The sequence below is a fragment of the Micrococcoides hystricis genome (genome assembly GCF_042434215.1).
GTDB classification, from domain to species: domain Bacteria; phylum Actinomycetota; class Actinomycetes; order Actinomycetales; family Micrococcaceae; genus Micrococcoides; species Micrococcoides hystricis.
This window is the reverse complement of record NZ_JBHLUB010000025.1, coordinates 1-56,641: the sequence shown is the minus strand read 5'-3', so window position 1 is coordinate 56,641 and position 56,641 is coordinate 1. Positions and strand designations below refer to the sequence as shown.

General features: G+C 59.5%; 60 protein-coding genes (1 of these 60 cut by a window edge). 47 read left to right on the top strand and 13 right to left on the bottom strand.

The genetic code is table 11. The features are described 5' to 3' along the window. The 6 genes from rpoB to ACFFFR_RS05345 all read left to right on the top strand — a co-directional run. Positions 1 to 3,063 carry the 3' portion of a DNA-directed RNA polymerase subunit beta gene (gene rpoB, locus ACFFFR_RS05370; RefSeq protein WP_377458502.1) on the top strand. Its footprint begins 447 nt before the window's first position, so only the last 3,063 of its 3,510 coding nucleotides appear in the window; its start codon lies beyond the left edge, outside the window; the stop codon is at positions 3,061 to 3,063. A 56-nt stretch (positions 3,064 to 3,119) separates the two neighbouring features. Beyond that, on the top strand, positions 3,120 to 7,007 hold the full coding sequence (locus ACFFFR_RS05365) for a DNA-directed RNA polymerase subunit beta' (protein WP_377458500.1): 3,888 nt from the start codon (positions 3,120 to 3,122) through the stop codon (positions 7,005 to 7,007). 168 nt (positions 7,008 to 7,175) lie between these two features. Beyond that, entirely contained in the window at positions 7,176 to 8,081 is a 906-nt protein-coding gene (locus tag ACFFFR_RS05360; protein WP_377458498.1) for a DUF1963 domain-containing protein, read from the top strand. A gap of 57 nt (positions 8,082 to 8,138) precedes the next feature. Continuing rightward, on the top strand, positions 8,139 to 8,519 hold the full coding sequence (locus tag ACFFFR_RS05355; protein WP_377458496.1) for a hypothetical protein: 381 nt from the start codon (positions 8,139 to 8,141) through the stop codon (positions 8,517 to 8,519). Further along, positions 8,509 to 9,996, top strand: coding sequence for a sensor histidine kinase (locus ACFFFR_RS05350; RefSeq protein WP_377458494.1), 1,488 nt, complete (start codon positions 8,509 to 8,511; stop codon positions 9,994 to 9,996). The genes ACFFFR_RS05355 and ACFFFR_RS05350 overlap by 11 nt, the downstream gene beginning before the upstream one ends. Continuing rightward, entirely contained in the window at positions 9,993 to 10,661 is a 669-nt protein-coding gene (locus ACFFFR_RS05345; RefSeq protein ID WP_377458493.1) for a response regulator transcription factor, read from the top strand. Before ACFFFR_RS05350 ends, ACFFFR_RS05345 begins: the two co-directional genes overlap by 4 nt. On the opposite strand, the gene ACFFFR_RS05340 is transcribed toward ACFFFR_RS05345, so the two are convergent. From ACFFFR_RS05340 to ACFFFR_RS05320, 5 genes are all read right to left on the bottom strand, one after another. Beyond that, positions 10,640 to 11,428, bottom strand: a complete 789-nt coding sequence (locus ACFFFR_RS05340; protein ID WP_377458491.1) for a VTC domain-containing protein — start codon at positions 11,426 to 11,428, stop codon at positions 10,640 to 10,642. The two genes, ACFFFR_RS05345 and ACFFFR_RS05340, sit on opposite strands and share 22 nt — an antisense overlap. After that, a complete protein-coding gene (locus ACFFFR_RS05335; RefSeq protein WP_377458490.1) occupies positions 11,425 to 12,066 on the bottom strand; it encodes a DUF4956 domain-containing protein in 642 nt (213 codons plus the stop codon). Before ACFFFR_RS05335 ends, ACFFFR_RS05340 begins: the two co-directional genes overlap by 4 nt. Before the next feature lie 116 nt (positions 12,067 to 12,182). After that, the gene (locus tag ACFFFR_RS05330; RefSeq protein ID WP_377458489.1) at positions 12,183 to 13,280 is read right to left on the bottom strand and encodes an ABC transporter ATP-binding protein; all 1,098 of its coding nucleotides are present in this window, start codon (positions 13,278 to 13,280) and stop codon (positions 12,183 to 12,185) included. Between the two features lie 5 nt (positions 13,281 to 13,285). Then, the gene (locus ACFFFR_RS05325; RefSeq protein ID WP_377458487.1) at positions 13,286 to 14,863 is read right to left on the bottom strand and encodes an ABC transporter permease; all 1,578 of its coding nucleotides are present in this window, start codon (positions 14,861 to 14,863) and stop codon (positions 13,286 to 13,288) included. Between the two features lie 40 nt (positions 14,864 to 14,903). Beyond that, the gene (locus ACFFFR_RS05320) at positions 14,904 to 15,953 is read right to left on the bottom strand and encodes an iron ABC transporter substrate-binding protein (RefSeq protein ID WP_377458486.1); all 1,050 of its coding nucleotides are present in this window, start codon (positions 15,951 to 15,953) and stop codon (positions 14,904 to 14,906) included. 151 nt (positions 15,954 to 16,104) lie between these two features. On the opposite strand from ACFFFR_RS05320, the gene ACFFFR_RS05315 reads away from it, so the two are divergent. Further along, entirely contained in the window at positions 16,105 to 16,512 is a 408-nt protein-coding gene (locus ACFFFR_RS05315; protein ID WP_377458484.1) for a hypothetical protein, read from the top strand. A gap of 20 nt (positions 16,513 to 16,532) precedes the next feature. Here the strand turns inward: ACFFFR_RS05315 and hutG are convergent, their stop codons facing one another. From hutG to ACFFFR_RS05300, 3 genes are all read right to left on the bottom strand, one after another. Continuing rightward, complete coding sequence (hutG, locus tag ACFFFR_RS05310) at positions 16,533 to 17,477, bottom strand: formimidoylglutamase (RefSeq protein ID WP_377458482.1); 945 nt, start codon at positions 17,475 to 17,477, stop codon at positions 16,533 to 16,535. Between the two features lie 3 nt (positions 17,478 to 17,480). Further along, a complete protein-coding gene (locus ACFFFR_RS05305) occupies positions 17,481 to 18,527 on the bottom strand; it encodes an urea transporter (RefSeq protein WP_377458481.1) in 1,047 nt (348 codons plus the stop codon). Between the two features lie 169 nt (positions 18,528 to 18,696). Continuing rightward, complete coding sequence (locus ACFFFR_RS05300) at positions 18,697 to 19,290, bottom strand: maltokinase N-terminal cap-like domain-containing protein (RefSeq protein WP_377458479.1); 594 nt, start codon at positions 19,288 to 19,290, stop codon at positions 18,697 to 18,699. Positions 19,291 to 19,404: 114 nt separating this feature from the next. On the opposite strand from ACFFFR_RS05300, the gene ACFFFR_RS05295 reads away from it, so the two are divergent. Beyond that, positions 19,405 to 20,253, top strand: coding sequence for an SDR family oxidoreductase (locus ACFFFR_RS05295; protein ID WP_377458477.1), 849 nt, complete (start codon positions 19,405 to 19,407; stop codon positions 20,251 to 20,253). Between the two features lie 141 nt (positions 20,254 to 20,394). Here ACFFFR_RS05295 and ACFFFR_RS05290 read toward each other — a convergent pair whose 3' ends face one another. Continuing rightward, entirely contained in the window at positions 20,395 to 20,646 is a 252-nt protein-coding gene (locus ACFFFR_RS05290) for a DUF6458 family protein (protein ID WP_377458476.1), read from the bottom strand. A gap of 424 nt (positions 20,647 to 21,070) precedes the next feature. Between ACFFFR_RS05290 and rpsL the strand changes: the two genes are divergently transcribed. From rpsL to rpsQ, 17 genes are all read left to right on the top strand, one after another. Beyond that, the gene (rpsL, locus tag ACFFFR_RS05285) at positions 21,071 to 21,445 is read left to right on the top strand and encodes a 30S ribosomal protein S12 (protein WP_377458475.1); all 375 of its coding nucleotides are present in this window, start codon (positions 21,071 to 21,073) and stop codon (positions 21,443 to 21,445) included. Next, complete coding sequence (rpsG, locus tag ACFFFR_RS05280; RefSeq protein WP_377458474.1) at positions 21,445 to 21,915, top strand: 30S ribosomal protein S7; 471 nt, start codon at positions 21,445 to 21,447, stop codon at positions 21,913 to 21,915. The genes rpsL and rpsG overlap by 1 nt, the downstream gene beginning before the upstream one ends. Before the next feature lie 45 nt (positions 21,916 to 21,960). Then, positions 21,961 to 24,078: an elongation factor G gene (gene fusA / locus ACFFFR_RS05275; protein WP_377458473.1), complete on the top strand. Its 2,118-nt coding sequence runs from the start codon at positions 21,961 to 21,963 to the stop codon at positions 24,076 to 24,078. Positions 24,079 to 24,362: 284 nt separating this feature from the next. Continuing rightward, positions 24,363 to 25,553: an elongation factor Tu gene (tuf, locus tag ACFFFR_RS05270; RefSeq protein WP_377458472.1), complete on the top strand. Its 1,191-nt coding sequence runs from the start codon at positions 24,363 to 24,365 to the stop codon at positions 25,551 to 25,553. Between the two features lie 208 nt (positions 25,554 to 25,761). Next, entirely contained in the window at positions 25,762 to 29,943 is a 4,182-nt protein-coding gene (locus ACFFFR_RS05265) for a hypothetical protein (protein WP_377458471.1), read from the top strand. Positions 29,944 to 29,990: 47 nt separating this feature from the next. Further along, entirely contained in the window at positions 29,991 to 30,449 is a 459-nt protein-coding gene (locus ACFFFR_RS05260) for a DUF3817 domain-containing protein (protein ID WP_377458470.1), read from the top strand. Between the two features lie 359 nt (positions 30,450 to 30,808). Continuing rightward, positions 30,809 to 31,117, top strand: a complete 309-nt coding sequence (gene rpsJ / locus ACFFFR_RS05255; RefSeq protein ID WP_002857463.1) for a 30S ribosomal protein S10 — start codon at positions 30,809 to 30,811, stop codon at positions 31,115 to 31,117. 19 nt (positions 31,118 to 31,136) lie between these two features. Continuing rightward, positions 31,137 to 31,787, top strand: a complete 651-nt coding sequence (gene rplC, locus ACFFFR_RS05250) for a 50S ribosomal protein L3 (protein WP_377458469.1) — start codon at positions 31,137 to 31,139, stop codon at positions 31,785 to 31,787. Positions 31,788 to 31,791: 4 nt separating this feature from the next. Beyond that, a complete protein-coding gene (gene rplD, locus ACFFFR_RS05245) occupies positions 31,792 to 32,418 on the top strand; it encodes a 50S ribosomal protein L4 (protein WP_377458468.1) in 627 nt (208 codons plus the stop codon). Then, positions 32,415 to 32,720, top strand: a complete 306-nt coding sequence (gene rplW / locus ACFFFR_RS05240; RefSeq protein ID WP_377458467.1) for a 50S ribosomal protein L23 — start codon at positions 32,415 to 32,417, stop codon at positions 32,718 to 32,720. Before rplD ends, rplW begins: the two co-directional genes overlap by 4 nt. Before the next feature lie 33 nt (positions 32,721 to 32,753). Next, entirely contained in the window at positions 32,754 to 33,590 is an 837-nt protein-coding gene (gene rplB / locus ACFFFR_RS05235) for a 50S ribosomal protein L2 (RefSeq protein ID WP_377458466.1), read from the top strand. A gap of 12 nt (positions 33,591 to 33,602) precedes the next feature. Beyond that, positions 33,603 to 33,884, top strand: coding sequence for a 30S ribosomal protein S19 (gene rpsS / locus ACFFFR_RS05230; protein ID WP_377458465.1), 282 nt, complete (start codon positions 33,603 to 33,605; stop codon positions 33,882 to 33,884). Between the two features lie 40 nt (positions 33,885 to 33,924). Then, positions 33,925 to 34,293 (top strand): 50S ribosomal protein L22, encoded by a 369-nt coding sequence (rplV, locus tag ACFFFR_RS05225; RefSeq protein WP_377458464.1) that lies wholly within the window; start codon positions 33,925 to 33,927, stop codon positions 34,291 to 34,293. Then, entirely contained in the window at positions 34,293 to 35,114 is an 822-nt protein-coding gene (gene rpsC, locus ACFFFR_RS05220) for a 30S ribosomal protein S3 (protein ID WP_377458463.1), read from the top strand. The genes rplV and rpsC overlap by 1 nt, the downstream gene beginning before the upstream one ends. Continuing rightward, positions 35,114 to 35,530, top strand: coding sequence for a 50S ribosomal protein L16 (gene rplP, locus ACFFFR_RS05215; protein ID WP_377458462.1), 417 nt, complete (start codon positions 35,114 to 35,116; stop codon positions 35,528 to 35,530). Before rpsC ends, rplP begins: the two co-directional genes overlap by 1 nt. 2 nt (positions 35,531 to 35,532) lie before the next feature. Continuing rightward, positions 35,533 to 35,829 (top strand): 50S ribosomal protein L29, encoded by a 297-nt coding sequence (rpmC, locus tag ACFFFR_RS05210; RefSeq protein WP_377458461.1) that lies wholly within the window; start codon positions 35,533 to 35,535, stop codon positions 35,827 to 35,829. Continuing rightward, entirely contained in the window at positions 35,826 to 36,119 is a 294-nt protein-coding gene (gene rpsQ, locus ACFFFR_RS05205) for a 30S ribosomal protein S17 (RefSeq protein WP_377458505.1), read from the top strand. The genes rpmC and rpsQ overlap by 4 nt, the downstream gene beginning before the upstream one ends. A gap of 95 nt (positions 36,120 to 36,214) precedes the next feature. Here the strand turns inward: rpsQ and ACFFFR_RS05200 are convergent, their stop codons facing one another. Beyond that, positions 36,215 to 36,586 (bottom strand): carboxymuconolactone decarboxylase family protein, encoded by a 372-nt coding sequence (locus ACFFFR_RS05200; RefSeq protein ID WP_377458460.1) that lies wholly within the window; start codon positions 36,584 to 36,586, stop codon positions 36,215 to 36,217. An 85-nt stretch (positions 36,587 to 36,671) separates the two neighbouring features. Between ACFFFR_RS05200 and ACFFFR_RS05195 the strand changes: the two genes are divergently transcribed. The 13 genes from ACFFFR_RS05195 to rplO all read left to right on the top strand — a co-directional run bounded on the left by ACFFFR_RS05195 (position 36,672) and on the right by rplO (position 47,514). Continuing rightward, complete coding sequence (locus ACFFFR_RS05195; RefSeq protein WP_377458459.1) at positions 36,672 to 37,163, top strand: GyrI-like domain-containing protein; 492 nt, start codon at positions 36,672 to 36,674, stop codon at positions 37,161 to 37,163. A 1,010-nt stretch (positions 37,164 to 38,173) separates the two neighbouring features. Next, positions 38,174 to 40,534 (top strand): MSCRAMM family protein, encoded by a 2,361-nt coding sequence (locus ACFFFR_RS05190; protein ID WP_377458458.1) that lies wholly within the window; start codon positions 38,174 to 38,176, stop codon positions 40,532 to 40,534. A 76-nt stretch (positions 40,535 to 40,610) separates the two neighbouring features. After that, positions 40,611 to 42,065 carry a SpaH/EbpB family LPXTG-anchored major pilin gene (locus tag ACFFFR_RS05185; RefSeq protein ID WP_377458457.1) on the top strand — a complete coding sequence of 485 codons (1,455 nt, stop codon included), beginning with the start codon at positions 40,611 to 40,613 and terminating at the stop codon, positions 42,063 to 42,065. A 226-nt stretch (positions 42,066 to 42,291) separates the two neighbouring features. Continuing rightward, positions 42,292 to 43,176 (top strand): class C sortase, encoded by an 885-nt coding sequence (locus tag ACFFFR_RS05180; protein WP_377458456.1) that lies wholly within the window; start codon positions 42,292 to 42,294, stop codon positions 43,174 to 43,176. Positions 43,177 to 43,452: 276 nt separating this feature from the next. Beyond that, on the top strand, positions 43,453 to 43,821 hold the full coding sequence (gene rplN, locus ACFFFR_RS05175; protein WP_377458455.1) for a 50S ribosomal protein L14: 369 nt from the start codon (positions 43,453 to 43,455) through the stop codon (positions 43,819 to 43,821). A 2-nt stretch (positions 43,822 to 43,823) separates the two neighbouring features. Further along, entirely contained in the window at positions 43,824 to 44,162 is a 339-nt protein-coding gene (gene rplX / locus ACFFFR_RS05170; RefSeq protein WP_377458454.1) for a 50S ribosomal protein L24, read from the top strand. Next, the gene (gene rplE / locus ACFFFR_RS05165) at positions 44,162 to 44,737 is read left to right on the top strand and encodes a 50S ribosomal protein L5 (RefSeq protein ID WP_377458453.1); all 576 of its coding nucleotides are present in this window, start codon (positions 44,162 to 44,164) and stop codon (positions 44,735 to 44,737) included. The genes rplX and rplE overlap by 1 nt, the downstream gene beginning before the upstream one ends. 81 nt (positions 44,738 to 44,818) lie before the next feature. Next, a complete protein-coding gene (gene rpsH / locus ACFFFR_RS05160) occupies positions 44,819 to 45,217 on the top strand; it encodes a 30S ribosomal protein S8 (protein ID WP_377458452.1) in 399 nt (132 codons plus the stop codon). Between the two features lie 19 nt (positions 45,218 to 45,236). Next, positions 45,237 to 45,773, top strand: a complete 537-nt coding sequence (gene rplF, locus ACFFFR_RS05155; RefSeq protein ID WP_377458451.1) for a 50S ribosomal protein L6 — start codon at positions 45,237 to 45,239, stop codon at positions 45,771 to 45,773. A 2-nt stretch (positions 45,774 to 45,775) separates the two neighbouring features. After that, entirely contained in the window at positions 45,776 to 46,144 is a 369-nt protein-coding gene (rplR, locus tag ACFFFR_RS05150) for a 50S ribosomal protein L18 (RefSeq protein ID WP_377458450.1), read from the top strand. Between the two features lie 17 nt (positions 46,145 to 46,161). After that, positions 46,162 to 46,854: a 30S ribosomal protein S5 gene (gene rpsE / locus ACFFFR_RS05145; RefSeq protein ID WP_377458503.1), complete on the top strand. Its 693-nt coding sequence runs from the start codon at positions 46,162 to 46,164 to the stop codon at positions 46,852 to 46,854. Then, positions 46,847 to 47,053 carry a 50S ribosomal protein L30 gene (rpmD, locus tag ACFFFR_RS05140; protein WP_377458449.1) on the top strand — a complete coding sequence of 69 codons (207 nt, stop codon included), beginning with the start codon at positions 46,847 to 46,849 and terminating at the stop codon, positions 47,051 to 47,053. Before rpsE ends, rpmD begins: the two co-directional genes overlap by 8 nt. 2 nt (positions 47,054 to 47,055) lie before the next feature. Beyond that, a complete protein-coding gene (rplO, locus tag ACFFFR_RS05135) occupies positions 47,056 to 47,514 on the top strand; it encodes a 50S ribosomal protein L15 (RefSeq protein ID WP_377458448.1) in 459 nt (152 codons plus the stop codon). 157 nt (positions 47,515 to 47,671) lie between these two features. Here the strand turns inward: rplO and ACFFFR_RS05130 are convergent, their stop codons facing one another. Genes ACFFFR_RS05130 through ACFFFR_RS05120 form a run of 3 tightly spaced genes read right to left on the bottom strand, consistent with a single transcriptional unit; the run spans position 47,672 to position 49,785 of the window. Then, positions 47,672 to 48,367 carry a response regulator gene (locus ACFFFR_RS05130; protein WP_377458447.1) on the bottom strand — a complete coding sequence of 232 codons (696 nt, stop codon included), beginning with the start codon at positions 48,365 to 48,367 and terminating at the stop codon, positions 47,672 to 47,674. Beyond that, the gene (locus ACFFFR_RS05125; protein ID WP_377458446.1) at positions 48,364 to 48,546 is read right to left on the bottom strand and encodes a hypothetical protein; all 183 of its coding nucleotides are present in this window, start codon (positions 48,544 to 48,546) and stop codon (positions 48,364 to 48,366) included. The genes ACFFFR_RS05130 and ACFFFR_RS05125 overlap by 4 nt, the downstream gene beginning before the upstream one ends. A 57-nt stretch (positions 48,547 to 48,603) precedes the next feature. Continuing rightward, positions 48,604 to 49,785 (bottom strand): sensor histidine kinase, encoded by a 1,182-nt coding sequence (locus ACFFFR_RS05120; protein WP_377458445.1) that lies wholly within the window; start codon positions 49,783 to 49,785, stop codon positions 48,604 to 48,606. 249 nt (positions 49,786 to 50,034) lie between these two features. On the opposite strand from ACFFFR_RS05120, the gene secY reads away from it, so the two are divergent. From secY to rplQ, 9 genes are all read left to right on the top strand, one after another. Beyond that, the gene (gene secY, locus ACFFFR_RS05115; protein WP_377458444.1) at positions 50,035 to 51,342 is read left to right on the top strand and encodes a preprotein translocase subunit SecY; all 1,308 of its coding nucleotides are present in this window, start codon (positions 50,035 to 50,037) and stop codon (positions 51,340 to 51,342) included. Further along, positions 51,339 to 51,905, top strand: a complete 567-nt coding sequence (locus tag ACFFFR_RS05110; protein WP_377458443.1) for an adenylate kinase — start codon at positions 51,339 to 51,341, stop codon at positions 51,903 to 51,905. The genes secY and ACFFFR_RS05110 overlap by 4 nt, the downstream gene beginning before the upstream one ends. Positions 51,906 to 51,935: 30 nt before the next feature. Beyond that, on the top strand, positions 51,936 to 52,769 hold the full coding sequence (map, locus tag ACFFFR_RS05105; RefSeq protein ID WP_377458442.1) for a type I methionyl aminopeptidase: 834 nt from the start codon (positions 51,936 to 51,938) through the stop codon (positions 52,767 to 52,769). Between the two features lie 157 nt (positions 52,770 to 52,926). Then, positions 52,927 to 53,148 carry a translation initiation factor IF-1 gene (gene infA / locus ACFFFR_RS05100; protein ID WP_377458441.1) on the top strand — a complete coding sequence of 74 codons (222 nt, stop codon included), beginning with the start codon at positions 52,927 to 52,929 and terminating at the stop codon, positions 53,146 to 53,148. A gap of 26 nt (positions 53,149 to 53,174) precedes the next feature. Continuing rightward, positions 53,175 to 53,288, top strand: a complete 114-nt coding sequence (rpmJ, locus tag ACFFFR_RS05095) for a 50S ribosomal protein L36 (protein ID WP_377458440.1) — start codon at positions 53,175 to 53,177, stop codon at positions 53,286 to 53,288. A gap of 230 nt (positions 53,289 to 53,518) precedes the next feature. Then, positions 53,519 to 53,887, top strand: coding sequence for a 30S ribosomal protein S13 (gene rpsM / locus ACFFFR_RS05090; RefSeq protein ID WP_377458439.1), 369 nt, complete (start codon positions 53,519 to 53,521; stop codon positions 53,885 to 53,887). A 56-nt stretch (positions 53,888 to 53,943) separates the two neighbouring features. Continuing rightward, entirely contained in the window at positions 53,944 to 54,345 is a 402-nt protein-coding gene (rpsK, locus tag ACFFFR_RS05085) for a 30S ribosomal protein S11 (RefSeq protein ID WP_377458438.1), read from the top strand. Positions 54,346 to 54,489: 144 nt separating this feature from the next. Next, entirely contained in the window at positions 54,490 to 55,479 is a 990-nt protein-coding gene (locus ACFFFR_RS05080) for a DNA-directed RNA polymerase subunit alpha (protein ID WP_377458437.1), read from the top strand. Positions 55,480 to 55,500: 21 nt separating this feature from the next. Then, entirely contained in the window at positions 55,501 to 56,049 is a 549-nt protein-coding gene (rplQ, locus tag ACFFFR_RS05075; protein WP_377458436.1) for a 50S ribosomal protein L17, read from the top strand. Positions 56,050 to 56,641: the final 592 nt, after the last annotated feature.

The following is a 56,641-nucleotide window of genomic DNA, read 5'->3' as shown; positions in this document are numbered from 1 at the left end:
ATGACCGACATGGGTACCTTCATCATCAACGGTACCGAGCGCGTCGTGGTCTCCCAGCTGGTTCGCTCCCCGGGCGCCTACTTCGAGCGCACCCCGGACAAGACCTCCGATAAGGACATCTTCACCGCTAAGGTCATCCCGGCCCGCGGTGCATGGTTCGAATTGGAAATCGACAAGCGCGATCAGGTCGGTGTCCGTCTGGACCGCAAGCGCAAGCAGAACGTGACCGTCCTGCTGAAAGCCTTGGGCTGGTCCGAGTCCCGCATCCTGGAAGAGTTCGGTGACTACGAGTCGATCCGCGCCACCTTGGAGAAGGACACCGTTCACACCCAGGATGAAGCGCTGTTGGATATCTACCGCAAGCTGCGCCCATCCGAACCAGCCACCGTTGATGCTGGCTGGAACCTGCTGCAGTCGCTGTACTTCACCCCGAAGCGCTACGACCTGGCGAAGGTCGGTCGTTACAAGCTGAACCGCAAACTGGGTGTCGACAAGCCGATGAACGACGCTGACGCTTCGGTACTCACCGAAGAAGACATCGTCGCCATGGTGCACTTCCTGGTCGCCCTGCACGCCGGGGAAAAGACCATCAAGGGTACCCGCAACGGCCAGGAAGTTGACGTCCGCGTAGAAGTGGATGACATCGACCACTTCGGTAACCGTCGCATCCGCGCCGTGGGCGAGCTCATCGAAAACCAGATCCGCACCGGTCTGGCCCGCATGGAGCGCGTCGTTAAAGAACGTATGACCACCCAGGACGTTGAAGCGATCACCCCGCAGACGCTGATCAACATCCGCCCGGTCGTCGCCTCCATCAAGGAGTTCTTCGGCACCTCCCAGCTGTCCCAGTTCATGGACCAGAACAACCCGCTTGCCGGTCTGACCCACAAGCGTCGTCTGTCCGCACTGGGCCCAGGTGGTCTGTCCCGTGACCGTGCCGGCATGGAAGTCCGTGACGTGCACCCATCGCACTACGGACGTATGTGCCCGATCGAAACCCCGGAAGGCCCGAACATTGGTCTGATCGGTTCGTTGGCAACCTACGGCCGCATCAACCCATTCGGTTTCATCGAAACCCCATACCGCAAGGTTGTGGACGGTAAGGTCACCGACAAGGTCGAGTACCTCACCGCCGATGACGAACTGGACGCCCAGATCGCCCAGGCCAACGCGCCCCTGACCGAAGACGGTCACTTCGCCGAAGATTTCGTGCTGGCCCGCCAGCGCGGCGGTGAAGGCGAACCGATCCTGGCTGAACCATCCGAGATCGACTACATGGACGTCTCCCCACGCCAGATGGTCTCCGCGGCAACGGCGCTGATCCCATTCCTGGAGCATGACGATGCTAACCGTGCTCTGATGGGTGCGAACATGCAGCGTCAGGCCGTGCCACTGCTGCAGTCCGAATCCCCCCTGGTCGGTACCGGCATGGAGAAGTACGTGGCCGTGGACGCCGGCGACTCCGTGGTGGCCACCAAGGCCGGTGTCGTGGAAGAAGTCTCCGCAGACATCGTCCGGGTCCTCAACGACGACGGCACCACCACCAACTACCCAATCCTGAAGTTCGCCCGCTCGAACCAGGGCAACGCCTACAACCAGCAGGTCCGCGTCTCCGAAGGTGACCGGGTCGAATACCAGTCGATCATCGCCGACGGCCCAGCCACCGACAACGGTGAACTGGCACTCGGTAAGAACCTGCTGGTCGCGTTCATGTCCTGGGAAGGCCACAACTTCGAAGACGCCATCATCCTGTCCCAGCGACTGGTCTCCGATGACGTGCTCACCTCGATCCACATCGAAGAGCACGAAGTTGACGCCCGTGACACCAAGCTCGGCGCCGAAGAGATCACCCGGGACATCCCGAACGTCTCCGAAGAAGCCCTGTCCCAGCTGGACGAACGCGGCATCATCCACATCGGTGCCGAGGTCGAAGCCGGGGACCTCCTCGTCGGCCGCGTCACCCCGAAGGGTGAAACCGAACTGACCCCAGAAGAGCGCCTACTGCGTGCCATCTTCGGTGAAAAGTCCCGCGAAGTCCGTGACACCTCCCTGAAGGTGCCACACGGTGAAGGCGGTACCGTCATCGGCGTGCGTATCTTCGACCGCGACAACGACGACGATGACCTGCCACCAGGTGTCAACCAGCTGGTCCGCGTCTACGTGGCCCAGAAGCGCAAGATCACCGACGGTGACAAGCTCGCCGGCCGCCACGGCAACAAGGGCGTCATCGCCAAGATCCTGCCGGTCGAAGACATGCCATTCCTCGCCGACGGCACCCCCGTCGACGTGGTCCTGAACCCACTGGGTGTGCCAGGTCGTATGAACGTCGGCCAAGTCATGGAACTGCACCTGGGCTGGGTCGCCAAACAGGGCTGGAACATCGAAGGCGAGCCCGAGTGGCTGGCCAACCTGCCAGAACTGCCACGCTCGACCGGACCGGTCAACGTCGCCACCCCGGTGTTCGACGGTGCCGAAGAGGACGAGATCCGCGGCATGCTCTCCGTGGCCAACCCAACCCGCGACGGGGAACACCTCGTCAAGGAAAACGGTAAGGCCCAGCTGTTCGACGGCCGCTCCGGTGAACCATTCCCGGACGACATCGCAGTCGGCTACATGTACATCTTGAAACTGCACCACCTGGTCGATGACAAGATCCACGCCCGCTCCACCGGTCCATACTCTATGATCACCCAGCAGCCACTTGGTGGTAAGGCCCAATTCGGTGGCCAGCGCTTCGGTGAAATGGAAGTCTGGGCCCTGGAAGCCTACGGCGCCGCCTACACCCTGCAGGAACTGCTGACCATCAAGTCCGATGACGTCCACGGCCGCGTGAAGGTCTACGAGGCGATCGTCAAGGGCGAGAACATCCCAGAACCGGGTGTTCCAGAGTCCTTCAAGGTCCTGATCAAGGAAATGCAGTCCCTGTGCCTGAACGTGGAAGTGCTTTCCTCCGACGGCAACACCATCGAAATGCGTGACTCGGATGATGAAGTCTTCCGGGCCGCTGAAGAACTCGGCATCGACATCTCGCACGCGGAGCCATCCTCCGTGGACGAGGTCTAAGCCGCCAGTTCAAGCCCCACGACTTACAGATTTCGAGAGAAGAGAGATAACGGACAATGTCCACTGAATCTTCATTTGGTGAAATGCGAATTGGTCTGGCCACCGCCGACCAAATCCGCGATTGGTCCTACGGCGAAGTGAAAAAGCCAGAGACCATCAACTACCGTACCCTCAAGCCAGAGAAGGACGGGCTGTTCTGCGAGAAGATCTTCGGCCCCTCCCGCGACTGGGAATGCTACTGCGGTAAGTACAAGCGTGTCCGCTTCAAGGGCATCATTTGTGAACGCTGTGGCGTAGAAGTCACCCGTGCCAAGGTGCGCCGCGAACGGATGGGCCACATCGAGCTCGCCGCCCCGGTCACCCACATCTGGTACTTCAAGGGTGTCCCATCCCGCCTCGGCTACCTGCTGGACCTGGCGCCAAAGGACCTAGAAAAGGTCATCTACTTTGCCGCCTACATGATCACTTCCGTGGACGAAGACAAACGCCACGAAGATCTGCCGAACCTGCAGGCCGAGCACGACAACACCATGAAGCACCTGGTCAGCACCCGGGATGCCGACATCGCCGCCGTGGCCAAGGACCTGGAAGATGACCTAGCCAAGCTGGAAGAAGAAGGCGCCAAGGCCGCTGAGAAGCGCAAGGTCCGGGACCAGGCCGACAAGCTCATGGCCCAAATCCGCAAGCGTGCCGATCAGGAAATCGAACGCAAGGAAGCCGTCTGGGACCGCTTCAAGAACCTCAAGGTCGCAGACCTAGAAGGTGACGAAGGCCTGTACCGCGAACTGCGGAACAACTACGGCCAGTACTTCGAAGGCTACATGGGCGCCGAAGCCATCAAGAAGCGCCTTGAAAACTTCGACATGCAGGCCGAAGCAGAGGCCCTGCACGAGGTCATCAACACTGGCCGTGGCCAGCGCAAGACCCGTGCCCTGAAGCGCCTGAAAGTCGTCAACGCTTTCCTCTCCACGGACAACTCCCCACTGGGCATGGTCCTGGACGCCGTTCCGGTGATCCCACCAGAGCTGCGCCCCATGGTTCAGCTGGACGGTGGCCGCTTCGCGACCTCCGACCTGAACGACCTGTACCGCCGCGTGATCAACCGCAACAACCGCCTGAAGCGGCTGCTTGATCTGGGCGCCCCAGAGATCATCGTCAATAACGAAAAGCGCATGCTGCAGGAAGCTGTCGACTCACTGTTCGACAACGGCCGCCGCGGCCGCGCCGTCACCGGACCGGGCAACCGTCCGCTGAAGTCGCTCTCCGACATGCTCAAGGGTAAGCAGGGCCGCTTCCGCCAGAACCTGCTCGGTAAGCGCGTGGACTACTCCGGCCGCTCCGTGATCGTGGTCGGTCCACAGCTGAAACTGCACCAGTGCGGTCTGCCCAAGCAGATGGCCCTGGAGCTGTTCAAGCCGTTCGTGATGAAGCGCCTGGTTGACCTCAACCACGCCCAGAACATCAAGTCCGCCAAGCGGATGGTCGAACGCTACCGCCCACAGGTCTGGGACGTGCTGGAAGAGATCATTACCGAACACCCGGTACTGCTCAACCGCGCACCAACCCTGCACCGCCTCGGCATCCAAGCCTTCGAACCACAGCTGGTCGAAGGCAAGGCCCTGCAGCTGCACCCACTGGTGTGTGCTGCGTTCAACGCCGACTTTGACGGTGACCAGATGGCCGTGCACCTGCCACTGAGCCCAGAAGCCCAGGCCGAAGCACGCATCCTGATGCTGTCCTCGCACAACATCCTGAAGCCATCTGACGGCCGCCCGGTCACCCTGCCATCGCAGGACATGATCATCGGTCTGCACCACCTGACCACCATCCGGGACGGCGCCACCGGCGAAGGCCGTGTGTTCTCCTCCCCAGCCGAAGCCATCATGGCCTTCGACCTGGGCGAGCTGGACCTGAACGCCAAAGTGAAGATCGCGCTACCGAACTTCACCCCGTCGGTGGAACAGGCCGCCCCGGAGGGCTGGGAAGAAGGTCAGCGTGCGCTGATCGAAACCTCCCTCGGTAAGGTCCTGTTCAACGAGACCCTGCCAGCGGACTACCCGTGGGTTGCCAAGGTTGCCGACAAGGGCCGCCTGTCCACCCTGGTGAACGACCTGGCCGAGCGGTACCCGATGACCGAGACCGCAGCCACCCTGGATGCGCTCAAAGACGCCGGCTTCTACTGGGCCACCCGTTCCGGTGTGACCGTGGCGATCTCCGACATCTCCGCGGACATGGACAAACCAGCCATCATGGAGTCCTACGAAGAGCGCGCTGCCGCGATTCAGGACCAGTACGACACGGGTCTGATGTCCGATGACGAGCGCCGCTCGGAACTGATCGACATCTGGAACAAGGCCACCGACGAGGTCGCCGAAGCCATGCAGGCCGGTATGGACGAAACCAACGTCATCCACCGCATGGTCTCCTCCGGTGCCCGCGGTAACTGGCTGCAGGTCCGGCAGATCGCCGGTATCCGTGGTCTGGTGTCCAACCCGAAGGGTGAGATCATCCCGCGCCCGATCAAGTCCTCCTACCGTGAGGGCCTGTCCGTGCTCGAGTACTTCATCGCCACCCACGGTGCCCGTAAGGGTCTGGCCGATACCGCGTTGAAGACCGCTAACTCCGGTTACCTCACCCGTCGTCTGGTGGACGTCTCCCAGGACGTCATCGTCCGCGAAGAAGACTGCGGCACCCGCAAGGGCCTGTCCGTGGCCATCGCCGAAGTTGATGAAAACGGAGAACGCCGCCTGCACGAACACGTGGAGAACGCCGCCTACGCCCGCACCCTGGCACGCGACGTCGTTGCCGAGGACGGGACCGTCCTAGCCGAAGCCGGCGCGGACGTCGGTGACGTACTCATCAACCGCCTGTACGAAGCCGGAGTCGACGAAGTCCGGATCCGTTCCGTACTCACCTGTGACTCCGCCGTCGGAACCTGCGCCAAGTGCTACGGTCGCTCCCTAGCCACCGGTAAGCTCGTGGACATCGGTGAGGCCGTCGGCATTATCGCCGCACAGTCCATTGGTGAACCAGGTACCCAGCTGACCATGCGTACCTTCCACACCGGTGGTGTCGCCTCCGCGGATGACATCACCCAGGGTCTGCCACGTATCCAAGAGCTCTTCGAGGCCCGCACCCCCAAGGGTGTCGCCCCGATCTCCGAGGTCGCCGGCCGGGTCACCATCGAAGACACCGAACGTCAGCTACGCATCGTCATCACTCCAGATGACGGTTCCGAAGACGAGGCCTACCCGGTCCTGCGCCGTGCCCGCCTGCTGGTGAAGGACGGGGACCGCGTCGAAGTCGGTCAGCAGCTCGTCGCCGGTTCGATCGATCCGAAGCAGGTGCTGCGTGTGCTTGGCCCACGTGCCGCCCAGAAGTTCCTGGTCGACGAGGTGCAGGAAGTGTACCAGTCCCAGGGTGTGGGTATTCACGACAAGCACGTGGAAGTCATCGTCCGTCAGATGCTGCGCCGGATCACCGTCATCGACTCGGGTAACACCGAGCTGCTGCCGGGTGAACTGGCCGACCGCGCCAAGTTCGTGGCCGAAAACCGCAAGGCCGTCGCCGCCGGCGAACAGCCAGCCTCCGGCCGTGACGAACTGATGGGCATCACCAAGGCATCCTTGGCCACCGACTCCTGGCTCTCCGCGGCCTCCTTCCAGGAGACCACCCGCGTCCTGACCCAGGCGGCCATGGAACGCAAGTCCGACCCACTGCTGGGTCTGAAGGAGAACGTGATCATCGGTAAGCTGATCCCGGCCGGTACCGGCCTGGACCGCTACACCCAGATCAGCGTCGACGCCTCCGAGGAAGCCAAAGCCCAAATGTTCACGGGCCCAGCCTCCTACGCGGACTTCGACTACCCAGGACTGGAAGGCGGCATGAACCCCGACTTCCACGCCATCTCCTTGGACGACTACGACTTCGGAGCTAACAACTAAGCCCCCAAGCTAAGTCGACACACCAAGACAGCCAACAGCCCGGCCCTCCCAATACGGAAGGAGCCGGGCTGTTGGCTGTCCGGAGGAAAAATCATCCCGCAGAGCGGACCCCAACGCACACGTGGCTGGCACACTAGAGGCAGCCACCAGCATCGAAAGGACATCCCCGTGAGCATCCCCGCGCCCATCCACGGCCTGCCAAGCCAGATCTGGGGTTGGTTGAACCAACCCCACCTGCAGGCAGCGCAGCTTCAGGAACGGCTGGCCTACACCGTGGTGTTCTCCGAGCAAGGCTTTGCAGCCGGGGAGCAGGAGCTGAGGGAGGACTACTGGCCCAATAGGGTGCCGGTCTGCTGGCTCGGCGGACCCGCCATCATGGCCGCGGGGGAGTCGTGGCCGCGCAACAGCGCAGGAGAACCGCTGGCACATATCGCCTGCTTCGAGCTCAGTGGGGTAGCCGGAGCCCTCGATGCCGAAGGCAAACGCCAATGGGGGCAGCAGCTGAGCGAGGGCCTGCCCACCGAGGGCTACTTGCAGATCTTCCACGACCTGCAGACCTACGGCTACGAGGCCGAAGACGGCCAAACCGAAGGCTGGTTGGTGCGCTGGCTGCACCCTTCAGCAGAACTCGAAATCCGGGACGCCCCGGCGGATCTTGACCTACCTGAACCAGCCTGCCAAGTCGGCTTGCCCATGGCCTCGTTCTCGCCGCCCTCCTCACTCGACGGCGACTACATCGAGGCACAATTCGATGCAGCCGAGCACGCCATCGAGGAATACCAAGCCTCATGGACGCTTCAACGTACAGGTGATCCCGACTCCTTTCCGGTCCCGGTGACGCACCTCTACGGCCACAGCCAAGCCGGGCAGGAAGTACCCTGCCAAGAGGTACTGCCGGAGGTCTTGCCCCTCACCGCCGAGCAGGACGACTACCGATTGATCGCGGACATTGAAAGCTGGACAAGTCTGGCCGGCTGGTTCGGTGACGCGTCCCCGCTGGAGGTCTGGATGCGCCAATCAGATCTGCAGAAGCACGACTACACCATGGCTTGGTGCATGATCCGCACTGACTGATACACCCATGCGGCGCTTCTCATAAACCTCTTATCAATCTGAGGCAAAATAGTCCCCATGGGTAGGTCAGTCTGGATACGCGGCGCGGTGGCCGTCGCCGCCATCGGCGTCGCACTCGCACTGCTGGCCCTCCTTTGGGGCGCCTCAACCCCGGGCAGCAAAGACCTCGGACCGGGTATCACGGTCGAAGACATCAGCACCAGCCCCACACCAACACCCTCACCCAGCCCCAGCTCGAGCGCGCCCTCACCCAGCCCCAGCAGCACGACCCCCAAACCTTCTCGCACACCCAAGGCCACCCCCACACCATCGGTGAAACCGGCCCCACCCCCGCAGGTCGTCACCCCGTTGCCACCACAACCCGGCCCCGGCCAGCAGTGGGATGACGATGACTGGGACGACGATGACTGGGATGATGACTGGGACGATGATGACTAGCCCCACCATGACCGGTGCGAAAAGCCGGTTGGCGGTCACGTCTTGGTCCACCCGAACCCGGCTGCTCACCGGGATGATCGCCCTGACCGCCATCACCCTGCTGGTCGCCGGCACCGTCAGCTACGTGTTCCAGCGGCACCAACTCAACGAGCGCCTCGACGGCTCCCTCATCAGGACCATCGAAGAGATCCGGAACATCTCCAAAACGGTGGACCCAAACACCCTGAAACCCTTCGCCGAGGCCGAAGACCTGCTCTACGCCGGGATGCAGCAAACCATGCTCGGCCCCACCCAAGGCATGATCGGCATCGGAGACGCCCGGGTTCGGTGGAAAGCCCCCGTCACGGTGGACGTGCAACTAGACCAAGACCCAGAATTCATGGACTGGGCGCACCGAACATCGGTCGACCAAATCAAACTCGACACCGTCAAAACCGAGCTGCGCACCTACCGGGTCGCCAGCGTCCCGGTCCAACTCCGCTCGGATCCGGAACCAGCCAGCTTTATCGTGGCCTACGACTACTCGGCCGAGGTACGCCAACTCAACACCAACTACCTGATTTTGGCCGGGGTCGGGATGGCCATCATGATCATCGCCGGCGTGGTGGCCTGGCTGCTGGTCGGGCGCATGCTTCAACCCATTCGGCGCCTGCAGGAGACCGCGCAAGACATCTCCGAATCCGATGTTTCAACCCGGATCGAGGTCACTGGCCGGGACGAATTCGCGGACCTGACCATCACCATCAATCAAATGCTGGACCGTCTGGAAAACGCGCTTACCGCCCAACGCCAGCTCCTCGACGACGTCGGTCACGAACTACGCACCCCGGTCACCATCATCCGCGGGCACCTGGAGCTGATGGACAGCACCGACCAAGCCGACGTGGAGCAGAGCAAAGACATTGCCCTTGATGAGCTGGAACGGATGTCCCTGCTGATCAACGACATCGTGACCCTGGCCAAGGCCAACCGGCAAGACTTCCTCATCATCAAACCCACCCCCGTCGGGGTGCTGCTGGCTGACGTGTTGGAGAAAGCCAAAGCCCTCGGACCGCGAGACTGGAAGATTCTGCACCGCAGCGACGCGACCGTCAGCTTGGACCCGGCACGCATCACCCAGGCGATGCTGCAGCTGTGCGATAACGCCGTGAAATACTCCGCGCCGGACACCCCCGTGGAATTGGGCAGCACCATCAAACGCGCCCCCGGCACGCCACCGCTGCTGCGGATGTGGGTGCGGGATGCCGGCACTGGGATCAGCGAAGCGGACCAGCAACGCATCTTTGAGAGATTCGGCCGGGGCAGCAACATCGCCAGAACACAAGGATCGGGCCTAGGGCTGAACATTGTCACCGCGATTGTTCAGGCCCACGGCGGGTCCATCCACCTCAGTTCAACCCCGGGCCGGGGCTCCGCCTTTTACTTAGACATCCCGTTGACACCGGAACCTCGCACCACGGAAGAGAGCGCCTCGTGAACCGTATCCTGATCATCGAAGATGAACCGCGCATCAGTTCTTTCATCGCCAAAGGACTCAAAGCAGCCGGGTACACCACCGCGGTGGCCGATACCGCCTATGCGGGCACGGAACAAGCCTTGAGCGGAACATTCGAGTTGATCATCCTGGATCTGGGACTGCCGGACGCTGACGGGTTCAGCGTGCTGAGCATAATCCGGGCGGCACAGTTGGACACCCCGGTCATCATCTTGACGGCCCGCAACACGGTCGATGACACGGTGGCCGGACTGCAAAGCGGTGCCGACGACTACATGGCCAAACCATTCCACTTTGATGAGCTGCTGGCCCGCGTCCGCCTGCGCTTGCGCCGGACCGAACCGGCAGCCCAAGAAAGCTCCGTGCTCACCCACGGGGATCTGGAAATGGACTTGCTCCGCCGCCGGGTCACCGTCAACGGGGCAGAGGTCGACCTATCGACCCGGGAGTTCACCTTGGCCGAAGCCTTCCTGCGTCACCCCGGCCAAGCCCTCAGCCGGGAACAACTGCTCTCCCGGGTGTGGGGCTACGACTTTGACCCCGGTTCCAACATCGTGGACGTGTACGTGGGCTATTTGCGCAACAAACTAGGCAGCGAACGCTTCGAGACGGTCCGGGGGATCGGTTACCGGCTCACGCAGTCCTGAAACTCGGAGCGCAGCAGCCGGGCCCACCGGTTGGCCGGCAACTGCGGATTCAACAGGGCCACGCCGATGCAGTACTTGCTCATACTGACCTCACGAATCCCCAAATCGGCCAGCGCCTGATCGCACACCCCACGGCCGTTCGCGGTCTTGGTCTCCACCACGATGCGTTCAGGTCCGTAGACCTTACGCTGGCCGTCGGTATAAAACAGTTCCGCATCCGCGGTGACGCGCTCCCCGTCAACCGGATCCACGAAGGTGGCCCGCACATAGGAGCTATCCAGCACCGGTTGCAGATCCGGGGGCCGCTGGTCGTACTCGCGGTGCAGGACATCTTTCAGGAAAGAAAAGGTGCGCTGGCTCAAATGGTGGGCGTGCTGCGGCGGTTGTTCGATCCGGTGCTTGACTGTGGCGCCACGTAGGCCTTTGGTCTTGATCTCAAACATGGACAAGCCGGTGTCCACGTAGGTGCGGGAGCGGACCTTGTAGCGGCGCCGCCGTCCTTGACGGTGCGCGCGGTACTGCTCAAAGTCCTCGGTGTCGAAATAGGTTGAGGCGTAGTGGAAGGTACGCTGACCGTCGATGTGCATCACCCGGAAAATATCACCCAGATGTGCGGTGAACGCGGTGAACTCCTCCGGCGTCAGCAGAAACTTGCGATCGACCCTAGTCTGCAATGCGGCCTGCGCCAGCACCTCGTCCAAGGTGATGGTCTCGCGTTCGGCGGCCGCAGCCTCCAGTGCTTGGCGTGCCGGTCCGAATTCGCTCATCGGCTCAGCACCTCTTCCCGGGCCCGCTCTACACGCTCGTTGTTGCGGCTGGAAAGCTGGTAGGAGCCAAGTTCTTCTGCCCTGGTGGGGGTGTCCAGCTCACGGTAGCGGACATCGACCACGGTCAGGTCGCGGACCATGTCCAACTCCATCACCACGGTGCGCAGCACCTTAGCGCCCAGCAGCTCTTCCAAGGCCGCGGTGAGCTGATCGGTCCGCGGGTAGGCCCGCTCCAAGGTGACGGTCTGCCGGCGGGTGCGAGCGGCGAAGCCCGGGTGATCTGCCAAGAACATGATGAGCACCAACGCGGCGGTCACGGCAGGGGAGAGCCAAGCCGGGTCTGGGTGCAGGCCGTTGACCAGACCAATGGCCAAGGAGACAAAGTAGTAGGCGACTTCCTCTTGGGTCAGGGTGTCTGAACGCAGGCGAATGATGGACAGGATGCCGAACAGACCAAGGCCGAGACCCATCCCCGTGGCGGAATCGGACAGGAGCATCGTGACTGCGAAAATACCCAGACTCAACGCCACGTAGGCCAACACCAGGTCCCGTCGGAAGTGCCGGCGGAAATAGACGCAGTAGACCAAAACGATCATGCCTACGATGTTTGCGGTGAGTGCGATCCAGAGTGAATCCATGGCTACGGCCTTTCCCTAGTGTTTACCTTGTGTTCACTCTAGGGATGCTTTCTAAGCCGGAAAGTAGAAAAAGATGAGAGCAAGCTTATCTTTTTATTTGTTTGCGGCCCTCTCGCCTATTCGTCAGGGATGACGTGGAGGTTCCCGGCCGGGGACACCAGCACATGATCGCCCACGTTGAACCGTGCCCAGCCTTGTTCGCGGGCCACCATTTCCTCGCCTCCGGAGGTCAGCGTGAGGGTGTACAGCGTCGAGTGACCTTGATACTCGGCTGCCACGACCTCGGCTTCGGCTCCCTCGGCGGCCGTTTCCGGATCCTGGTTGGCGATACGCAAACGAAGCTGTTCGGGGCGCGCCAAGATTTGTACCGCACCATCTCGGGTCGCGCTGGGGATCTGGCCCAATGCGCACTGAGCGGTCTGGCCAATCGAGGTACCGGAGAGCAGGGAACAGGTGCCTAAGAAGCACGCGACCCACGCATCAGCAGGTCCGTTGTAGACCTCATCCGGTGAACCGCACTGGATGATGTGGCCCGCATTCATCACAGCAACACGGTCGGCGATCGACAGCGCCTCGTCCTGGTCGTGCGTCACCAGCAGGCCGGTGGCGCCCGCATCCTTAATGATGCGGCGCACATCGTTACGCAAGCGGACGCGCAACGAAGCATCCAAGGCGGAGAAGGGTTCATCGAGCAGGACCAGGTCGGGGGACGGGGCCAGCGCCCGTGCCAGCGCCACACGCTGGGCCTGGCCGCCGGAGAGCTCATGCGGCATGGCATCGGCCAAGTTGGAAATGCCGGCCAGCTCCAACATGTCCGCCACCCGTTGACGGCGTTCACGCATCCCCAGCCGCACGGTTGATCCGGCCTTGCGAGGCTTCAGCCCGAAGGCAACGTTTTTCGCCACGTTCAGGTGCGGGAAGAGTGCAGCTTCCTGTGGCACCAGACCGACGCGACGCTGCTCCGGAGGAACGGAGCTCTTTCCGTCAACCACCCGGCGGCCCCCCAAGTCGATCGTGCCGGCTGTGGCGGGCAGGAGCCCGGCGATCACGCGCAGCAAGGTGGACTTACCACAGCCGGATGGGCCGAGAATCGCCAGCAACTCGCCTTTGGGCACCTCAAGGGTAATGCCTTTGAGAACCCGGCTGGCGCGGTCGCGTTGGTTGCTGGTGTAGCCGGCCTCCAGATTCGCGATCGTCAGGGCTGCAGGCTCCATGTTGGTCACATCTTCCTTTCCGGATCCCGTGCCAGCAACAGCGCTGGGACGGTCGAGACAGCAATCAGCAAGATGGCATACGGCGCGGCACCGCCGTGAGCATCAATGTCGGAAAGCTGCCAAAGTCTGGTTGCTAGTGTATCCATGCCAATCGGACGCATCATCAACGTTGCGGGCAACTCTTTCATCACGGTCAGCGCAACTAGCATTCCACCAGCAGCAATGCCCGGCCAGGCCAGCCGCCCCGTCACCTCGAACCAGGTTCGGGCTGGAGAGCGTCCCAAGGTGCGGGCGGTGTCTTCTAGGGAGACCGGAACCTGGGCAATGGCTGAGCGCACCGAGCCCATGGCTTTGGGGACGAACAGTATTCCGTAGGCGATGATGAGCAGCCATGCGGTCTGGTACAGCCCCGGCAGCAAGGACAGGGACAGGTACACCATGGACAGACCCAAGACGATGCCCGGCAGCCCATGCCCCATAAAAGTGGTGGTCTCCAACCCGGAAATCAGGGTCGTGCGGTGGCGTGCGGCCAACAGGCTGATCGGTAACGCCAACAGCACAGCTACCGCCGCGCCAGCAAAGCCGAGGCCAATCGTGACGCCGGCGGCTTGCAGCATCCGGCCCACTTCCAATTCATTACCAGCCACCGAACGACTGACCCGCTCCAATAGGGCCACGATCGGCACCCCAACGGACAGCGCGAACACGGTTCCCAGACCCAACCAGCTGAAGGCATGGCCTTTCTTTGAGAGTTGGATCAGATCTTTGGGCGGGCCAACGGTAATGCGAGAGGTTTTGACGGGGCGGCGCACGGCGCGTTCGGCCAGCACAATCAGCAGAGCCAGAGCGACGAGCACCAGCGACAGCACGATCGCCAGTTCCCGGTTGAAGGTGCCGCCAAAAGCAGTTTGGACCGCCGGGGTCAGGGTGGAGTAGCGCATGATCGCGACCACACCGAACTCAGAAATGGTGTAGAGAGCCACGAGCAAGGCACCGGCGCCGGCCGCCGGGGCGATCTGCGGGATGGTCATCGTCAAGAACGCTCGGAAAGAACTCACCCCGAGGGTCCGAGCGACAGTCTCGACCGCGGCATCCGCCCGTTTCAAAGCGGCAGCCACCGGCAACGTGACGTACGGGGTGGTGGCCAGCACCAGAACAAACAGCGAGCCCCAGTAGCCGCGCAGGGGTAATACGGTCACCCAGGTCAACCCGGCGACATAGGACGGGATCGCCAAGGGCAGGGTCGTGGCCACCGTCCAGAAACGTTTGCCTTTGAGATTCGTGCGGGTCAGCACATAGGCGGTGGGTATACCCAGTAGCAACGTGCCGACCGTGGTGCCGGCAACAAGGGCTAGGGTGTGCCACGTGAGGGTGAACGTGCGTGGCCGGGTCAGGGCCTCAAAAGCTTTCCCGTCGGGAGCGGTGAAGACTTCTACCAACAGGAAGAGGGTTGGGACGGCGACGAGTGCGACCGTGCCAAACGCCAGCACCAGCAGAACCTTGGACGGTTTGCGGACGGGGCGTGAAAAACGCGGAGACGGCCGGCGGGTCAATTCCTGCCGGCCGTTCTCAACAATGGTCATGGTTTCAGTCTATGCCGCATCGCAGCAGGACAACGAAGTCCTACTTGTTCAGCGTCAGACCCGCCTCATCGACCATGGCCGCCGTTTCATCGACAGAGCCGAGCTCGGACAAGTCCACATCCGGGGTCTTCAGCTCGCTCAGCGGTGGGACACCTTCGGGACCGTCGACGCCCTCAACGAGGGGATATTCTGCGGTCTCTTCGGCGAAGTACTCTTGGCCATCGGCAGAGAGCAGGTAGTCAACGAACTGTCGCGCATCATCCCGGTCCTCGGCCGTCTTCATGATGCCCACGCCCGTGGCGTTCACCAGGGCAGCCAGATCGCCGTCTTGGCCGAACTTGATTTGGGCCCGCATGTTGTCCTGGCCCTCTTCGGCGGCCAAGTTGTACCAGTAGTAGTGGTTGATGAGACCCAACTGAACTTCGCCCTTATTCACGGCTTCAAGCACGTGGCCGTTCTTCTCGTAGGTCTTCGGGTTCAGCCCAGCCAACTTCTTCAGCCACTCGCGCGCCGCGTCATCGCCTTCGGCAACACGGATCGCGGTCACAAAAGCGAGGAAGGAAGCGTTCCCCGGGGCCACCCCGATCTTGCCTTCCCACTTCGGATCCACCATTTCTTGGTAGGTGTCCGGAACATCGGCCTCGTCCACCGAATCCTTGTCATAGGCCACCACGCGGGCACGTCCGGTCAGACCAACCCACTGCTGATCTTCGGAGGAGTACCCGGCAGGGACCTTGGACATGACGTCTTCAGGCAGAGTTGCCAACAAGTCTTTCTGGGCTACCAGACCCAGCGCGCCGGCTTCCTGAGACAGGAAAACATGTGCGGGGGAGCGGTCTGCTTCCGTGAGGAGCAATTGTGCCTGCTCGGCGCTGCCAGCGTAACGAACCTCGGGCTTGATACCAGTTTCTTCTTCGAACTTCTGGATCAGCGGATCAATGAGTTCTTCATTACGGCCGGAGTAAATGACCAGTGGGCCATCGTTATTGGCACCCTCGGTGCCGTTGTTGTCGGTCGAGCAAGCCGCCATCGAGGCGGTGAGGCCAAAAGCAGCTATTGCAGCCACCATGACACGCTTCAGTGAGCGCATGGGGTTCTCCTAGGGGAGGGAAAGTTTGGTCTTAGTTAGGATAGCCTAATCCACTTAGTTAAGGGAATCGGTATAAATATAAATACCAGTCGTTCCGGGCAGCAGAACTCAGACTGTCGACAGGCCCGGGCCGAACCCCTAGGATTCTTTCATGGACGATGTTCGTAAGCAGCGTTTTGAGCGTGCCCCGGTAGCCGTCTGCTGGACGACACCGCGCCAAGCATGGCTGCTGGTCAACGTCTCAGACCAGCAGGCCGCCTCATCGGTTCGATCCCTTTTCGTGGAGGTTTTCACCCAGCCGCTGGATGAAGACGAGTGGCAGTGGCGGGATTCGTACTACCCGGATGATGCGATCAAACGTGGCTTCTGGGCACACCAGTTCGCCGAAACAGGCACACCCCGCAGTTTTGATCTGGCCGAAGAGCAGCTCCAGTTACCCGAAGTTCGGGCGCCACGACAGGACACTGACGCAGCCGAACGAGGCGGACATGCGCCAGGAGCGTCACCGAAGAGCGGGATGAACCTGTTCCAGCGGCTAGTGGCGGCGTTACGCCGCTAGCAACCTAGCGGCGGGAAATACTAGCGGTGGGAAATAACCGTGTGGACCAGAAGGGCCGCAAGCTGTGACGTGCGGTTGTCGATGTCGATCCGCGGATTAGTTTCGGCCACATCAAAGACCTTGACCTTGCCGGTGGCCAGAATGTGCTCCAAGAGCGGTTCCACGACAGCCAGTTCCACACCGCGCGGTGCGGGCGCGCTGACGCCCGGTGCCACCGCTGCTGGGAAAACATCCATGTCGACGCTGACGTACAACACATCGATGCTCGCAAGAAACTGATTCAGCGTTTCTTTCGCGTGTTCAAGCTGGCTTTCGGCGGCGCTCAGTTCACGATCCAGCAGGTACCGGACACCTAACTCGGCGGCGGTATCAAAGAGAGCGGCGGTGTTGGCATGTTCTGCAATCCCTAAGACCAGATAGTTGAAATCAACGCCGGCGTTGGCGCTGGCGCGAGCCGCCTGCAAGAACGGGGTCCCCGAGCTGGGGGTTTGATCTGCGCGCAGATCAAAAAGCGCATCAAAGTTGATGATGCCGATCCGCTCGTGCCCGCCGCGGCGTTGCTGCTCTTGCAACAACCCGCTGTACGAACCAAAGGCCACTTCATGACCGCCACCTAACACCAGTGCAGTGCTCCCTGCAGCCAGTGCCGCTGAAACGGTGTCGGCTAGGCGTTGGTGCGCTCGCGATAGCTCCCCGTCGGTGCAGGAAATGTTTCCGGCATCCTGCAAGTGTTTGCGGTGGTGCGGAACCATATTCGCTAATGCGGAACGAATACTGTCCGGGCCTTCAGCCGGACCGGGGCGGCCCTGGTTTTGCTGTACGCCTACGTCGCAAGCAAACCCCATCAGCGTGAAATCTGCAGGGTGGTCAGAGTCTTGAAAAAGTCGGTAGTAGCGGTCGAATTCGGTTCCGGGACCGTCATCACGACCAGTCCAGTCAAAGTCAGGGCCAGTGTTCTCACTCATGATTCAACCTCTATCAGCGTTGAAGCTGAAACGGGAAGAGCCTTGGGCGGCTAAGACTGCCGCCATGGTGACCAGAACGAACGGTAGGGACAGTGGCACAACGCCTAAGGGTGCAAGGTACTGGCCTAAAGACCCAAAGAGGAACGCGGCGCAGGCGGCGGTGACGATGGCGAGTATCCCGGAAGACCAAGTCGGCTTGAAAATGGCGGTAGGACCAAACAGGCACACGGCGGCAAGTGCGCCGGTGTAACCCCAGAGGCCACCAAAGATTTGGTAGCCGTCTGCGCCTAGGAGTAGCCCGAGTCCGGCGCCGACCGTGGACCCGACAAGGGCGGCTGCCGCTGAGATGGTGGAAGACAACAGGATCCCAACGAGCACCAGAATGCCGACCAGCGGTGAGTTCAACAGGAAGGTTTCACTCACCCCACGAATGATTGCTTGGACGACACCTTCGGCAAACGGAACTGGATCCCCGTGGTGGCTCGGGCGCAGTGCAACATTGGGGCTGGCCAAAACCCGGGCCACCGGGGAGAGCAGAGCGTGGTTCGCGTAGCCGTAGGCCACCGTCGGGATCAGAAGCAGCACCGTCAAGCCGACCAGAGAGAAGGGGAGCGATAGCGTCGGGATGCCGAGCCGCTCGGTCAGCAGGACCAGTCCAGCATGCATCAGGGGCACCGAGATTGCGGCAGCGATGATGGCGTAAATCAGAATCCCAAAGTTCCATTGCGGAGTGAGGAAGTTCGCCAGCAACAGGGAAACCAGCGACCCATTGAAGGTATAGATTCCCGAACGAATGCGCTCTAGCGGGTAGTCCAGCAGGTGTGCGAACAAGGTGCACGCGTAGGACCCCGCCACAAAGAGCAGGCCGGCCCAAGGCCGATACAGAAAAATGGCCAGCGCGAAGATTAATCCGCTGAGCGGATTATTGATAAAGATGACCTGGCCGATGCCCCGGAATGTTGAATCGATAGTGCCCAAGAAGGCGGAGCGTTCGTGGAGACGCTGGGTGGGGGTGAAAGCGCCCCGAAGCTGGGAAAGTGTGGAGTTCAATGATCACCTCAAGACAAGTTTGGTGTGCCCCTCCCTTCTTTATAGTGCACTGGGTCACATCGGTCTAATTAGGCTGCCATGTCCAATCTAGGTGGTCATGAGAGAGGGGCGTTAAAGAGCAGCGCCGCCCGGATCGATACCGGGCGGCGCTGGCACAACGTTCCAGATATTAACGTGGGTTTGAGGTGCGAACGAGCACGTAGCGTTGGCTGGAGTTAGGGAAATGACCGATCAGGCCGGGAACTCCACCTGGGGTGGGGTTCGGTGTGTGGTCAATGCAATTGGCCAAGAAACCAAGGTCGTCACCGGAGAGCTTGTTGCCTCCTGGGGATTTCTCGACTTCCACAATGAAGGTCTTCTCGATTTCCGCGCCGGGCTCTTCTTTTTCCATGAACTCATCGGCTTGGATCTGCTCGCCGCGGAGCACCCGAGCCAAGCTGCGCAGATATACCGGGTCGTGTGAAGCGTCGTAGATCCAGCGCCGACCCAAAATGGAGTGTTCCATTTCCGTGATGAGTGCATGCTGAAGCTCTTCCACGCGTTCTGGCCGGTAGGTCAGCGGAACTTGGTACAGATTCCCCAACACATCTTTCAGGATGTGCGTCTCCATCCCAACTTCACCGTCTGGGTCATCGAAGCGGTAGGCGCCCATGTGCTTGATTTGGTCTGCGCCGGTGCTGGCAAACCATGGCTGGCGACGAACCCAGTCGTTCAGCAGATGTTCCTTGGTGGGGTTAAGAACTGCGTCGTAAATAATGGCCATAAAGCTAAGCCTAGTCCGTGTATTGAATTTACGAAATAGATTGACTCGCCGGTAACAACAGGCCGTAGGCTGGGCAGAAAAGATCGCTCACGTTCAAGAAATCTGGAGAACACGATGAAACAAGCAGGCGCCCTTGTCGGTCGAACGATTCTGATGTCCGGGGGAAGCCGGGGCATCGGCTTGGCCATCGCCCTGAGAGCGGCCGCCGACGGAGCGAATGTCGCCATGGTGGCAAAATCAGCCACAGCTCATCCGAACCTGCCCGGCACCATCTTCACCGCGGCCGAAGAAATCGAAGCTGCCGGCGGGGCAGCCTTGCCGATCGTGGGCGATGTCCGTAATGAAGGGAGCATTGCGGCAGCAGTGGAACAGACCGTCGAGCGGTTTGGTGGCATCGACATTGTCATTAACAATGCCTCGGCGATCGATCTTCGCAATTCCCAAGAACTACCGCCCAAACGGTACGACCTCATGCAGGACATCAATGTGCGCGGCAGCTACCTGCTGACCGCAGCCGCTGTCCCGCAGCTACGTGCGGCGGCGCAGAAAAACCCCGGCGGCGCCCACGTGTTGACCTTGTCTCCGCCGCTGAATCTGAAACCGCACTGGTTCAAGGACCACACGGCCTACACCATGAGCAAATACGGGATGTCGATGACCACGATCGGGTTCGCAGCCGAACTAGCAGACGCTGGCGTGGGTGTGAATTCACTCTGGCCGGCCACCTTGATCGACACCGCTGCGATCCGCAACATGCCAGGTGGACAAGAGCTCGTCAAACGTGGCCGCAAACCCGAGATCGTGGCGGATGCGGCATGGCATATTCTCACCAGCGATGGACGTCAGACCTCCGGGAACTTCTTCATCGACGATCAGGTACTGAGCGAAGCGGGCGTCACCGACTTCGGCGATTATGCGGTGGAGCCGGGTGCAGAACTCATGGTGGACGCTTTTCTGGACTAGGTCCCGCGTCGGAGCCGACCAAGAGTCAGAGCGACGAAGAGTTCTCATCCAAGCAACTGTGGCACCGCTGAAAAAATATCAGCGGTGCCACAGTGCAGCTTTTATCAGTAGAGAAGTGTCCCGACTGTTTAGGTTGCGTGCTTAGATGTCGCGGGATTCGTCCCGGCGCACGGTTTCACCCGTGGCAGGGTCGGTGACGGTGCGGGTTTCGCTAACGCGGCCGCCGGTGCGGGCAGAAGCGGTCATGAACAGGCTGACAATTAGGCCGATCGCGCCGACGCCCATCAGAATGTAGCCGACCAAGGTCAGGTCGACGTTAGGGATCATGTCGCTGACAGCGAAGGCCAAGATGGCGCCTAGAGCCAGCAGGAATAGTGAACCACCGATACGCATGTGGGTTTCTCCTCAAATGATGTACAAGGTGAGAGTGAATGTTACTCAGGGTTATTATAAGCCTGCGTAATGATTCTCGTCACCTGAACGCGTTCAGCTGCCTCCTGCTTTATACTGTTCTAAGTCCGTGAAACAGTCGCTCGCGTGGGTGACATGCGTCAAATGGCGCGAATCCGCGCGTGTCTGTTACACTGATTAACGATTGTTTTAGATGTGGCAAAGTGGACGCAGTCCGAGTTGCAGGGAAGTTGTGCAACGCATGCCACATTTTTGCACGCCTAGAGGTCGTTGCTTGCGTCATCGCGAATTCTTCGCTCTTGACGGCCAGTAACTGGCACATCAGTCAAGGGCTAGATGGTGCAAAAAGTCTTGAACAAATGTCAGTGAAGAATTGGTCCTCACAATAAGTATGGAGAACTAACCAGTGCCTACAATTCAGCAGTTGGTCCGCAAGGGCCGCTCACCGAAGGTGGTTAAGACCAAGGCTCCTGCGCTGCAGGGAAGCCCAATGCGTCGCGGCGTGTGCACCCGTGTGTACACCACCACCCCAAAGAAACCTAACTCTGCCCTCCGTAAGGTTGCCCGTGTGCGCCTGAACGGTGGCGTCGAAGTGACCGCCTACATCCCAGGTGAAGGTCACAACCTGCAGGAACACTCCATCGTGCTGGTGCGCGGTGGTCGTGTTAAGGACCTGCCAGGTGTTCGCTACAAGATCGTACGTGGCGCCCTTGACACCCAGGGTGTCAAAGACCGCCAGCAGGCTCGCAGCCGCTACGGTGCCAAGAAGGAGAAGAAGTAATGCCACGTAAAGGTCCAGCACCTAAGCGCCCTGTCATCAGTGATCCGGTTTACAACTCCCCACTGGTCACCCAGCTGATCAACAAAGTTCTGATGGATGGCAAGAAGGCCACCGCAGAGCGCATCGTGTACGGCGCCCTCGCCGGCACCGAGGAGAAGACCGGTAACGACCCAATCGTGACCCTGAAGAAGGCCATGGACAACATCCGTCCAGCCCTCGAGGTGCGTTCCCGCCGTGTTGGTGGCGCCACCTACCAGGTTCCTGTCGAGGTCAAGCCAGGCCGTGCAACCGCACTGGCTCTGCGCTGGCTGGTCGGCTTCTCTAAGGCTCGCCGCGAGAAGACCATGACCGAGCGTCTGATGAACGAAATCCTCGACGCCTCCAACGGTCTTGGTGCCGCTGTGAAGCGCCGCGAAGACACCCACAAGATGGCCGAGTCCAACCGCGCCTTCGCACACTACCGCTGGTAGTCCTTACCTCACTTGGATCACCCAACCAACCCTTAGGGAGAAACCGTGGCACAGGATGTGCTTACTGACCTCAAGAAGGTCCGCAATATTGGCATCATGGCGCACATTGATGCCGGCAAAACCACTACCACGGAACGCATTCTGTTCTACACCGGTGTAAACCACAAACTCGGTGAAACCCACGATGGTGCCTCCACCACCGACTGGATGGAACAGGAAAAAGAGCGCGGTATCACCATTACCTCCGCTGCCGTGACCTGCTTCTGGAACGACAACCAGATCAACATCATCGACACCCCGGGCCACGTTGACTTCACCGTTGAGGTGGAGCGCTCCCTGCGCGTGCTCGACGGTGCCGTCGCTGTCTTCGACGGCAAGGAAGGTGTTGAGCCACAGTCTGAAACCGTTTGGCGTCAGGCAGACAAGTACAACGTTCCACGCATTTGCTTCGTCAACAAGATGGACAAGCTGGGCGCTGACTTCTACCACACCCTGGAGACCATCGTCTCCCGCCTGGGTGCCAAGCCACTGCCACTGCAGCTGCCAATCGGTGCCGAGAACGACTTCATTGGCGTTGTCGACCTGCTCTCCATGAAGGCATTCGTCTGGCCAGGCGACGCCAAGGGTGACGTATCCTTGGGTGCCTCCTACGAGGTCCAGGACATCCCAGCAGACCTGGTTGAGCGCGCCGAACAGTACCGCGCTGAACTGGTTGAAGCTGTTGCTGAAGCCGACGAAGAGCTCATGGAGAAATACCTCGAAGGTGAAGAACTCTCCATTGAGGAACTCAAAGCCGGTATCCGCAAGCTGACCATCGCCTCCGAGGCCTACCCGGTCCTGTGTGGTTCTTCCTTCAAGAACCGCGGCGTGCAGCCGATGATCGACGCCGTCATCGACTACCTGCCATCCCCGGTCGATGTGGAAGCCATGGTTGGTCACGATCCTTCCGACGAGGAAAAGGAACTGACCCGCAAGCCATCCAAGGACGAGCCATTCTCCGCTCTGGCCTTCAAGATCGCTGCGCACCCATTCTTCGGTACCCTCACCTTCGTACGCGTGTACTCCGGTCAGGTCGCCGCAGGCTCTCAGGTGCTCAACTCCACCAAGGGCAAGCGCGAACGCATCGGTAAGCTCTTCCAGATGCACGCCAACAAGGAAAACCCAGTGGATGAAGCCTACGCAGGCCACATCTACGCGGTTGTTGGCCTGAAGGACACCACCACCGGTGACACCCTGTCCGATTCGGCTAACCCAATCGTCCTGGAATCCATGACCTTCCCAGATCCTGTGATCTCGGTTGCGATTGAACCAAAATCCAAGGGCGACCAGGAGAAGCTCTCCACCGCTATTCAGAAGCTCTCGGCTGAAGACCCAACCTTCACCGTGAACCTGAACGAAGAAACCGGCCAGACCGAAATCGGCGGTATGGGCGAGCTGCACTTGGACATCCTCGTGGACCGCATGCGCCGCGAGTTCAAGGTTGAAGCCAACGTTGGTAAGCCACAGGTTGCTTACCGCGAGACCATCAAGAAGAAGGTCGAAAACGTTGAGTTCACCCACAAGAAGCAGACCGGTGGTTCCGGCCAGTTCGCGAAGGTCATCGTCACCTTCGAGCCACTGGCAGTCGAGGACTCCGAAGAAATGTACGAGTTCGAGAACGCCGTCACCGGTGGCCGTATTCCACGCGAATACATCCCATCCGTTGACGCCGGTATCCAGGACGCGATGCAGTTCGGTATCCTCGCCGGTTACCCAATGGTCGGCGTGAAGGCCACCCTGGAAGACGGCGCCTACCACGACGTCGACTCCTCGGAAATGGCGTTCAAGATCGCTGGCTCCCAGGTCTTCAAGGAAGGCGTGCGCCGTGCACAGCCAATCCTGCTGGAACCGATCATGGCCGTTGAGGTCCGCACCCCTGAGGAATACATGGGTGACGTGATTGGTGACCTGAACTCCCGCCGTGGCGCCATCCAGTCCATGGAAGATGCCTCCGGTGTCAAGGTGGTCCGCGCCGCGGTTCCACTGTCCGAGATGTTTGGTTACATCGGTGACCTGCGCTCCCGCACCCAGGGTCGTGCTGTGTACTCCATGCAGTTCGATTCCTACGCAGAGGTGCCACGCGCCGTTGCCGACGAAATCATCCAGAAGGTCAAGGGCGAGTAAGCTCGCTACCGCGACCACAAACAAAACTTGTTCCAACCACCCTGCGTACCCGGGGACTAAACCCCCGGGCGCAGGTGGGCCGGAACAGGAGCTGCCGGTAGTTCTCCGGATGGCGGCAGCCCTATAGGTCTGATGGTGTGTATAAGCTCACAGCGATGTATGCGCCTGAAGGAGCCGGAGATTTTTATAAATCAACTCGCCCAAAGTAGACTAGTCAAAGTCTTAGTTACCCACGTGGCTAGATTTAGTCTTCTGACAAGCAAAATAAGTTCTAGGAGGAACCTGTGGCGAAGGCAAAGTTCGAGCGGACTAAGCCGCACGTCAACATCGGCACCATCGGTCACGTTGACCACGGTAAAACCACGTTGACTGCTGCCATTTCCAAGGTACTGCACGACAAGTACCCGGATCTGAACGAAGCACGCGATTACGCAAATATCGACTCCGCTCCGGAAGAGCGTCAGCGCGGTATTACCATCAACATCTCCCACGTGGAGTACGAAACCGACAAGCGTCACTACGCACACGTTGACGCTCCAGGTCACGCTGACTACATCAAGAATATGATCACCGGTGCCGCCCAGATGGACGGCGCGATCTTGGTCTGTGCAGCAACCGACGGCCCAATGGCCCAGACCCGCGAGCACGTTCTGCTGGCCCGCCAGGTTGGCGTTCCACGCCTGCTGGTTGCCCTGAACAAGTGCGACATGGTTGACGACGAAGAGCTCCTCGACCTGGTTGAAATGGAAGTTCGCGAACTTCTGTCCTCCCAAGAATTCGACGGCGACGAAGCTCCAGTGATCCGCACCTCCGGCCTGAAGGCTCTGGAAGGCGACCCAACCTGGGTCAAGTCCGTTGAAGACCTCATGGACGCTGTCGATGAGTACATCCCGGACCCAGTCCGCGACAAGGACAAGCCATTCCTGATGCCGATCGAAGACGTGTTCACCATTACCGGTCGCGGTACCGTGGTGACCGGTCGTGCAGAACGCGGTACCCTCGCCATCAACTCCGAAGTTGAAATCGTTGGTATCCGCCCAGTTCAGAAGACCACCGTTACCGGTATCGAGATGTTCCACAAGCAGCTCGACGAAGCATGGGCTGGCGAGAACTGTGGTCTGCTGCTGCGCGGTCTGCGTCGCGAAGACGTCGAGCGTGGCCAGGTTGTTGTAGCCCCAGGCTCCATCACCCCACACACCGACTTCGAAGCCAACGTCTACATCCTGTCCAAGGATGAAGGTGGCCGTCACAACCCGTTCTACTCGAACTACCGTCCGCAGTTCTACTTCCGGACCACCGACGTCACCGGCGTTATCACCCTGCCAGAAGGCACCGAAATGGTCATGCCAGGTGACAACACCGAAATGACCGTTGAGCTGATCCAGCCAATCGCGATGGAAGAAGGCCTCGGCTTCGCTATCCGCGAGGGTGGCCGCACCGTTGGTTCCGGTCGCGTTACCAAGATCATCAAGTAAGGACCGACAACGCTTAGCTAGCTAAGCAGGTCAACTTACTCAACGAAGCCCCCGGGAGAAACCCTCCCGGGGGCTTCGTTGTCCCTCCACATAGATGCTCCGGCCAAATCAGACGCACACTTGCGGTAGCAAACCTGACATCATCACGCCGAGACAGGCACCCATCCGATAGATTTAGGGGCAGTATTACCGAGCAGCGGGAGCGCCTGTGGGATCTGGATTCCTTTTCTTTCTCTTCATGCTTTTTCTTGTGCCCGTCGGTGTTGGCGTGCTCATCGGCTACTTCATCGGCAAAAGCAAAGGACGCAGAGAAGCTGCCGGGGCGGGTCACACCTCCCAGGCAGACTTAGCTGCAGCGTGGCAGGAAGGCTACCAAGCCGGCCAAAACGCCCCACGGGAACCGATCCAACGCCCAGCTCCGCAACCTTCAGCCCCCGCTGAACAACCGGCCCAGCCGCAAGCGCAACCGGCCCAGCCCGACAGGAAGCCGGAAACCCCGCCGGCACCACCCTCCACACCGGTCCGGCCCCAACCGACCCCAGCGGCACCTCAAGCCCACGCTGCTCAACAAGTCCCGGCACACCTACCGCAGTCGGCGGCACCGCACCAGCTGCAACACTTCCAACCAACACCGGGGTTCATCCCGCCACCGCTGAGCCCGGAACAACTCGCGCAGCAACGTGAAAAGCAGCAAATCCGTAACGCCAACATCCTGCTCTATGTTGCCGCCCTGCTCATGGTCGGCACTGGCATGCTCTTCCTCGGTGCCGGACTGCCACTGGTCATCACGGTCGGAGCGCTCGGATTTGTCACCGCAGGTTTCTACGCCGCTGGCCTGCTCCTGCACAAATACTCGCCGCGACTACGCTCCTCAGGAACTGCGTTCACCGGGACAGGCCTAGCGCTCTACCCAATCTTCGCCCTCGCAGCAGCAAACCAAATCTGGCCCGGATCACCGTGGCCGTGGCTGGCCTTCTCCATCATCGGTTCCATCGGATTCTCCGTCGCGGCCGCCATTTTAAACTCGCGGATCGTCGCGTTCCTGACGGTACCGTTCTTCCTCTCCATGGGTGTTGCCGCCGGATCGGTGTTGCGCTCCGGAATGGTGTGGTCCTTCGTCTTCACGATCGTGGTGGCGACGATCATCAGCTGGTTCGCTGCCGAGAAACCGCGGTGGATGAAGAACATCTTCGTCCACGCTTTCGTGCACACCCACGAATACATTGTCCCTGCCACCCTCGTAGCGCAGTTCTTCCTCTTTCCACGCCTCACCGATCTGCAGAACACGCTGGTGTTTGCGGCGGCGCTGCTGTACTACATCACCCGTTCGGTGTTGAGTATCCCGCGCTACAAGCTTTACTATCTCAGCGCCGCCCGGGCTTTGTTCCTGCTGACGCTCTGGCAAACGTTGCGCACCCTCAACGTTCCCGGCAGCACCATCGCTATTGTCATGGCGCTGGGGCTAGCGGCGACCATCATCACCACCTTGCTGGCCCAGCGGCGCTACCTCGGCCTGCTGCAGCGCTCCGAACGCAGTCAACGTTTCGCGGCTAACTGGATCGGCGTCGATCTGGGACTGCACACCCTCGGTTTGCTGGCACTAGCCTGGGGCACCGAAAGAACGATCAACCCCAACCTGTTTGGCCAGAACGACATCGCATCGCTGAACTTGCCGCTGGTCATCACGATGATCACCCTGGTGATTGGCATTGTTTTCCATCAGCGTTCCGCTGCGGCAAACATGGTTTGGGGGAGGACACTGGGTTCACCACTGTGGTTCCTCATAGCACCGTTTTGGGCCACCCGCGCATCAAACGAAAGCTACGGCGGCGAATTCTTCCGGCCCGAAGTGTTCTGGATCCTGGGACTGATCGGATTCGGGATCGCGATGCTGCGCAGTCGACGCGAACCGTTGCACCAACTGATCTTCACCATCATCGGTGCGACAGTTCTCTACCTGATCGTGCGCACCCACGTGGGCGTGGCCAATACCAGTGCCAGCGGCCAAACCATGACGATTGTCGTGGCGCTCTGGGCTATCGCGGCTGTCCTGTGGGTTTTCACCATCCTGAAACTCTTCCGCGGCACACGCATCCTGACCGATGCTGCAGCGGCAGAGATCCCGGATCAGCCCGCGCGCCCGTGGCACCAGATCAGTGAGCGCTTAGCAGGCTACATCGGTGCAGCCGGCACCGGCTTCGCGCTATGGATGAGCCTGGGCGCCGGTCATGCAAGCCGGTTGCGAGCATCCGACTACCAGCAAAGCATCTACCTGTTGAGCATGCTGCTCGTCCTTGCGGTGGTAACCAGTTTCGGTCTGATCTTGCTGCGGAATATGCGCCTTGACCCCGCTAAGAATTCCTTGCACGCGGCGCTGTGGGCGTGGGCCTTCCTTGGCCTGGTGCTGGGCATCCGGGAACGGAGCTTTCTTGCCACACTGGATCCGGGGAGCGCTCACTGGTTCAGCCTGATCTTCGGGCTGGTACTAGTCACGGTGGTCTGGCTCGGCGGCTACTTCACCGCCAAACTGCGCACCGAATCCGCGGCGATTAAAGCCCGCTGGTATCAAACGGCGGCAGCCTTGGGCTTGGGCTACGCGCTGTTGAATGGACTGCGGGTGCTGCAAGCCGATTCCAACCTCACCTTCGCGGTGCCACTATTGGCACTGCTGGGGTACTTCCTCTACCTCATCTTCCAAGACGGCACGCGCACGACTAACGCCCTCATGGCTGGTTCAGCCTCCACACACACCGTGGAGAGCGCACCCGTCGGGATCTCCCGCAGACTCTACAATCATCAAATCGGTAGTGCCGGCTTGGTCTTGGTGATGCCCCTGTACCTGCTGTTGGATGTTCCTCACTTCAATACGGAGTTCAGCAGTGCCGAGCTGTTCCGCTGGGCCCTGTTGGTCGGATGGGTCCTCTTTGGCGTTCTCGTACTCTGGTACGCATTGCGACACTTCATCGCCTACCTTCCGCTGGCAGCATTCGGGTTCATGAAGGCCGCGGGGATTGGCGCCCTGTATCGGGCAATGGCCGGTGAAAACCGGACGCCGATTGAACGCTATTGGAACGAAACGACCGCGGCCTGGATCATGGTCCTCCTCGGTGCCGGGGTTGTGCTCTTGCTCTTGCTGCCACTGCGCAAACCGGACTACCAGCAGCGCTGGAAAACCGCCGGTATCTGGGCGCCTCTGGCGGCCTACGCGATGCTGGGCGCTGGGGCGCTCTGGCACACCTCGAACGGATATGTCTGGGGTATTGTCGGGCTGCTTTTGGCCACAGCTATGATCATTAGCTCCTACCACAACACGGGTGCGGGTGAGGGACTGCGACCGGCCGCAGTGCCCGTCATCTTCTTGGCGTTCCTGCCGCTGGCAGACAGACTGCAGTCAGACCTGTTTGCCAATACCGAAAACTATTTGCCGGTGTGGTTGATCGCCGGGTTCTTGGGCGGGGCAACCGGCTACCTCATCGGATTGTTCTGTGTCGGTGGGCCCGGCGGGGAACGGGCGGGACGCAACACTCGGTTGACCACGCTGATCACCTTCCTGGTGTTCATGGTCTACGGCTGGACCGATTCCAAGGCGGCACTGATCTTCGCAGTGATCCTCACCTTGGTGGGAATGCTGGGACTCGGCCGAGAAATGGTCAGCCGGCCAGCACGCCGCACCGTGTGGGAACTCATGCTCATCGTGGCTGTCCTGGGCGCCCAACGGATCTGGGCCGATGTCCCGGCCAACGATGTCGATCAGCGGGTCGCGTTCTGGTTCATCCAGCATCTGGTGCTGGCCCTCGCTCTGCTCGCCACGATGACTGGCTTGCGTGCCCGGCGGACCGGTGGCGCTCCGACGCAATCATTTAGCGGACCGGTTGAGGGCGTCTATGCCCCGGTTGTGCCAGAACCCGTTGTCGCGGTGACGGATAGCTCGACTCGTTTCAACAGCTACCTGTTCAGCTCAGCCGGACTCTTGTCGCTCAGCACGTTCCTGATGTTTGGTCTGACGGACTCTACGTTCGAGTTCTTCTGGATCCTTGCTGCCTTTGTGGCCTTAATCATCTACGGGGCCATCGCGTCCCGCACCGGTGTGCTGATCTGGGGCATTCTCGGTGTGGTGTTGGTGCTGATGATCTTCCTGCGCTTCGGCAGTGTCCTCTTGCTGTTCCCATTGGCGTTAGCATTGATGGGGGTGGGTATCTGGCAACTCATCCGCATCACCCGGAAGCCAACCTCCGCGGCCACCCTGCCACCGGGCCCACCCGGAGCAGTGCAACAGTCGCAACCACCGTACGGAGCCCCGCAACCGCCGGCAGGATACTATCCGCCAGCAGGACAGCAGCCTCCGCCAGCACCGGGTGGACCAACGGAGCCTACGCCACCGCAGCACTAGCTGTACCGAGATAACACCTGTACATACACCGACAACGGAAGGTCGTTGTGTCACCACGCAAGTTCTACCTCACGCTCGCACGCGCGGAAGCGGTCACTTGGACGCTGCTGATCATCGGCATGATCGCCAAGTATTCCGGTCTCACGGACGCCCTCATCTTTCCGTTCGGCGCGACCCACGGGTTCGTCTTCTTCATGTACCTGACGGCCACCGTGCTGGTGTGGGTGAATGAAAAGTGGGGGACAGGCCTGGGACTCACCGGCTTGGCCTCGGCTATCCTGCCGTACGCCACGATTCCGTTCGAGCGGCACGTAGAGAAAACCGGTCGGCTCTCCGATCGTTGGCATGTGCTTGGAAAGGACTATGAGCCGACCACAGCACCGGAGAAACTGCTACGCTGGATCTTGCGAAACCCGGTATTGGCCGCCGTGCTGATCTTGGTTGTGATATCGGTCGTGTTCTTCCTGCTACTGCAGGCCGGACCACCGAATGAATGGTTCTCCTAAACCACCCACATCAACCACGCGCATCGCTTGCGCTAGCCGACGTGGGGGAGCTAACACCGGCGAATCCTCAGCTCGATTCGCATCTGTAGAACATGTCTGTCTATACTAGATAAGTTGCTCTGGAGCTGATCTAGGCTCCACATACAAAATCAAAAAATCCTCCGCGGGATTTTCGTGTCACAAAATAATGCGACACGCCCGACCGCGGGGTGAAGCCTGGCAGGGCGAGGAACCCGGTTTTTCTCACGATCGGATTCGGTCTGTGCAGGCGGTCGAGATAGCTCGGCCACCATAAGTGCTATTGCGGCACTCATAGGGAAGAAAAGTACACCCACGTACTAAGAAAGAGGCACCGAGCCATGGCGGGACAGAAAATCCGCATCCGGCTGAAGTCATATGACCACGAGGTCATTGATGTTTCAGCACGGAAGATCGTTGACACGGTCACACGCGCAGGCGCAACGGTTGTTGGTCCAGTACCACTGCCAACTGAGAAGAACGTCTACTGTGTGATCCGTTCACCACACAAATACAAAGACAGCCGTGAGCACTTCGAAATGCGCACTCACAAACGGTTGATCGACATTATTGATCCGACGCCTAAAGCAGTTGATTCGCTGATGCGCCTGGATCTTCCAGCCGACGTAAACATCGAAATCAAACTCTAGGGGAGGTGCTGAGATAACTATGACCGCAAACCGCAATGTTAAAGGGCTGTTGGGCACGAAGCTCGGCATGACCCAGGTTTGGGACGCCGACAACAAGCTGATCCCAGTGACTGTTGTGCAGGCTGATTCCAACGTTGTCACCCAGATTCGTAACGCCGAAACCGATGGCTACGCAGCCGTTCAGATCGGTTACGGCCAGATCGACCCACGCAAGGTCACCAAGCCACTGGCTGGTCACTTTGAAAAGGCCGGGGTTACCCCACGCCGCAACGTGGTCGAAATCCGCACCGCAGACGCTGACGGCTACGAGCTCGGTCAGGAACTGAGCGTTGAACTGTTCGAAGCCGGCCAGAAGGTCGACGTCATCGGCACCACCAAGGGTAAAGGTACCGCTGGTGTCATGAAGCGTCACGGCTTCGGTGGCGGTAACGCCTCCCACGGTGCACACAAGAACCACCGTAAGTCTGGCTCCATCGGTGGCGCAGCCACCCCGGGCCGTGTATTCAAGGGCATGCGTATGGCCGGCCGGATGGGTAACGTCCGCCAGACCACGCTGAACCTGACCCTGCACGCAGTGGATCCAGAAAAGAACCTGCTGCTCATCAAGGGCGCCCTGCCAGGCGCTCGTGGCCAAGTTGTCTTGGTCCGTTCCGCAGTGAAGGGAGCATAAGTAAATGGCTACCGAGGTCAAAAAAGTTTCTGTTGATTTCCCTGCCGAAATTTTCGATGTGCAGGTCAACGTCCCACTGATGCACCAGGTTGTGGTTGCTCAGCAGGCCGCTGCACGCCAGGGTACTCACAAGACCAAAACCCGCGCTGAGCGCTCCGGTTCCGGTATCAAACCATTCCGTCAGAAGGGTACCGGTCGCGCCCGTCAGGGTTCGATCCGCGAACCACAGATGACCGGCGGTGGTGTGGCACACGGTCCAGTACCGCGCGACTACTCCCAGCGCACCCCTAAGAAAATGAAAGCCGCTGCTCTGCGTAGCGCCCTGACCGACCGCGTTCGTAACGAGCGCGTCCACGTCATCGAAGCTCTGGTGAGCGGGGATACCCCATCCACCAAGGCCGCACTGGGTGCTTTGAAGTCGCTTGCCGCCGATCGCAACAAGTTCCTTGTTGTCATCGACCGCACCGACGATGTTGCTGCACTGTCTGCACGCAACTTGGCTGAAGTGCACACCATCTACGCCGACCAGCTCAACACCTACGACGTTCTCAACGCCGACGATGTGGTCTTCACCAAGGCCGCCTACGACGACTTTGTTGGGAGCAAAGGCAACCAGGAGGGCACCAAGTGAGCGGCTCCGTAAATAAAGATCCACGCGACGTGGTCCTGGAACCAGTCGTGTCTGAAAAGAGCTACGGCCTGATCGATGAAGGTAAGTACACCTTCTTGGTCGACCCACGCTCGAACAAAACGGAAATCAAGCAGGCCGTCGAAACCATTTTCGGCGTCAAGGTTGATTCCGTGAACACCATCAACCGTGCCGGCAAGCGCAAACGCACTCGCTTCGGTTGGGGATCACGCAAGGCGACCAAGCGCGCCATTGTGACTCTCAAAGAAGGCACTATCGACATCTTCGGCGGTCCGGGCCTCTAAGGTTCGGAGACCACTTTATCGAGGAATACACATATGGGAATCCGTAAATACAAGCCAACTACTCCGGGCCTGCGCGGCTCGAGCGTAGCTGACTTTGCCGAGCTGACTCGCTCCACCCCGGAGAAGTCACTGCTGCGTCCCCTGACCAAGTCCGGTGGCCGTAACAGCAGCGGTAAAATCACTACCCGTCACAAAGGTGGTGGCCACAAACGCCAGTACCGCGTGATCGACTTCCGTCGTCACGACAAAGACGGTGTGCCCGCAAAGGTTGCACACATCGAGTACGACCCGAACCGTACCGCGCACATCGCCTTGCTGCACTACGTTGATGGCACCAAGCGCTACATCATCGCCCCAGAGAACCTGACTCAGGGCACCATGGTTGAGTCCGGCCCGAACGCCGACATCAAGCCAGGTAACAACCTGCCACTGCGTAACATCCCAGTGGGTACCGTGGTCCATGCTGTGGAACTGCGTCCAGGTGGCGGCGCCAAGATGGCCCGCTCCGCTGGTGCGTCCATCCAGCTGGTTGCTCGCGAAGGCAAGTACGCTCAGCTGCGTCTGCCATCCGGCGAAATCCGCAACGTTGACGTTCGCTGCCGCGCCACCATTGGTGAAGTCGGCAACGCCGAACAGATCAACATCAACTGGGGTAAAGCCGGCCGCATGCGTTGGAAGGGCGTCCGCCCAACCGTTCGCGGTGTGGCCATGAACCCGATCGATCACCCACACGGTGGTGGTGAAGGTAAGACTTCCGGTGGTCGCCACCCAGTCAACCCTGCAGGTAAGGTCGAAGGCCGTACCCGCCGTCCGAAAAAAGAAAGCGACAAGCTCATTGTTCGTCGCCGTCGTTCTGGCAACAAGCGATAGGAGCCTGGAAACATGCCACGCAGCCTGAAAAAAGGTCCTTTCGTTGACCAGCACCTCTACCTGAAGGTCGTTGCTGAAAACGAAAAGGGCAGCAAAAACGTCATCAAGACCTGGTCCCGCCGGTCCATGATCATCCCGGACATGCTCGGTCACACTATTGCCGTGCATGACGGCCGTAGACACATTCCAGTGTTTATCACCGAGTCGATGGTCGGGCACAAGCTCGGCGAATTCGCTCCAACGCGGACTTACCGCGGCCATGTTAAGGACGACAAGAAGGGCAAGCGCCGCTAAGGCCGCTTGAACTTCTTGCAGAGACGAGAGAAGGAAAGCAATGGAAGCCAAGGCTATTGCGCGCCATGTCCGCGTAACGCCTATGAAGGCCCGGCGCGTCGTCAACCTTGTTCGTGGCAAACAAGCGAATGAGGCTCTGGCCATTCTGAAGTTTGCCCAGCAGGGCGCTTCGGAGCCGGTTTACAAACTACTGGCCTCTGCTGTGGCTAACGCCCGGCAGAAAGCCGACCGCGAAGGTCTGGCATTCAACGAGGACGAGCTGTTCATCAGCGAAGCCTTTGTTGATGAAGGCCCAACTATGAAGCGTTTCCAGCCACGTGCCCAAGGCCGTGCGGGACGTATCTTCAAGCGCACCAGCCACATCACCCTGGTTGTTGCAACGGACGATGAGAAGGGTGGGGACCAGTAATGGGACAGAAAATTAACCCGAACGGTTTCCGTCTTGGAATCACCACCGACCACGTCTCCCGCTGGTTTGCCGACTCCAGCAAGGAAGGTCAGCGCTACAAGGACTTCTTGAAGGAAGACATCAAGATCCGTGAGCTGCTTGACTCTGGGCTGGAACGTGCCGGTATCGCCAAGGTAGAAATCGAACGCACCCGGGACCGTGTTCGTGTGGACATCCACACCGCACGCCCAGGTATTGTGATTGGCCGTCGTGGGGCAGAAGCTGACCGCATCCGCGGTGAGCTGGAAAAACTCACCGGCAAACAGATTCAGCTGAACATTCTGGAAGTCAAGAACCCAGAAACCAACGCTCAGCTGGTTGCTCAGGGCGTCGCCGAGCAGCTCGCCTCCCGCGTGGCCTTCCGCCGTGCGATGAAGCGCGCTATTCAGTCCGCCATGCGTGCAGGTGCACAGGGTGTTCGTATCCAGTGCTCCGGCCGCTTGGGTGGCGCTGAAATGTCCCGCTCCGAGTTCTACCGTGAAGGCCGTGTGCCACTGCACACCCTGCGCGCCAACATCGACTTCGGCAAGTTCGAAGCCAAGACCACCTACGGTCGTATCGGTGTGAAGGTGTGGGTCTACAACGGTGATTTGACCGATAAAGAACTGGCCGCCCAGGCTGCCGCTAGCGCCCCACGTGGTCGCGGTGGCGACCGCCGTGGTTCCGGTGACCGTCGTCGCCGTGGCAACCGCGGTGGCGCACAGGGTCAGCAGGCTCAGCAGCAGGAAGCGCCAGCAACTGAGGCTCCAGCATCCGCTGGTGCTGAAGGAGGCCAAGCCTAATGCTTATGCCACGTCGCGTGAAATACCGCAAACAGCACCACCCAACCCGCTCCGGTAAAGCCAGCGGCGGTACCCAGGTGGTCTTCGGTGAGTGGGGCATCCAGGCCCTGGCGCCAGCCTACGTGACCAACCGTCAGATTGAAGCTGCGCGTATTGCCATGACCCGCCACATCAAACGTGGCGGTAAGGTCTGGGTCAACATTTACCCAGACCGCCCACTGACCAAGAAGCCAGCCGAAACCCGCATGGGTTCCGGTAAGGGTTCCCCAGAATGGTGGGTTGCCAACGTCAAGCCAGGACGCGTCCTGTTCGAACTCTCCGGTGTATCCGAAGAAGTCGCACGTGAAGCCCTGCGTCTGGCTATCCACAAGCTGCCATGTAAGGCACGCATCGTACGCCGTGAGGGTGGTGAATAACGATGGCTTTGGGTTCGAAAGAATACGCTGTTGACAAGCTCGACGGCATGGATCAGGCCAAGTTGTTGGAGGCTCTGAAGGAAGCAAAGGCTGAACTGTTCAACCTGCGTTTCCAGACCGCTACCGGTCAGGCCGAAAACTCCTCCCGCCTGAAGGCCGTCAAGCGCGACATCGCGCGCATCTACACCGTCCTACGCGAACGCGAACTCGGGATTCGTGAAGATGTGGTTGTCCCAGCTGAGGAAACCAAGCAAGACAAGAAGGCTGCCAAGAAAGCCGCTAAGAAAGGCGATGCATAGTGAGCGAGAACCAGGAAACTGCTGTTCAGGCAGCACCTGAGCGCGGCTACCGCAAGAGCCTGCGCGGTTACGTGGTGTCTGACAAGATGAACAAGACCATCGTGGTCCAGGTCGAAGACCGTAAGAAGCACGCGCTCTACGGCAAGGTCATGAAGACCACCAAGAAGGTCAAAGCACACGACGAAGAGAACACCGCTGGCATTGGCGACTTGGTTCTGCTTGCAGAAACTCGTCCCCTCTCCGCAACCAAGCGGTGGCGTCTAGTCGAGATCGTTGAGAAGGCTAAGTAAGCTCTCCAACGTTTCGCACTAGAAACACTTCAACGAAGACCCGAACCGGATTCACCTTCCGATTCGGGTCTTCGTCATTTAACGGTTGACCGGTTCTAGCCCTCGACGGCTGCCTTCATGCAACGCATCGCCGCAAGGGTCTTCGGGATACCAATGTAAGGCATCAAGTGCGCGATCGCCTCGCCCACCTCCTGCTGGCTCATCCCCGCTACCTCAAGAGCAGTCTTGATATGCCCGGTCAGCTGCGGCTCAACGCCACCCATGGCGGCTAGCGCGCCAATGTTCAGTAACTGCCTGGTCCGCAGGTCGATGCCCTCACGTTGGTACGTGCCACCAAAGACTGCGCCAACCACCCAGTCCGAAGCACCAGGGGCATAGGCATCCAGCTGCTCTTTCCACGCCTTGGCACCTTCCGGCGACTGGGTTTGCTCTACAAACTCATGACCCTTATCCATGCTGAAACTCATGTTGTCCTCCTTGAGCTAGAAATTCTGCAGTCCGCTCTTCAGTGTAGTGCTCGCAAGACTTCGCAGCGGGAGTGAGCAGGAAGTCATGTCCATTGACCTGAAGATCATCACCCTGACGGAAGTTCCGACCGCAGTTGTGCGCGGAGACGCGATCATGGCCGATCAACTTACCGATTTTTACGATCATGCTTTCAGCTCGGTGTTTGCTGCGTTAACCAGCTTGGGGATTCAGCCAACCGGGCCCGCTTTCGGTTTGTACACCGCAATGGAGCAGGGGGAAGTCCCCACCTTCGGATTAGAAGTCGGTGTGCCTGTGTCGGCCCCACTGGCAGAAAGCATTCACCTGCCCGGACATGATCCTGTCCACGGGAGTATCTTGCCAGGCGGAAGGGTGGCGACGACCAGCCATCGGGGCAATTATGCCGGACTAAGCCATGCTTGGACCGAGTTCCTGAACGAAGCCCAGACCCAGGGGCTCGTTCCCGCGGATCCGATGTGGGAAGTGTACGTCACCGAACCGAGCCCCGAAGCAGACCCCAATTCAATGGTTACCGAGCTCTATTTCTCCCTCAAATAGGGACGCTCAGGTTTCAAGTCGCTCGACCGTAATTACACGGTGATTATTTAACTTTGGAACCAAAGTTCACTTCATTTGTTGAGTGAAAATTAACACAGTATTCACTCTTGTCTCGATACTGCGGTGCCTACTTTCCCGTATTTGCAGGCAAGTATCGCCAATCTACAACTTACTTGCGTGAGATTCTATGTGTTTATGGGTCCTAGGCGTTGATACAATTCGATATATCGATATGGCGGATTATGTCTGGAAACCTTGACTCACCCGTCACGCTTGATCGATAAGTGACCTAGCTAAGACGAAAGCTGGGACAAACTGAGGGGATTGTGTTCGTCGTAGTGCGTCTAAATACACGAAAGCGCCGTCTCGACGCTGATAAACGCCGCCAACACTCCCTCCTGTTTGCCTTCTTAACCTTTCTCTTAAGTCTTGTTCTGATTGCACCGTTGGCTTCCCCGGCGACAGCGGAGCCAACCTCGGGAGACACCGATACCGCCTCGTCCTCCCCGACGCAGGAAGCTTCACCCGAATCAGAAACTCCCTCAAGCACACCGTCGGAAAAAGCGTCTCCGAGTGCAGAACCGACCCCGAGTACTACGTCTTCGGCTGTAAAAGAATCAGAGTCAAAACAAACTACGGCAGAGAAGACTTCTACCCCCAGTCCCACCGTGACTTCACGACTTGCGGAAAGAAGCGGGAGTGGAGCCGGTCTCATGTCGGTGCAGCAACCTATGTGTAGCGGGGGATATGTTTATGCCGTCAACTCTGATGGCTATATCCAAGAAATCAGTCCAAGCGGTATCACCCAGACACACGAGGGATTCTCGCCCCTCAGCGCACTCCTTAACATTCCGCGCCTGACTGGGCACGTAAACGCACTTGCGCTAAATGATGCGGGACACTTCTATGCGGTCGAACGCGGAACTACGTTAATCACTGGCCAGGATCGAGTTCGAGTCCTGCGGATGATCAACGGTAGTCCGAGTTATGCTTCGACAACGTGGTTCAATGTGGCCGCCCCCATTGTTGCCGGTGCCATTGATCCGACGAACGGGAACTTTCTTTTTGGCACCTTCGTGCAATCCAGCAGTGGTGGCGCTGCACGTTTTGAGCTGTATAGATTCGACGTGGAGAACAGGACTTTCCGCCATCTAGGTGATGTCAGCGGGCTGCCCAACCAGAACAACAGCGCCCTGAACAACGGAGATATGGCCTTTGACAGTAACGGCAATCTCTACATTGTCAGGCACAACGCCATTTCCTCATCCTCCGGTACCGGAACCGTGTCGATCATTACGGTGCCGAAAGCAAGTCTGGATGCAGCAAGAACATCGCCGAATCCAATCCAGCTAGATTGGACATCCTCTCCGCCTCGGTCATGGCAAGACCCGCTGCCCCCATCCACGACTGTTCAAGGAGCGATCAACGGCATCGCCTTTGCGAGCAACGGGACTATCTATGTGGGTAAGGGGCGACAGATTGTTGCCATCGACGCTCAAACCGCCGCGACAGTTGGTGCGCCGATCACGGGGAATCTGTTTTCAGGCCGTAATTCGAGTACTGACCTTGCCTCTTGCGGTAGCCCGCCGACATTGACCCTGAGGAAATCCGTCACCAGCCGCCTCAACCCTGAGGACCAGTTCCAACTCAGGCTGAAAACCAATGACGGCACGGTCATTTCCACCAATACAACGGCAGGGACCGCTCAAGGGCTGCAAGAGCAAATGGTTGGTCCTGTTCCCGTCCACGGCGGAGGGACGTTTCAGTTTGACGAATTGATTACCACGGACGCCGAATACAGCGGAACATGGCGGTGTACCGGGCCGGGACTGGACACTTCCGGGACGGGAGAGGCCGGCAGCGTCACGATCCCTGCCACGGCGCAAGGCGGCACCGCGAACTTCGTGTGTACCATCACTAACGCTCCGGCCACCGGCACGCCTCGTGCAGTCAAGGTCGATGCCACAAACCCAACCATCACACTTGATGGTGCTCGGTTTCAGCTGTGGAAAGACGTTAACGGAGACGGGGCCCTGCAGCCAGGAACTGACACCCGTGTAGGCGGAGAGCTCACAACCGGTGCAAACGGTGTCGTCCAATGGCCGAACACCACCGTGGGTAAGTACCTGATTCAGGAAGTAACCCCACCCAACGGTTACACGCTGTCGTCCCCTGCGGTTTCTGCCGTTACGGTGACGAAGAACGCCGTCATTGAGCGGCGGTTCCAGAACCCCCGGATCAAAGGCTCGATCACATTCTCAAAGGTTGACGCCGACACGCAATCGCTGTTGAGCGGTTCACGCTGGACCCTACAGGGACCCGGTATCGGTGGGCCAACCGTCACGATTCAGGATTGTACTGCCGAACCGTGCAACGGGCCTGACAAGAATCCGGCTGCGGGACAGTTCCGGATCAATGATCTTGCTTGGGGCGAGTACGTCCTGACAGAGACACACTCACCTACCGGTTACGACGGACTCGCGGAACCGGTGCGTTTCACAATTGGCCAGAACAACGTGGTCAATGCGTCGAACACACCGACACCGATTGCCCTCGGTGCCCAAGCCAACACCAAGAAGCGCGGCAAAATCAGCTGGCGGAAAGTCAACGACGAGCAGCAGCCGCTGGCCGGATCCGAATGGCGTCTGCGCGGCCCCGGCACTGACGGGCCCACCGTCGCGGTCACCGACTGTACTGCTGCCCCTTGCTCCGGTGCAGACAAAGACCCGGCCGCCGCCTCATTCCGTGTGGAGAATCTTACGTGGGGTAACTACGTCCTAGAGGAAACAAAAGCACCTACCGGCTACACCCTCAATACCACCCCGCGGACCATCACGATCAACCGAGACAACGTTGCGGACACGATCCAGGTAGGGGACATCGTCAACGAGCGCATCTTGGGGACCGTCACGTGGTCTAAGACCGACGCTGCTGATCCTGGCACACCACTGGGCGGATCCGAATGGACCCTCACCGGACCGGGGCTGCCCGCGGCCGGGAAAACGATCACCGACTGCATTGCCGAAACTGCTGCCGCCTGCACCGGGGACGATAAGGACCCCGCTGCCGGTGAATTCAAGTTAGAGGCGCTGGCGTGGGGCGACTACCAGCTCACAGAAGCCACCGCCCCGGCTGGTTACCTGCGGGACGACACCGTTCACACGTTCACTATCTCGGCGACCAACCTCAATCACGCATTCGCGGACCCTTTCACGAATGAACAACGTGAGGGGCCAGCGTTGCCGCTAACCGGGGGAGTGGGCACCCACATCTTCCTGATTACCGGCGCGGCCGGCATCACCGCGACGCTGGCGATCGCCTACTGGCGCCGTCGGAACAACACGCGTCTGGAAGCAGACGCCACGCAATAACACAGGTTTCAACGACTAACCGGTCGTTGGTATGGGAGCAGTCACGCTGCACCGAAGAAAGAGAAAGAGGATCCAAATGAAGATTTGGAAAACGGGGTTAGGGACACGGGCGCTCGCCGCCTTCGTGGCCCTTCTGGTCGGCATGTTCGGCTTTGTCGGCATGGCGACGGCTGCCCCAGACTACGGCAACATTGACACTGGCGCCCAAGGCTCCATCACCATCCATAAGCACGAGCACCAGCCTGCTCCAGCTGACCAGTCTCCGGAAGGCACCAGCGCTCCACTGGAAAACCCGGTTGAAGGCGTGGAATTCACGGTTTACCCGCTGCTGCAAAACGGTAGCCCGGTAAACCTCGGTGACCCAGACGCGTGGGACGGCCTAGATGGCCTGACCCCCGGGGAGAACTGCACCGCGCCTACCGGCTACACCTTGGGCGCAGCAGAAACCGGAACCACCGCCGCTGACGGCACCTTGACCTTCAGCAAACCGGTCGGCGTGTACTTGGTCTGTGAGACGGATGCCCCAAGCACGGTTGTGGACCGCGCCGCACCATTCATCGTCACCATCCCGTTCCCACACAACAACGGTTGGCTCTACGACGTTCACGTCTACCCGAAGAACGCCGTCAGCTCGATCGAGAAGTCTGTCCAGACTCAGACCGCACTGGGCTTGGGCGCTAACCTGCAGTTCCCGGTCACCACTCGGGTCCCGCAGATCGGCCCCAATGACAACCTGAGCTCCTACGTCATCGCGGACACGCTGGACACCCGTCTGACACCGAACGGTGTTGATTCGGTGACGGTCAACGGTACTGCGGTCGATGCCAGCTACTACAACGTGACCACCACCGGGCAGACCATCACGGTGACCTTCACCGCAGCCGGTCTGACCTGGCTTGAGTCCCAAGAGGGCGCCTCAGTCGTGACGGTCTTCCAAGGCACCGTGAACGCTGTGGGCGATGGCGCGATTGAAAACGTTGCAACCGTCACCATTGACGGCAACACGATCGAATCTGACCCGGTACAGACCAACTGGGGTGATGTCCTGATTCAGAAGAACAACGACGCCACCCCGGCCACCGGCCTACAAGGCGCGATCTTCGAGGTCTACGCCGCAGAAGCCCCGTACGCCACCACCTGTGACGATGCCGTCGCCACCGGTAACGCCATCGAGGTCGGTGGACAGACCCAGTTCACCTCCGATTCCTCCGGCCGCATCAACATTGCCGGGCTCTTCGTCTCCGACAGTGTTAATGAAGCGGTTGACGCGACCCAGCGCTGCTACGTGCTCCGGGAAGTGCAAGCACCAGCCGGTTACGTCACCCCAGCTGATGCAGACACCCCGGTGACCGTTGTGCCGGGCGTGAGCGCCACGGTGGACCAGACCATCACCAACACCCAGCAAAGCGTCCCAGAGCTGCCACTGACCGGTTCGGCCGGTGCGCTCATCATGACCATCGCTGGTCTGGGGCTCGTGGTGGTTGCCGGCACGCTGATGATCATCAGCCGCCGCCGCGCAGCACAAAACTAAACAACACAATTGCGGCTGACCGGCCCTGCTCTTTCGAAGACCCCGACAGGGCCGGCCAGTCGCCGGTGGCACGCGTCCATTAGCACGTGTGCCACCGGCGCCCGCAACCCACACACAGAATCTGGCTATGACACTGACCGAGAAGCCCACGACCGCGAAAGCGGGGACCGCAACACGCTCAACCGTGCGTGCACGCGGCAACACCCATGGGTGGAGGCCAGCCAAAATGACGTGGCTCATCACCCTCCTTGCCCTCGTAGGGGTCAGTGTCTTTCTCTACCCAACGATCGCGGCCTGGTTCTCCTCCTACAATCAGTCCCAGATCGTGGACAACTACGCTGCAGCCTTGGAACACGTTGAGCCCAGCGCTCGCGAACAACTGGCCAAGGCCCGCCAATACAATGACGCACTCTCGGCCGGGGTCAATCTCGAAGCGCACCAGCGCAAAGCCACCGGGGTCGGAACCAGCAGCGACCAATCGCTGGACTACAACCAGATCCTCAACGCCGGCAACGGCCTGATGGGCCGGGTCAAAATCCCCAAGATCAATGTCGACTTGCCCATCTACCACGGCACCGATGACGACACCCTCGACCGCGGTGCCGGCCACCTCGAAGGCTCGCACCTGCCGATCGGCGGGATCGACACCCACTCCGTCATCACCGCCCACCGTGGCCTGGCCAACGCCACCATGTTCAATGACTTGGACAAGATCGACAGCGGTGACCGTTTCACCCTGGAGGTCTTCGGCGAAGTGCTCACCTATGAGGTCATCGAAACCCGGGTCGTGGAACCCGATGAGACAGATACCTTGCGGGTGCGTCCGGGTGCCGACGTTGTCACCCTGATCACCTGCACCCCGCTCGGAATCAACTCGCACCGCATCCTGGTCACCGCCGAACGAGTTACTCCCACCCCGGCCCAAGACCTCGAAGACGCAGGCAAAGACTCCGAGGTGCCCGGCTTCCCCTGGTGGGCGGTCCTGGCCGGTGCTGTCCTCATCGCTGTGGGCCTGTACCTCTGGCGTGCCGGGTATACTGATGCCCGTATCCGGGCCCTCAAAACTGACCGGGCCCGCGCCGGTGGGCAAGACCACTCCCACCGGATTTAAGATCTCTGGGCCACGTACGTTAGTATTAACTACTTGTGTGCCTTCTATTTGGCGGGGCCATCCACCCCGCATCTAGTAGGAGCCACACAAATCTTGCAAGAAATGTGCCTCGGCCCCATCTACTCGCTTCACCAACGGGTGCAGCCTCTGTGTGCTCTACCAGTTGGTCTAGCTCATACTGGTGGGGGTAAGCGCAGCAAGATGTACACCATATCCGTTCCGCAAGGCTCGGTCCGATTGAGGACTGAGAACCAGCGAGACAACAGGAGTAAGTAAGTGATTCAGCAAGAATCGCGGCTCAAAGTTGCCGACAACACCGGCGCCAAAGAAATCTTGGCAATCCGTGTGCTCGGTGGCTCAGGACGCCGTTACGCAAGCATTGGCGATACCATTGTCGCCACCGTCAAAGACGCTATCCCTGGCGGCAACGTCAAAAAGGGTGAAATCGTCAAGGCCGTTGTGGTGCGCGCCAAGAAGGAAATCCGTCGCCCAGACGGTTCCTACATCAAGTTCGATGAGAACGCAGCCGTCATCCTCAAATCCGATGGCGAACCACGCGGTACCCGTATCTTCGGCCCAGTCGCACGCGAACTGCGTGACAAGCGCTTCATGAAGATCGTGTCCCTGGCACCGGAGGTGATCTAGTTTTGGCAGCCAAAATCAAGAAGGACGACCTCGTCCAGGTGCTGACCGGCAAGGATCGCGGCAAACAGGGCAAGGTCCTGCGCGTATTCCCAGCCGATGAGCGTGTTCTGGTTGAAGGCATCAACGTCATCACCCGTCACCTGAAGGCCGGCCAGGCCGGTTCCACCGAAGGTGGCCGTGTCGAGTCTGAAGCCCCAATCCACATTTCCAATGTGGCTGTGGTGGACCCAGAAACCAAGAAGCCAACCCGCGTTGGTTTCCGTGAAGAAGTTGTGGAAGCAAACGGTGTCAAGAAGACCGTTCGCGTCCGCTACGCCAAGGCTTCTGGAAAGGATCTGTAATGACGACTGAAGTACAGACCAAGATCACCCCACGTCTGCAGACCAAATACCGTGAAGAAATCCGCAAATCCCTGCAGGATGAATTCAACTACGCCAACGTGATGCAGGTCCCAGGCCTGGTCAAGGTTGTCGTAAACATGGGTGTTGGTGAAGCAGCCAAGGACTCGAAAATCATCGACGGCGCCATCAAGGACCTGACCGCGATCACCGGTCAGAAGCCACTGGTGACCCGCGCCCGTAAGTCGATCGCTCAGTTCAAACTGCGCGAAGGCATGCCTATCGGCGCCCACGCAACCCTGCGTGGCGACCGCATGTGGGAATTCGTGGACCGCCTGGTGACCCTGGCGCTGCCACGTATCCGCGACTTCCGCGGCCTGTCCCCGAAGCAGTTCGATGGTAACGGTAACTACACCTTCGGCTTGACCGAACAGTCCATGTTCCACGAGATCGACGTCGACAAGATCGACCGCGTCCGCGGTATGGACATCACCATCGTGACCTCCGCCAAGACTGACGAAGAAGGCCGTGCGCTGTTGCGTGCACTGGGCTTCCCGTTCAAGACTGACAACAAGTAAGCACTACGTTGCAGGTCCTACATCTAGAGCACAGACTTCGGATGTACGGAAACCGTAACGAGGAAGGGCAGAACGCCCACCATGACAATGACTGATCCAGTCGCAGACATGCTAACCCGTCTGCGCAACGCCAACTCGGCGTATCACGACACCGTTTCGATGCCTAGCTCGAAGCTGAAGACCGGCGTAGCCGAGATCCTCAAGGCTGAAGGCTACATCGAAGCTTGGAAAGAAGAAGATGCTGAGGTCGGTAAGAACCTCACCATCACCTTGAAGTTTGGTCCGAACCGGGAACGCTCCATCGCAGGTGTTCGCCGTATCTCCAAACCAGGTCTGCGCGTTTACGCCAAGTCCAACAACCTGCCACACGTGCTGGGTGGACTCGGTATCGCGATCCTATCCACCTCTTCCGGTCTGCTGACAGACCGCGAATGCGCTAAGAAGGGCGTCGGCGGGGAAGTCCTCGCCTACGTCTGGTAACAGGAAGGAGAAGAAACTCATGTCACGTATTGGACGTCTTCCCATCACTGTTCCCGCAGGTGTGGATGTAAAGATTGACGGCAACACCATCACCGTCAAAGGCTCCAAAGGTGAGCTGAGCCAGGAAATCGTCGGCGACATCAACGTCACCGTCGAAGACGGCACCATCACGGTGGTCCGTGGCTCCGAAGACCGCGACGCACGTTCGCTGCACGGTCTGACCCGCTCGCTGATCAACAACATGGTTGTCGGTGTCACCGAAGGCTTCAAGAAGGATCTTGAAATCGTCGGTACCGGTTACCGTGTCCAGGCCAAGGGCAGCGACCTCGAGTTCGCCCTAGGCTACTCCCACCCAGTTCCGGTGAAAGCCCCAGAAGGCATCACCTTTACCGTCGAGGGCAACAACAAGGTGTCCGTCGCCGGTATCGACAAGCAACTGGTTGGCGAGACCGCGGCTAAGATCCGCAAACTGCGTAAGACCGACCCATACAAGGGTAAGGGCATCAAGTACGTAGGCGAACACATCCGCCGCAAGGCCGGAAAGGCAGGTAAGTAGTCATGGCTCTTGTAAAAGGTAAGAGCAAGTCCGCTGCACGCGGACGCCGCCACCTGCGTGTACGCAAACGCGTAGTTGGTACCGCAGAGCGTCCACGCTTGGTCGTGACCCGCTCATCCCGTCACATGGTCGCGCAGCTGGTTGACGACTCCCAGGGTCTGACCGTTGCGTCCGCTTCCACCATGGAAGCAGACCTGCGCTCCCTCGAGGGCGACAAAACCGCTAAAGCCAAACGCGTTGGTGAACTCGTAGCCGAACGCGCCAAAGCAGCCGGCGTCGAAGCCGTTGTCTTCGACCGCGCTGGTAACAAATACCACGGCCGGGTTGCTGCAGTAGCCGAAGGTGCACGGGAAGGTGGGCTGTCACTGTGACCGAAGAAAACAAGGATATGCAAAACCAGGGTACGGAAACCGAAGCCGCTGCCAACACTGAACAGGGCCGTGGCGGCCGTCGCGGTGAACGCGGCGCCGACCGTGGCGAACGTGGTGGCCGTCGCGGTGAGCGCGGTGGCCGTCGTAACGAACGCCAAGAGGAAAAAGACAAGTTCCTCGAGCGCGTCGTCTCCATCAACCGCGTTGCCAAGGTCGTCAAGGGTGGTCGTCGCTTCAGCTTCACCGCACTTGTCGTCGTCGGCGACGGTGACGGTATGGTCGGCGTCGGCTACGGCAAGGCCAAGGAAGTACCAGCCGCTATCGCCAAGGGTGTTGAAGAAGCCAAGAAGAACTTCTTCCGCGTCCCACGCGTTGGTTCCACCATTCCACACCGCGTCCTCGGTGAAGACGCTGCCGGTGTAGTCATGCTGCGCCCAGCCTCCCCTGGTACCGGTGTGATCGCCGGTGGTCCAGTGCGCGCCGTCTTGGAATGCGCTGGTATCTCCGATGTGCTCTCCAAGTCCATGGGCTCGGTAAACGCCATCAACATCATCCACGGCACCGTGGATGCGCTGAAGAAGCTGGAAGAACCACAGGCTGTTGCCGCTCGCCGCGGTAAGGCTCTGGACGAGGTTGCCCCAGCCGCTATGCTGCGCACCATGGAAGCTGACCGTGCTGCAAAGGCGAAGGCAGGTGCCAACAATGGCTAAGAACCTCGTTGCTAGCGATGCAAAACTGGAAATCACCCAGGTGAAGTCCCTCATCGGTGCCACCGCTTCTCAGCGCGCTTGCGTCCGTTCCCTCGGACTCAAGGGCATTGGGCAGTCCGTGGTTCGCACCGCTGACGCTGTGACTGTTGGTTACATCAACACGGTCCGTCACCTGCTGAAGGTTGAGGAGGCCAACTAACCATGGCTGAAGAAAACAAGAACCTAGGGCTTCACGATCTAGCCCCAGCTCCGGGCGCCAAGTCGAAGAAGCACCGCGTTGGTCGCGGTGAAGCCGGTAAGGGCGGCAAGACCGCCGGCCGCGGTACCAAAGGTACCAAGGCACGTAACCAAGTTCCTGCAGGCTTTGAAGGTGGCCAGCTGCCACTGCACATGCGCCTGCCGAAACTGCGCGGCTTCAAGAACCCATTCAAGACCAACTACCAGGTCGTCAACCTGGACAAGATCGGTCAGCTGTTCCCAGAGGGCGGCACCGTGACTGTCGAGGAATTGGTGGCCAAGGGTGCGGTCCGCAAGGGCCAGCTGGTCAAGGTCCTCGGCACCGGAGAAATCTCCGTGAAGGTCGATGTCACCGCTGACGCATTCTCCAACTCCGCCAAGGAGAAGATTGCTGCAGCCGGTGGTTCTACCCAGACCCGCTAAGGCGCTAGCTTAAGCAAAACAGAACCCGCCCGGTATCACGCATCGTTCGTGGTACCGGGCGGGTTCTTTTAATAGCTAACTTCAAAGAAAAGACTCAAACCCGAAGGAACTTGGAGTGAGGGGGCAGTCTCCAAGCCTTCGAGTTTGAGCCAGCCTATTAGGTTGAAATAAACCGATACTGCAGCGCCCGCACCACCAACTGGGCCAGGTTCTCAGCATGCAGTTTTTGTCGTAGGTTCTTGGTGTGGGTCTTCACGGTCCACGCCGACAGGCTCATCGCCGCAGCGATCTCTTCGTAACCCAGGCCTTCGCAAATCGCGTGCAGGACCTGCTTTTCCACGGCAGTCAGCGTCGGGATAGTGGCCGAGGTTTGGCCCAGCCGATCCCCGCAGATCTGAATGTCTTGGGCCAAGTTCTTCAGCAGCCGTGGATCATCCCCGGCTGCCGCACGAATCACCGACTCTCGGATGGTGTCTTCCGAGGCAGTCTTATTCAGTGCCGCAACCGCCCCCGCTTCCAACGCCCGGGCGATGCCCGGGCCGGGGGAGACCGTGGTCAGAATCAGAATGGTCGCGGCCGGATCGATTTCTCGAATCATCAAGGTCGCTTCCACACCGCTCATCCCACCTGGCATGTTGACATCCATCAACACCACATCAGGGCGCAGTTTGGCGTAGGAGACGAACGCCTCTTCGCCGCTGTGCAGTGGTTCCAACGCATCAATGCGTGGGTCACGGGTCAACGAGTGCACCAAAGCTTTCGTGGTCCACGGGTCATCATCGACGATCATGACCCGGATCTGGTCCACTTTTTCCTCGGTGCTTTCGGCTTGCGCCGGAATCAACGATGTCATAGGCAGTACTTCCGATACTTGGGTTTATCGGAGAACCACCAACCGATGCAGTGAAAGAGCTTGCCCTGCGGCTGCGCTGCAGCCGGTGCAATCTCAAGCTGAGCAACGGGTGAGGGTGCAGCGGAGAAGCCTGCTAGCGACAACGACGTCGCCAAGGCTGCAGTGAGAAGTGCTTTCATGTCTTCCAGTACACCTTCCGGATGCAAATTACACATCCCTCAAACGAGGTATTTTGGCTAAATTTTTGACTCTGTGCTGGTCTCCGGGGCGTCAATCGGCAACTCGACGCTGACCAGGTAGCGGCCCGCAGTGTTCTCCACCGTACAGGTTCCACCATGATGACGCACACGCGTGCTCAGGCTGCGCGGGGTCAATACTTTCTCGGACTTCGCCGGGTTGCAGGAATGCGCCAAAATCATCTCTCGGGCAGCATCGGAGCTGACTTCTAGGTGGCAGGAGGTACTGCTGGCGGAGTGTTTAACGATGTTGGTGGCCAGTTCCTTCATCACAAACAGCGTCGCGTCCAACACGGAGATCGGGACCTTCTCCGGCACCTCACCGATCGTGATGCTCAGCTCAAAACCACCTGCCTCGGTGGCGGCCCTAATCAGCTCGGCGGCCCGCTGTAGATCAGTCTTGAAGTCCGCATCCGCATACGGGTGCGCGGTCTGGGCCGTCAGCCGGCCCAACAGGAGCCGCAATTGCTGCTGGGTGTGCGCGTTAACCAGCGCCAGCTCCGTCAGCCGGGAGTCCTCGGCCAGGGTTGGTTTCGGATCCGCCGCCAACATCCGCATGATGGCTGCCTCAGCTGCCAACCCATGCGAAACCGTGTCGTGGGTATCGAGGGCGACCTGCATCCGCAGTCGCTCCAGCTGCTGCTGGTTTTGCCGGGCCAACTCTTCCCGGCGGGCGATTTCCTGGCGGATCTGGCGCTCAAACAACCCGGCTGAAAGACCCAAGATGGCGCCGATCAACCACATGAACAGAAGCATCACCAGATTGTCGCTGCCGGTGGCCACCGCGCGCAGCGAACCGGCCACAAAGTTACTGACGAACAACAACGCCGAAAGCATGGCGAACAGCCGCCACCGGAACTCGGTGAGCAGCACAGCCAACGCCACCAAGACGGTGCTCTGAAACGGGTTCAAGTACTCGCCGTACACGATGGCGAACAGGACATAGCCCACCAAGCCACCTAGGGCGCTGACAAGTGGAGTGAACGGGGCGAACACCAGAAGCAGGGAAGCGAGCGTTGTCAGGACCAAATACCCGAATTGGTCGGACTCGAAGAACCCGGGGGTAAAACTCATGACGGCAAAGACCAAAACGGTCAAGCGCAGCGGAGGATCGATGAAGCGCTCACCACGCAAGAACTGCAGAACGGTCGTCTTGTTCTCACGGACTTGGAGCTTCGCCATGTGCCCCTCATTCCCATAACCTGTGTCCATCCAGCGGCACACCCTAGACTATGTTCACACAGCCATGACCCCCGCCGCCGTTCCATGACACGATTGCTCACTGCAGCCAGATGGCGGTACCGGCGTTCACCCCGCATCTACCGGCAGGTCACGCAGTTACGGATATTTCTTCTCACGCGGTAAGATCGCTAGGTGGCCTTTGTTGGCCTCACCATGCCATCACGAATCCCAATCATGCCAGGAGGACGCTTGTTTAGCGCCATCGCAAGGGTCTTAAGAACACCAGATCTGCGAAACAAGATTTGGTTCACCCTCGGGATCATCGCCATCTACCGGCTGGGCTCCTTCATCCCGGCACCTGGTGTTGATTACAACAACGTGCAGCAGTGTCTGGCCCAAGGCGGCACCTCGGGCGGGCTGTACTCATTCGTGAACATGTTCTCCGGCGGCGCGATGCTGCAGGTCTCCATCTTTGCCCTGGGCATCATGCCGTACATTACGGCCTCCATTATCGTGCAGCTGCTGCGCGTGGTGATTCCGCGCTTCGAAGAGCTCCACAAACAGGGTGCTGAAGGCCAAGCCACCATCACCCAGTACACCCGCTACCTGACGATCGCACTGGCGCTGCTGAACGCTACCACCATCACCTCACTGGCCAGAACCGGTGCGCTGCTGAACTGTAACCTGCCGATCATCCCTGATGGCAGCCTGTTTAACATCCTGCTGATCATCGTCGTGCTGACCGCCGGTTCCGTGATGATCATGTGGTTGGGTGAGCGCATCACCGAACGCGGTGTCGGTAACGGCATGTCCATGCTGATCTTCGTCTCCATCGCCGCCGGTTTCCCGGGCGCCATGGGCCAGATCTGGGTCACCCAGGGCTGGCGCACCTTCTTCACCGTGTTGGCCATCGGCATGGTCGTGGTGGTTTTGGTCATCTTCGTTGAACAGTCCCAGCGCCGCATCCCGGTCCAATACGCCAAACGCCAAGTCGGCCGCCAGATGGTCTCCGCACCATCGACCTACCTGCCGATCAAGGTCAACATGGCCGGTGTGATCCCGGTGATCTTCGCCTCCTCGATTCTGATGCTGCCGGGCATCCTGATCCAGTTCAACACCCCGCAAGACGGCACCGAGCCGCCGGGCTGGGTCTTGTTCCTCGGCCAGTACTTCGGTACCGGATCCCACCCGGTGTACATGTTCTTCTACTTCCTGATGATCATCGGGTTCACCTACTTCTACGTCTCCATCACCTTCAACCCGAAGGAGATCTCGGACAACATGAAGCAGTACGGTGGGTTCATCCCGGGCATCCGTGCCGGCAAACCAACCGAGCGCTACCTCTCCTACGTGATCTCCCGCATCACGTTCCCCGGTTCGCTCTACCTCGGTGTCATCGCACTGATCCCATTGATCGCCTTCGTGCTGATCAACGCAAACCAAGATTTCCCCTTCGGCGGTACATCGATCCTGATTATGGTTGGTGTGGGGCTTGAAACCGTCAAGCAAATCAACGCCCAAATGGAACAACGAAACTACGAAGGACTATTGCGATGACCCGCATGCTCATCATGGGCCCTCCCGGCTCCGGTAAAGGCACCCAGGCAGCTCGAATTGTGGACGATCTAGGCATCGTAGCCATCTCCACCGGGGATATCTTCCGCGCCAACGTCAAAGAAATGACCCCGCTGGGTGTTGAAGCCAAGAAGTACATCGACGCCGGTAACTTCGTCCCAGACTCCGTCACCAACAACATGGTCAAGGACCGCCTCGGCCAAGACGATGTGAAAAACGGGTTCCTGCTCGACGGCTACCCACGCACCGCCGGCCAAGTGGAAGCACTCGATGGCATGCTGAGCGAACTCGGCCAAGAACTGGACACCGTACTGGTGCTGACCGTCCCGGACGATCAGCTGGTCACCCGGTTGCTCAAACGCGCCGAAATCGAAGGCCGCGAAGATGACAACGAAGAAGTCATCCGCCACCGCCTGAAGCTCTACCACGAGGAAACCCAGGCCGTCGTCTCCCAGTACGAAGGCCGCGGCATCGTCAAGACCGTTGACGGCACCGGTGACATCGACGAGATCACCACCCGCATCTTGACCGCCATCAAGAACTAACCACTTCCCCTTACGAAAGTCTGTGTAGGCATGTTCCGACGCAAAATCGAGCTCAAGACCCCCAAGCAGCAAAAGATCATGGCCGAGGCCGGCCTGATCCTTGCTGACGCGCTCGATCGCACCGTCGCAGCAGTGGAAGATGGCATCAGCACTGCCGAGCTTGATGCCATCTTCTCCGCAGCCATCACCGAGGCCGGGACCACATCCAACTTCCTGGGCTACCACGGATTCCCCGGAACCATCTGCACCTCCATCAATGAAGAAGCCGTCCACGGCATCCCGTCCAAAGACGTGATCGTCCGCAATGGTGACGTGCTCAAGATTGACGGCGGTTGCATCCTAAACGGCTGGCACGCAGACTCCGCCCGCACCGTATTGGTGGGGGAGAAGCCAGACCCGGAAGATGTACGGCTCTCCGAGGTCACCAAAAATGCCATGTGGGCCGGCATCGCAGCACTGGCCAATGCCACCCACATCGGCCAAGTCGGCATCGCCATTGAAGAGGCCATCGAGGCCGCACCAGGCAAGAAGCTCGGCATCCTGCGTGACTACGCCGGACACGGCATCGGTTCAGAAATGCACATGGAACCCGATGTGCTCAACTACGCCGCCCACTACCCGCGGCCCATCAAAATCAAACCCGGCATGTGCTTCTGCATTGAGCCCATCACCTCGCTCGGCTCCGAAGAAACACTGCTGCTGGAAGACGAGTGGACCGTCGTCACCGCAGATGGCTCTAACACCTGCCAGTGGGAGCACGCCGTCGCGGTCCACAAGGACGGCATTTGGGTGCTGACCGCCCCCGACGGTGGGGAAGCCGGTCTGGCGCCCTTTGGGATCAAGCCCACACCTATCTCGATTTAACTTCTTTGCCCCAACAGCGTAGACTGGATTGTTGGTTGTGCTCTGTGCACCCCAAATCCCAATGTCGCTTTTGATCACCTGGATCAGCATGCGCGCGCCTGTAGCCACAGGATCGCGCCTGTTAAGAAGTGGCAGAGCAAATATGTGAGTGGAGGATATGGCTAAGAAGGAAGGCGTCATCGAGGTGGAAGGCACCGTCACCGAAGCATTGCCGAACGCAATGTTCCGTGTGAAGCTGCAGAACGACCACATCGTGCTGGCAACTATTTCCGGAAAAATGCGTCAACACTACATCCGCATCCTCCCCGAGGACCGCGTAGTGATTGAGCTGAGCCCATACGACCTGAACCGTGGTCGTATCGTCTACCGCTACAAATAAAACAAATACCACTGCGAAGGAGAGCCATGAAGGTTCAGCCTAGCGTGAAGCCAATCTGTGACAACTGCCGTGTGATTCGTCGCCACAGCCGTGTCATGGTGATTTGCAGCAACCCACGCCACAAACAGCGTCAGGGCTAACTTTAGACTTTAGTGGTCTAGCCCCACGCGTAGTAATTACATAATCGGCAGCACAGGGTCCACTTCATTTTCGGATGAAACGGACACCATACCTCCGGGTTTTGAGAAGGCCGGAGACCAAGGTTCTAGCCATAAACCGTACGTAACTCCCACTACGGTGGTCTAGAAATTGACCATGGAATGTGCTGCTCCACACCTTCACAAATTAACGAAAGAGGAGGACTGCCTTTATGGCACGTCTAGCAGGCGTTGACATTCCGCGTGACAAGCGCGTGATCATTGCCCTTACATACATCTACGGCGTGGGTAAGACCCGTGCAGAGCAGACTTTGGCGGAGACCGGGATCAACCCGAACACCCGCGTGAAAGATCTCTCCGATGCCGAATTGGTTCAGCTACGCGACTACATTGAAGGCAACTTCAAGGTCGAGGGTGACCTGCGCCGTGAGGTTGCAGCCGACATCCGCCGCAAGGTTGAAATTGGTAGCTACCAGGGCCTGCGCCACCGTCGCGGTCTGCCCGTCCACGGTCAGCGCACCAAGACTAACGCTCGTACCCGCAAGGGCCCGAAGAAGACCGTCGCCGGTAAGAAGAAGTAGACCCTTCTTCCTTCTTCATCCGAACAAGAATTAGCTGTAACCAGTAGGAGAAATTCATGCCCCCTAAGTCACGGGCTACTGCAGTACGCAAACCGCGTCGCGCCAAAAAGAATGTATCCGTGGGTCAAGCCCACATCAAGAGCACCTTTAACAACACCATCGTGTCCATCACGGACCCAACCGGTGCTGTGATCTCTTGGGCCTCTGCCGGTGAATCCGGTTTCAAGGGTTCCCGCAAGTCCACCCCATTCGCCGCTCAGGTTGCTGCTGAAGCAGCTGCCAAGCGTGCTCAGGAACACGGCCTGCGCAAGGTCGATGTCTTCGTCAAGGGCCCAGGCTCCGGTCGCGAAACCGCGATCCGCTCCCTGCAGGCTGCCGGTCTTGAGGTTGGCTCCATCCAGGACGTCACCCCAAGCGCCCACAACGGCTGCCGCCCACCGAAGCGTCGCCGCGTCTAACTTCGGCCCAGCAGTTCGGCTTTCCCACCCAGCGCCACGCGCGCCGGGAAGCCGGACAACCAACAACTTCGACCGGACACGGTCGAAAACGTTTCCACCACCTGTGTTGCGTCATATAGCGGATGCTTCTGAAAGGAAATATTAGTGCTTATTGCACAGCGCCCCACGCTGACCGAAGAAGTCGTCTCCGAGAACCGTTCCCGTTTCACCATTGAACCGCTGGAACCAGGATTCGGCTACACCCTGGGAAACTCGCTTCGCCGTACCCTGCTCTCCTCCATCCCCGGTGCTGCTGTCACCAGCGTTCGCCTCGATGGCGTGCTGCACGAGTTCAGCACCGTAGAAGGAGTCAAAGAGGACGTCACTGAGCTGATCCTGAACATCAAGAACCTCTCTGTTTCCTCTGAGCACGATGAACCAGTGGTCGCCTACCTGCGCAAACAAGGCGCCGGTGTCGTCACCGCTGCGGACATCACCCCACCAGCTGGTGTGGAATTCCACAACCCAGACCTGCACATCGCCACCCTGAACGAGAAGGGCAACTTCGACATGGAGTTGACCATCGAACGCGGTCGTGGCTACGTGTCGGCCACCCAGAACAAGTCCGCCGATGCTGAAATCGGCCGGATCTTCGTGGACTCCATCTACTCCCCAGTGCTGAAGGTATCCTTCAAAGTTGAAGCCACCCGCGTTGAACAGCGTACCGACTTCGACAGCCTGATCCTGGATGTAGAAACCAAGGAAGCCATGTCCCCACGGGACGCCGTCGCTTCTGCTGGTACCACCCTGGTCGAGCTCTTCACCCTGGCACGTGAACTCAACGTCGAAGCCGAAGGCATCGAGATCGGCCCATCGCCGGTCGACACCGCCATGGCTGCCGACTTGGCACTGCCAATCGAAGACTTGGAACTGACCGTTCGCTCGTACAACTGCCTCAAGCGCGAAGGCATCCACACTGTTGGTGAGCTCGTATCCCGTTCTGAAGCTGACCTCATGGACATCCGCAACTTCGGTGCCAAGTCCATTGACGAGGTCAAGGACAAACTCGTAGAACTCGGCCTTTCCCTGAAAGACTCCGCTGGGTTTGACCCGAACGCTTCCGCCGACTTCGGTGTTGAGGGCTACGAAAACTAAGACTCAAGGAGAAATCAATCAATGCCTACCCCAACTAAGGGACCTCGTCTGGGTGGCTCCGCTTCCCACGAGAAGAAAATCCTGGCTAACCTCTCCGTTAGCCTGTTCGAAAACAAGTCGCTGAAGACCACGGTGGCCAAGGCCAAGCGCCTGCGCCCCTACGCTGAACGACTGGTGACCCTGGCCAAGAAGGGCGACATCGCCGCCCGCCGCAAGGTCGTCGGCCTGCTCTCCCCGAACAACGCCACCAACAAGGGTGTTGTCCACGAGCTGTTCACCGTCATCGGCCCAGCAATGGCCAACCGCCCAGGCGGCTACACCCGCATCACCAAGATCGGTAACCGCCAGGGCGACAACGCGCCAATGGCCGTCATCGAACTGGTCATGGAACCTGTTTCTCCGAAACAGGCCGTCGTTGACGAAGCCGAAGCGGTAGCAGCTGCCAACGTCGAAGACGAAGCAGTCTCCGCTGAATCCGCAGACTCCCCAGAATCGGCAGAATCCGCCGAATCAGCTGAGTCCGCAGAGTCGGCAGAATCCGCTGAAGAGACCAAGGACGAGAAGAACTAAGGTTCTTTTTCTCCGAAGAGTCTTCACAAGCTCTCATACTTCAGGCGTCCACCGGAACACCGGATGGACGCCTGAAGTGTTTTAACCCGGACGATGCCTCACGTGGGCTAGGGGAGCGGGGTTGTCCAAGAAGCAGAGAACCCCCGGCGACATCGTTGCCACCGGGGGTTCCTGTAATGGAGTACTCAAGAGATGGTCTACAGCTCTCTTGATCCGTTTAAAATTCTGTTGTTGATTCTCGTCTACCTTGCGGCAGGCTATCTGAACTTCCTAACACATGAAGCGTAGCGGCCCTACAGGTGAGAATCGGCGGTCGGCGGGCCTACGGTACTGCAGTACCTCAACTGCTAACCACTCAGTCACGGAGAAAACATGTCCGTTTAGAGGAATACCGTGTGCCGGCCAACTGGTCTGCAACTGTCATATGTCCCCTTCCTGTAGGTCGATACACATCATTGTAGTAACGCGCATCACTTTTCGGCAAGAGTCCGGCGTACCTTACATATATTGATCGCGTAGCCCAAGTCGTGCCTCACATACTTTGATCGCATGCCTCTACGCTGACGAGTATGAACAAGGACGTGGTGTCAGT

What these genes read in the sequence shown, in the direction of transcription:
- ACFFFR_RS05365 (WP_377458500.1), top strand. Translation starts at nt 3,120, where the DNA reads ATGTCCACTGAATCTTCATTTGGTGAAATGCGAATTGGTCTGGCCACC.
- ACFFFR_RS05355 (WP_377458496.1), top strand. Translation starts at nt 8,139, where the DNA reads ATGGGTAGGTCAGTCTGGATACGCGGCGCGGTGGCCGTCGCCGCCATC.
- ACFFFR_RS05350 (WP_377458494.1), top strand. Translation starts at nt 8,509, where the DNA reads ATGATGACTAGCCCCACCATGACCGGTGCGAAAAGCCGGTTGGCGGTC.
- ACFFFR_RS05340 (WP_377458491.1), bottom strand. Translation starts at nt 11,428, where the DNA reads ATGAGCGAATTCGGACCGGCACGCCAAGCACTGGAGGCTGCGGCCGCC.
- ACFFFR_RS05335 (WP_377458490.1), bottom strand. Translation starts at nt 12,066, where the DNA reads ATGGATTCACTCTGGATCGCACTCACCGCAAACATCGTAGGCATGATC.
- ACFFFR_RS05330 (WP_377458489.1), bottom strand. Translation starts at nt 13,280, where the DNA reads ATGGAGCCTGCAGCCCTGACGATCGCGAATCTGGAGGCCGGCTACACC.
- ACFFFR_RS05325 (WP_377458487.1), bottom strand. Translation starts at nt 14,863, where the DNA reads ATGACCATTGTTGAGAACGGCCGGCAGGAATTGACCCGCCGGCCGTCT.
- ACFFFR_RS05320 (WP_377458486.1), bottom strand. Translation starts at nt 15,953, where the DNA reads ATGCGCTCACTGAAGCGTGTCATGGTGGCTGCAATAGCTGCTTTTGGC.
- ACFFFR_RS05315 (WP_377458484.1), top strand. Translation starts at nt 16,105, where the DNA reads ATGGACGATGTTCGTAAGCAGCGTTTTGAGCGTGCCCCGGTAGCCGTC.
- hutG (WP_377458482.1), bottom strand. Translation starts at nt 17,477, where the DNA reads ATGAGTGAGAACACTGGCCCTGACTTTGACTGGACTGGTCGTGATGAC.
- ACFFFR_RS05300 (WP_377458479.1), bottom strand. Translation starts at nt 19,290, where the DNA reads ATGGCCATTATTTACGACGCAGTTCTTAACCCCACCAAGGAACATCTG.
- ACFFFR_RS05295 (WP_377458477.1), top strand. Translation starts at nt 19,405, where the DNA reads ATGAAACAAGCAGGCGCCCTTGTCGGTCGAACGATTCTGATGTCCGGG.
- ACFFFR_RS05290 (WP_377458476.1), bottom strand. Translation starts at nt 20,646, where the DNA reads ATGCGTATCGGTGGTTCACTATTCCTGCTGGCTCTAGGCGCCATCTTG.
- rpsG (WP_377458474.1), top strand. Translation starts at nt 21,445, where the DNA reads ATGCCACGTAAAGGTCCAGCACCTAAGCGCCCTGTCATCAGTGATCCG.
- rpsJ (WP_002857463.1), top strand. Translation starts at nt 30,809, where the DNA reads ATGGCGGGACAGAAAATCCGCATCCGGCTGAAGTCATATGACCACGAG.
- rplC (WP_377458469.1), top strand. Translation starts at nt 31,137, where the DNA reads ATGACCGCAAACCGCAATGTTAAAGGGCTGTTGGGCACGAAGCTCGGC.
- rplD (WP_377458468.1), top strand. Translation starts at nt 31,792, where the DNA reads ATGGCTACCGAGGTCAAAAAAGTTTCTGTTGATTTCCCTGCCGAAATT.
- rplB (WP_377458466.1), top strand. Translation starts at nt 32,754, where the DNA reads ATGGGAATCCGTAAATACAAGCCAACTACTCCGGGCCTGCGCGGCTCG.
- rpsS (WP_377458465.1), top strand. Translation starts at nt 33,603, where the DNA reads ATGCCACGCAGCCTGAAAAAAGGTCCTTTCGTTGACCAGCACCTCTAC.
- rplV (WP_377458464.1), top strand. Translation starts at nt 33,925, where the DNA reads ATGGAAGCCAAGGCTATTGCGCGCCATGTCCGCGTAACGCCTATGAAG.
- rpsC (WP_377458463.1), top strand. Translation starts at nt 34,293, where the DNA reads ATGGGACAGAAAATTAACCCGAACGGTTTCCGTCTTGGAATCACCACC.
- rplP (WP_377458462.1), top strand. Translation starts at nt 35,114, where the DNA reads ATGCTTATGCCACGTCGCGTGAAATACCGCAAACAGCACCACCCAACC.
- rpmC (WP_377458461.1), top strand. Translation starts at nt 35,533, where the DNA reads ATGGCTTTGGGTTCGAAAGAATACGCTGTTGACAAGCTCGACGGCATG.
- ACFFFR_RS05200 (WP_377458460.1), bottom strand. Translation starts at nt 36,586, where the DNA reads ATGAGTTTCAGCATGGATAAGGGTCATGAGTTTGTAGAGCAAACCCAG.
- ACFFFR_RS05195 (WP_377458459.1), top strand. Translation starts at nt 36,672, where the DNA reads ATGTCCATTGACCTGAAGATCATCACCCTGACGGAAGTTCCGACCGCA.
- ACFFFR_RS05185 (WP_377458457.1), top strand. Translation starts at nt 40,611, where the DNA reads ATGAAGATTTGGAAAACGGGGTTAGGGACACGGGCGCTCGCCGCCTTC.
- ACFFFR_RS05180 (WP_377458456.1), top strand. Translation starts at nt 42,292, where the DNA reads ATGACGTGGCTCATCACCCTCCTTGCCCTCGTAGGGGTCAGTGTCTTT.
- rplE (WP_377458453.1), top strand. Translation starts at nt 44,162, where the DNA reads ATGACGACTGAAGTACAGACCAAGATCACCCCACGTCTGCAGACCAAA.
- rpsH (WP_377458452.1), top strand. Translation starts at nt 44,819, where the DNA reads ATGACAATGACTGATCCAGTCGCAGACATGCTAACCCGTCTGCGCAAC.
- rplF (WP_377458451.1), top strand. Translation starts at nt 45,237, where the DNA reads ATGTCACGTATTGGACGTCTTCCCATCACTGTTCCCGCAGGTGTGGAT.
- rplR (WP_377458450.1), top strand. Translation starts at nt 45,776, where the DNA reads ATGGCTCTTGTAAAAGGTAAGAGCAAGTCCGCTGCACGCGGACGCCGC.
- rpsE (WP_377458503.1), top strand. Translation starts at nt 46,162, where the DNA reads ATGCAAAACCAGGGTACGGAAACCGAAGCCGCTGCCAACACTGAACAG.
- rpmD (WP_377458449.1), top strand. Translation starts at nt 46,847, where the DNA reads ATGGCTAAGAACCTCGTTGCTAGCGATGCAAAACTGGAAATCACCCAG.
- rplO (WP_377458448.1), top strand. Translation starts at nt 47,056, where the DNA reads ATGGCTGAAGAAAACAAGAACCTAGGGCTTCACGATCTAGCCCCAGCT.
- ACFFFR_RS05130 (WP_377458447.1), bottom strand. Translation starts at nt 48,367, where the DNA reads ATGACATCGTTGATTCCGGCGCAAGCCGAAAGCACCGAGGAAAAAGTG.
- ACFFFR_RS05125 (WP_377458446.1), bottom strand. Translation starts at nt 48,546, where the DNA reads ATGAAAGCACTTCTCACTGCAGCCTTGGCGACGTCGTTGTCGCTAGCA.
- ACFFFR_RS05120 (WP_377458445.1), bottom strand. Translation starts at nt 49,785, where the DNA reads ATGGCGAAGCTCCAAGTCCGTGAGAACAAGACGACCGTTCTGCAGTTC.
- ACFFFR_RS05110 (WP_377458443.1), top strand. Translation starts at nt 51,339, where the DNA reads ATGACCCGCATGCTCATCATGGGCCCTCCCGGCTCCGGTAAAGGCACC.
- map (WP_377458442.1), top strand. Translation starts at nt 51,936, where the DNA reads ATGTTCCGACGCAAAATCGAGCTCAAGACCCCCAAGCAGCAAAAGATC.
- infA (WP_377458441.1), top strand. Translation starts at nt 52,927, where the DNA reads ATGGCTAAGAAGGAAGGCGTCATCGAGGTGGAAGGCACCGTCACCGAA.
- rpmJ (WP_377458440.1), top strand. Translation starts at nt 53,175, where the DNA reads ATGAAGGTTCAGCCTAGCGTGAAGCCAATCTGTGACAACTGCCGTGTG.
- rpsM (WP_377458439.1), top strand. Translation starts at nt 53,519, where the DNA reads ATGGCACGTCTAGCAGGCGTTGACATTCCGCGTGACAAGCGCGTGATC.
- rpsK (WP_377458438.1), top strand. Translation starts at nt 53,944, where the DNA reads ATGCCCCCTAAGTCACGGGCTACTGCAGTACGCAAACCGCGTCGCGCC.
- rplQ (WP_377458436.1), top strand. Translation starts at nt 55,501, where the DNA reads ATGCCTACCCCAACTAAGGGACCTCGTCTGGGTGGCTCCGCTTCCCAC.